The organism is Sedimentitalea sp., from assembly GCF_039973035.1.
Lineage (GTDB): Bacteria > Pseudomonadota > Alphaproteobacteria > Rhodobacterales > Rhodobacteraceae > Sedimentitalea.
On record NZ_JBDWLR010000106.1, the window covers coordinates 115,038 to 172,708 of the forward strand.

General features: G+C 60.9%; 52 protein-coding genes and 1 pseudogene (2 of these 53 cut by a window edge). 19 read left to right on the forward strand and 34 right to left on the reverse strand.

Features of this window, described 5'->3' with window-relative positions; translation table 11 throughout:
* Nucleotides 1-47, reverse strand: the beginning of a protein-coding gene (locus ABJO75_RS28650; RefSeq protein WP_348195918.1) for a DoxX family protein. 361 nt of this gene lie to the left of the window's left edge; the window shows 47 of its 408 coding nt (coding positions 1-47); its start codon is at nucleotides 45-47; the stop codon falls past the left edge of the window.
* Nucleotides 48-180: 133 nt separating this feature from the next.
* On the opposite strand from ABJO75_RS28650, the gene ABJO75_RS28655 reads away from it, so the two are divergent.
* Nucleotides 181-534 carry a helix-turn-helix domain-containing protein gene (locus ABJO75_RS28655; RefSeq protein WP_348195920.1) on the forward strand — a complete coding sequence of 118 codons (354 nt, stop codon included), beginning with the start codon at nucleotides 181-183 and terminating at the stop codon, nucleotides 532-534.
* Nucleotides 535-579: 45 nt separating this feature from the next.
* On the opposite strand, the gene ABJO75_RS28660 is transcribed toward ABJO75_RS28655, so the two are convergent.
* The 6 genes from ABJO75_RS28660 to ABJO75_RS28685 are packed head-to-tail and all read right to left on the reverse strand — an operon-like array spanning nucleotide 580 to nucleotide 7,219.
* A complete protein-coding gene (locus ABJO75_RS28660) occupies nucleotides 580-1,467 on the reverse strand; it encodes a DUF4432 family protein (protein WP_348195921.1) in 888 nt (295 codons plus the stop codon).
* Nucleotides 1,460-2,548, reverse strand: a complete 1,089-nt coding sequence (gene ugpC / locus ABJO75_RS28665) for a sn-glycerol-3-phosphate ABC transporter ATP-binding protein UgpC (RefSeq protein ID WP_348195922.1) — start codon at nucleotides 2,546-2,548, stop codon at nucleotides 1,460-1,462. Before ugpC ends, ABJO75_RS28660 begins: the two co-directional genes overlap by 8 nt.
* Before the next feature lie 21 nt (nucleotides 2,549-2,569).
* The gene (locus ABJO75_RS28670) at nucleotides 2,570-3,400 is read right to left on the reverse strand and encodes a carbohydrate ABC transporter permease (protein WP_348195923.1); all 831 of its coding nucleotides are present in this window, start codon (nucleotides 3,398-3,400) and stop codon (nucleotides 2,570-2,572) included.
* A complete protein-coding gene (locus ABJO75_RS28675; protein ID WP_348195924.1) occupies nucleotides 3,397-4,317 on the reverse strand; it encodes a sugar ABC transporter permease in 921 nt (306 codons plus the stop codon). Before ABJO75_RS28675 ends, ABJO75_RS28670 begins: the two co-directional genes overlap by 4 nt.
* A 32-nt stretch (nucleotides 4,318-4,349) precedes the next feature.
* Nucleotides 4,350-5,666, reverse strand: coding sequence for an extracellular solute-binding protein (locus ABJO75_RS28680; RefSeq protein ID WP_348195925.1), 1,317 nt, complete (start codon nucleotides 5,664-5,666; stop codon nucleotides 4,350-4,352).
* Between the two features lie 26 nt (nucleotides 5,667-5,692).
* Nucleotides 5,693-7,219, reverse strand: a complete 1,527-nt coding sequence (locus ABJO75_RS28685; protein WP_348195926.1) for a sulfatase — start codon at nucleotides 7,217-7,219, stop codon at nucleotides 5,693-5,695.
* 96 nt (nucleotides 7,220-7,315) lie between these two features.
* Here ABJO75_RS28685 and ABJO75_RS28690 point away from each other — a divergent pair, with 96 nt between their 5' ends.
* The gene (locus ABJO75_RS28690) at nucleotides 7,316-8,236 is read left to right on the forward strand and encodes a LysR family transcriptional regulator (protein WP_348195927.1); all 921 of its coding nucleotides are present in this window, start codon (nucleotides 7,316-7,318) and stop codon (nucleotides 8,234-8,236) included.
* Between the two features lie 153 nt (nucleotides 8,237-8,389).
* On the opposite strand, the gene ABJO75_RS28695 is transcribed toward ABJO75_RS28690, so the two are convergent.
* The 3 genes from ABJO75_RS28695 to ABJO75_RS28705 all read right to left on the reverse strand — a co-directional run bounded on the left by ABJO75_RS28695 (nucleotide 8,390) and on the right by ABJO75_RS28705 (nucleotide 9,311).
* On the reverse strand, nucleotides 8,390-8,533 hold the full coding sequence (locus tag ABJO75_RS28695; RefSeq protein ID WP_348195929.1) for a hypothetical protein: 144 nt from the start codon (nucleotides 8,531-8,533) through the stop codon (nucleotides 8,390-8,392).
* A 33-nt stretch (nucleotides 8,534-8,566) separates the two neighbouring features.
* Nucleotides 8,567-8,833: a transcriptional regulator gene (locus tag ABJO75_RS28700; RefSeq protein WP_348195930.1), complete on the reverse strand. Its 267-nt coding sequence runs from the start codon at nucleotides 8,831-8,833 to the stop codon at nucleotides 8,567-8,569.
* Between the two features lie 109 nt (nucleotides 8,834-8,942).
* Complete coding sequence (locus ABJO75_RS28705; RefSeq protein ID WP_348202927.1) at nucleotides 8,943-9,311, reverse strand: hypothetical protein; 369 nt, start codon at nucleotides 9,309-9,311, stop codon at nucleotides 8,943-8,945.
* 331 nt (nucleotides 9,312-9,642) lie between these two features.
* On the opposite strand from ABJO75_RS28705, the pseudogene ABJO75_RS28710 reads away from it, so the two are divergent.
* Nucleotides 9,643-10,970: pseudogene (locus ABJO75_RS28710) on the forward strand (IS1182 family transposase).
* 85 nt (nucleotides 10,971-11,055) lie between these two features.
* Here ABJO75_RS28710 and ABJO75_RS28715 read toward each other — a convergent pair.
* The 4 genes from ABJO75_RS28715 to traA are packed head-to-tail and all read right to left on the reverse strand — an operon-like array spanning nucleotide 11,056 to nucleotide 16,990.
* Nucleotides 11,056-11,994, reverse strand: coding sequence for an acyl-homoserine-lactone synthase (locus ABJO75_RS28715; RefSeq protein WP_348195933.1), 939 nt, complete (start codon nucleotides 11,992-11,994; stop codon nucleotides 11,056-11,058).
* 13 nt (nucleotides 11,995-12,007) lie between these two features.
* The gene (locus ABJO75_RS28720; protein WP_348202928.1) at nucleotides 12,008-13,135 is read right to left on the reverse strand and encodes a conjugal transfer protein TraB; all 1,128 of its coding nucleotides are present in this window, start codon (nucleotides 13,133-13,135) and stop codon (nucleotides 12,008-12,010) included.
* Between the two features lie 16 nt (nucleotides 13,136-13,151).
* A complete protein-coding gene (gene traF, locus ABJO75_RS28725) occupies nucleotides 13,152-13,682 on the reverse strand; it encodes a conjugative transfer signal peptidase TraF (RefSeq protein WP_348195937.1) in 531 nt (176 codons plus the stop codon).
* The gene (gene traA, locus ABJO75_RS28730) at nucleotides 13,679-16,990 is read right to left on the reverse strand and encodes a Ti-type conjugative transfer relaxase TraA (RefSeq protein WP_348195938.1); all 3,312 of its coding nucleotides are present in this window, start codon (nucleotides 16,988-16,990) and stop codon (nucleotides 13,679-13,681) included. The genes traF and traA overlap by 4 nt, the downstream gene beginning before the upstream one ends.
* Nucleotides 16,991-17,247: 257 nt before the next feature.
* On the opposite strand from traA, the gene traC reads away from it, so the two are divergent.
* The 5 genes from traC to ABJO75_RS28755 all read left to right on the forward strand — a co-directional run bounded on the left by traC (nucleotide 17,248) and on the right by ABJO75_RS28755 (nucleotide 21,194).
* The gene (gene traC, locus ABJO75_RS28735; protein WP_348195940.1) at nucleotides 17,248-17,511 is read left to right on the forward strand and encodes a conjugal transfer protein TraC; all 264 of its coding nucleotides are present in this window, start codon (nucleotides 17,248-17,250) and stop codon (nucleotides 17,509-17,511) included.
* A gap of 4 nt (nucleotides 17,512-17,515) precedes the next feature.
* Nucleotides 17,516-17,731 (forward strand): type IV conjugative transfer system coupling protein TraD, encoded by a 216-nt coding sequence (locus tag ABJO75_RS28740; protein WP_348195941.1) that lies wholly within the window; start codon nucleotides 17,516-17,518, stop codon nucleotides 17,729-17,731.
* Nucleotides 17,718-19,646, forward strand: coding sequence for a Ti-type conjugative transfer system protein TraG (gene traG, locus ABJO75_RS28745; protein WP_348195943.1), 1,929 nt, complete (start codon nucleotides 17,718-17,720; stop codon nucleotides 19,644-19,646). Before ABJO75_RS28740 ends, traG begins: the two co-directional genes overlap by 14 nt.
* 127 nt (nucleotides 19,647-19,773) lie before the next feature.
* Nucleotides 19,774-20,850 carry a hypothetical protein gene (locus ABJO75_RS28750; RefSeq protein WP_348195944.1) on the forward strand — a complete coding sequence of 359 codons (1,077 nt, stop codon included), beginning with the start codon at nucleotides 19,774-19,776 and terminating at the stop codon, nucleotides 20,848-20,850.
* An 83-nt stretch (nucleotides 20,851-20,933) separates the two neighbouring features.
* Nucleotides 20,934-21,194, forward strand: a complete 261-nt coding sequence (locus tag ABJO75_RS28755; RefSeq protein WP_348195946.1) for a WGR domain-containing protein — start codon at nucleotides 20,934-20,936, stop codon at nucleotides 21,192-21,194.
* A 67-nt stretch (nucleotides 21,195-21,261) separates the two neighbouring features.
* Here ABJO75_RS28755 and ABJO75_RS28760 read toward each other — a convergent pair whose 3' ends face one another.
* The 19 genes from ABJO75_RS28760 to ABJO75_RS28850 form a co-directional block, all read right to left on the reverse strand.
* Nucleotides 21,262-21,579, reverse strand: a complete 318-nt coding sequence (locus ABJO75_RS28760; RefSeq protein WP_348195947.1) for a DUF736 domain-containing protein — start codon at nucleotides 21,577-21,579, stop codon at nucleotides 21,262-21,264.
* 671 nt (nucleotides 21,580-22,250) lie between these two features.
* Nucleotides 22,251-23,180, reverse strand: coding sequence for a zincin-like metallopeptidase domain-containing protein (locus tag ABJO75_RS28765; protein ID WP_348195949.1), 930 nt, complete (start codon nucleotides 23,178-23,180; stop codon nucleotides 22,251-22,253).
* Nucleotides 23,181-23,456: 276 nt separating this feature from the next.
* On the reverse strand, nucleotides 23,457-23,642 hold the full coding sequence (locus ABJO75_RS28770) for a hypothetical protein (RefSeq protein ID WP_114391424.1): 186 nt from the start codon (nucleotides 23,640-23,642) through the stop codon (nucleotides 23,457-23,459).
* A gap of 333 nt (nucleotides 23,643-23,975) precedes the next feature.
* Nucleotides 23,976-24,371: a hypothetical protein gene (locus ABJO75_RS28775; protein WP_348195950.1), complete on the reverse strand. Its 396-nt coding sequence runs from the start codon at nucleotides 24,369-24,371 to the stop codon at nucleotides 23,976-23,978.
* The gene (locus ABJO75_RS28780) at nucleotides 24,364-24,618 is read right to left on the reverse strand and encodes a type II toxin-antitoxin system prevent-host-death family antitoxin (protein WP_348195951.1); all 255 of its coding nucleotides are present in this window, start codon (nucleotides 24,616-24,618) and stop codon (nucleotides 24,364-24,366) included. Before ABJO75_RS28780 ends, ABJO75_RS28775 begins: the two co-directional genes overlap by 8 nt.
* Before the next feature lie 108 nt (nucleotides 24,619-24,726).
* Entirely contained in the window at nucleotides 24,727-25,314 is a 588-nt protein-coding gene (locus ABJO75_RS28785; protein ID WP_348195953.1) for a hypothetical protein, read from the reverse strand.
* A 357-nt stretch (nucleotides 25,315-25,671) separates the two neighbouring features.
* Nucleotides 25,672-25,908, reverse strand: a complete 237-nt coding sequence (locus tag ABJO75_RS28790) for a hypothetical protein (protein WP_348195954.1) — start codon at nucleotides 25,906-25,908, stop codon at nucleotides 25,672-25,674.
* A 107-nt stretch (nucleotides 25,909-26,015) separates the two neighbouring features.
* Entirely contained in the window at nucleotides 26,016-26,477 is a 462-nt protein-coding gene (locus ABJO75_RS28795; RefSeq protein WP_348195955.1) for a hypothetical protein, read from the reverse strand.
* A gap of 86 nt (nucleotides 26,478-26,563) precedes the next feature.
* On the reverse strand, nucleotides 26,564-28,228 hold the full coding sequence (locus tag ABJO75_RS28800; RefSeq protein ID WP_348195956.1) for a ParB/RepB/Spo0J family partition protein: 1,665 nt from the start codon (nucleotides 28,226-28,228) through the stop codon (nucleotides 26,564-26,566).
* 255 nt (nucleotides 28,229-28,483) lie between these two features.
* Entirely contained in the window at nucleotides 28,484-33,592 is a 5,109-nt protein-coding gene (locus ABJO75_RS28805; protein ID WP_348195957.1) for a lactate dehydrogenase, read from the reverse strand.
* 86 nt (nucleotides 33,593-33,678) lie between these two features.
* Entirely contained in the window at nucleotides 33,679-34,077 is a 399-nt protein-coding gene (locus ABJO75_RS28810; RefSeq protein ID WP_348195958.1) for a DUF3085 domain-containing protein, read from the reverse strand.
* Nucleotides 34,078-34,085: 8 nt separating this feature from the next.
* The gene (locus ABJO75_RS28815; RefSeq protein ID WP_348195960.1) at nucleotides 34,086-34,682 is read right to left on the reverse strand and encodes a DUF1419 domain-containing protein; all 597 of its coding nucleotides are present in this window, start codon (nucleotides 34,680-34,682) and stop codon (nucleotides 34,086-34,088) included.
* A 127-nt stretch (nucleotides 34,683-34,809) separates the two neighbouring features.
* Entirely contained in the window at nucleotides 34,810-35,784 is a 975-nt protein-coding gene (locus ABJO75_RS28820; RefSeq protein WP_348195961.1) for a DUF3991 and toprim domain-containing protein, read from the reverse strand.
* 390 nt (nucleotides 35,785-36,174) lie between these two features.
* Entirely contained in the window at nucleotides 36,175-37,017 is an 843-nt protein-coding gene (locus tag ABJO75_RS28825; protein WP_348195963.1) for a hypothetical protein, read from the reverse strand.
* Between the two features lie 10 nt (nucleotides 37,018-37,027).
* On the reverse strand, nucleotides 37,028-37,537 hold the full coding sequence (locus tag ABJO75_RS28830; RefSeq protein ID WP_348195964.1) for a hypothetical protein: 510 nt from the start codon (nucleotides 37,535-37,537) through the stop codon (nucleotides 37,028-37,030).
* Nucleotides 37,538-37,622: 85 nt separating this feature from the next.
* Nucleotides 37,623-39,008, reverse strand: coding sequence for an endonuclease/exonuclease/phosphatase family protein (locus ABJO75_RS28835; RefSeq protein WP_348195966.1), 1,386 nt, complete (start codon nucleotides 39,006-39,008; stop codon nucleotides 37,623-37,625).
* Nucleotides 39,009-39,349: 341 nt separating this feature from the next.
* Entirely contained in the window at nucleotides 39,350-39,790 is a 441-nt protein-coding gene (locus ABJO75_RS28840) for a hypothetical protein (RefSeq protein WP_025030042.1), read from the reverse strand.
* 166 nt (nucleotides 39,791-39,956) lie between these two features.
* Complete coding sequence (locus ABJO75_RS28845) at nucleotides 39,957-41,003, reverse strand: nucleotidyl transferase AbiEii/AbiGii toxin family protein (protein WP_348195967.1); 1,047 nt, start codon at nucleotides 41,001-41,003, stop codon at nucleotides 39,957-39,959.
* Complete coding sequence (locus ABJO75_RS28850; protein WP_348195968.1) at nucleotides 41,000-41,668, reverse strand: DUF6088 family protein; 669 nt, start codon at nucleotides 41,666-41,668, stop codon at nucleotides 41,000-41,002. The genes ABJO75_RS28845 and ABJO75_RS28850 overlap by 4 nt, the downstream gene beginning before the upstream one ends.
* A gap of 153 nt (nucleotides 41,669-41,821) precedes the next feature.
* On the opposite strand from ABJO75_RS28850, the gene ABJO75_RS28855 reads away from it, so the two are divergent.
* The 10 genes from ABJO75_RS28855 (at nucleotide 41,822) to ABJO75_RS28900 (ending at nucleotide 55,380) form a co-directional block, all read left to right on the forward strand.
* Nucleotides 41,822-43,093 (forward strand): DNA repair exonuclease, encoded by a 1,272-nt coding sequence (locus ABJO75_RS28855; protein WP_348195970.1) that lies wholly within the window; start codon nucleotides 41,822-41,824, stop codon nucleotides 43,091-43,093.
* Nucleotides 43,093-46,575: an AAA family ATPase gene (locus tag ABJO75_RS28860; protein ID WP_348195971.1), complete on the forward strand. Its 3,483-nt coding sequence runs from the start codon at nucleotides 43,093-43,095 to the stop codon at nucleotides 46,573-46,575. Before ABJO75_RS28855 ends, ABJO75_RS28860 begins: the two co-directional genes overlap by 1 nt.
* Before the next feature lie 417 nt (nucleotides 46,576-46,992).
* Entirely contained in the window at nucleotides 46,993-47,817 is an 825-nt protein-coding gene (locus tag ABJO75_RS28865; RefSeq protein WP_348195747.1) for a hypothetical protein, read from the forward strand.
* A gap of 4 nt (nucleotides 47,818-47,821) precedes the next feature.
* A complete protein-coding gene (locus ABJO75_RS28870; RefSeq protein ID WP_348195748.1) occupies nucleotides 47,822-48,439 on the forward strand; it encodes a hypothetical protein in 618 nt (205 codons plus the stop codon).
* Between the two features lie 3 nt (nucleotides 48,440-48,442).
* A complete protein-coding gene (locus tag ABJO75_RS28875) occupies nucleotides 48,443-51,832 on the forward strand; it encodes an ATP-dependent helicase (protein ID WP_348195749.1) in 3,390 nt (1,129 codons plus the stop codon).
* Nucleotides 51,833-51,934: 102 nt separating this feature from the next.
* Nucleotides 51,935-52,438 carry a hypothetical protein gene (locus ABJO75_RS28880; RefSeq protein WP_348195750.1) on the forward strand — a complete coding sequence of 168 codons (504 nt, stop codon included), beginning with the start codon at nucleotides 51,935-51,937 and terminating at the stop codon, nucleotides 52,436-52,438.
* Between the two features lie 4 nt (nucleotides 52,439-52,442).
* Nucleotides 52,443-52,919, forward strand: coding sequence for a hypothetical protein (locus ABJO75_RS28885; protein ID WP_348195751.1), 477 nt, complete (start codon nucleotides 52,443-52,445; stop codon nucleotides 52,917-52,919).
* Nucleotides 52,909-53,403, forward strand: coding sequence for a hypothetical protein (locus ABJO75_RS28890; RefSeq protein ID WP_348195752.1), 495 nt, complete (start codon nucleotides 52,909-52,911; stop codon nucleotides 53,401-53,403). Before ABJO75_RS28885 ends, ABJO75_RS28890 begins: the two co-directional genes overlap by 11 nt.
* Entirely contained in the window at nucleotides 53,400-54,776 is a 1,377-nt protein-coding gene (locus ABJO75_RS28895) for a hypothetical protein (protein WP_348195753.1), read from the forward strand. Before ABJO75_RS28890 ends, ABJO75_RS28895 begins: the two co-directional genes overlap by 4 nt.
* A gap of 214 nt (nucleotides 54,777-54,990) precedes the next feature.
* Entirely contained in the window at nucleotides 54,991-55,380 is a 390-nt protein-coding gene (locus ABJO75_RS28900; protein WP_348202929.1) for a hypothetical protein, read from the forward strand.
* A 141-nt stretch (nucleotides 55,381-55,521) separates the two neighbouring features.
* Here ABJO75_RS28900 and ABJO75_RS28905 read toward each other — a convergent pair whose 3' ends face one another.
* The gene (locus tag ABJO75_RS28905; RefSeq protein ID WP_348195755.1) at nucleotides 55,522-56,583 is read right to left on the reverse strand and encodes an RHE_PE00001 family protein; all 1,062 of its coding nucleotides are present in this window, start codon (nucleotides 56,581-56,583) and stop codon (nucleotides 55,522-55,524) included.
* 174 nt (nucleotides 56,584-56,757) lie between these two features.
* On the opposite strand from ABJO75_RS28905, the gene ABJO75_RS28910 reads away from it, so the two are divergent.
* Nucleotides 56,758-57,671 carry the 5' portion of a transposase family protein gene (locus ABJO75_RS28910; RefSeq protein ID WP_348202930.1) on the forward strand. It continues 661 nt past the right edge of the window, so the window shows 914 of its 1,575 coding nt (coding positions 1-914); its start codon is at nucleotides 56,758-56,760; its stop codon lies off the right edge, out of view.

The window sequence follows — 57,671 nt, forward strand, 5'->3', positions numbered from 1 at the left end:
AGGCCGGTCGCAATCCAATAGACATACTTTGCCACTTTGTCGCTCATTGCCGCTCTCCCTGTTTGCAACGGCTTGTTCAGCCGCCGTTCTCTCGTTAAGTATCTTTAGATGCCTTGCTTCATTGGAGAAAGTAGGCACGTAAAAGTAACTAACTTCCTTTGACTGTGAGGGCTATCCACGATGAAGAGCGTCCTGCCCCCTTCCTGCCCGATGGAGGCGCTGCTGCGTGTCATCACAGGCCCTTGGACGATATACATCCTCTGGGTTCTGTCCGAGCAGGGACCGCAGCGTTTCGGTGCGATCAAGCGTCTGGTGCCCGGGATTTCCACTCGCGTCCTGACCGAGCGGTTGCGGATGCTGGAACATGCCGGTGTGGTCTGGCGCGAGCAGGCTATGACCATCCCACCGGCTGTAACATACGGATTGACTGAGCGCGGCGCGGAGCTGCGTGGCGTGCTGGACACGCTTGGCACCATCGCGCGCCGCTGGGAGGTCGAGGGTGCCTTCGACGGGACCGCAAGCGCGGCAGAATGACGCCGCCCTTCCTGTTCGCGGGATAATCCCGCGCCCGAGAACAACTCAGGCGGACCCCGACCCGAAGCTCATGACTAACTGAAAACGGCGCTCGACAGAACCGTTAAGCGGTGTTTCATCGCGCAGGAGTTCACCGCGAGGCTGACGGTTATGAGTGGTCGGTTCGATACAGAAAAGACCACCGCCAGCCGCCGTACGTCGATGAAACTGTAGCCAAGGCAGGGCCTGCTTGTCGAACGACAACCGGAAGCACCGTCGCGGATCCCTTCCACCATCCGACACCTGGATAAGGTTCCCATTGGCCGGTGCGGGTTCGCAGAAGGTGAAGTCCTCGGTGCCGGGCAGGTCCGGACGCATGCGAGTTGCGATCTCGACTAGAGTATCCGGGCAAAATTGCGGGGCGCTGAGATTGATGTGATAGAGTGCCATGATGGGCGTGATCTCCCCTCGCCCGCGCGCTTCAACCCGGTCTTCAATACTGATTTCGGCACGGTCGGGAGGCAGTGTCACGCGTCGATGGAGCCGCCAGGACTGACCTGAAAGGGTTCCGTGGGCGACCGTTGCACAGACCTCGGCGGAACCGTCCTCCAGCACTTGCGTCGTTGTCACGATAGCGCGCCTGAGCGACATGGAGCCATGCAGCGGGAAGTGCCGGAGGCCGTCGTTCGCCGGTTGGCGGATGTGATCAAATCCGCAAGTGCAGAGCAGACCGCCAAGGGCCTGATCCATCTCTCCCGGTCGGGCCGGGGCCAGCCCGTTTTCGCCTATCCATCCGAAAGGCACGCCGCGATAGCGCACAATCCCGACATCAAGGCACCGATCGGGAAGTAGATCGATTGAGAGTCCGGCCGCGTTTTCGACCTCGATCAGCCGAGCGCCGTCCTCGGTGCCGCCATCGAAACGCAGGGTCCGCAGCCTGCATGTCTCAGCCATTCGTGATCCTAACGCCAGTGTCAGGATTGAAAAGCAATATATGTCGCTCCTGCAACTGCACATGAAGCTGCTGACCAGCGACAACGCTATCGGCCAAACCACGGTCATTGTCCGGGTCGATACGGAGCGTAACCCGGCCTGCCGGGGTTTTGCCGACGAGGAACGCGTCGTGCCCGGTAAACTCCACCGCGTCCACTTCGAAGGGCCAGCGATCCGGTGCTGCGTCTGGCCAGACCCTGATGTGCTCGGGACGAATGCCGAGATCGACCTCGCGACCCGCAGCGGCCTGCAATGACTCGGACAGCGGTAGCCCCTCGAAGGTGAGGCGGCCGGCCGCGGATGCCAGCATGCCGCGTAGCATATTGATCTCGGGCGAGCCGATGAAACTCGCGACAAAGCGGTTCTGCGGTTCGCGATAGATCTCTCGCGGCGTTCCAATCTGCTGGATACGACCGCCGTCGAGCAAGACGATGCGGTCAGCCATGGTCATAGCTTCGATCTGGTCGTGAGTGACGAAGACGGAAGTGGCCCCCAGTTGATCGTGCAACGCCCGCAATTCCAGTCTTGTCGCCGCGCGCAGCTTGGCGTCGAGATTGGATAGAGGTTCGTCGAAAAGAAAGACCTGCGGCTGCCGAACGATCGCCCGACCCATGGCCACGCGTTGCCTTTGCCCGCCGGAGAGCTGACCGGGTCGGCGGTTGGCGTATTCCGACATGCCAAGCATTTTTAGCGCCGCTTCGAGACGGCGGGCGATCTCGGTGGGATCCGTCCCGCGCATCCTGAGGGCAAAGATCATGTTCTCGGCGACCGTCATGTGCGGATAGAGCGCATAGGACTGGAAGACCATCGCCATGTCCCGATCACTCGGTTCGGTTTGCGTAACATCCTTGCCGTCCACAAAAATCCGACCCGCGTCGATCTCTTCCAGACCCGCAATGATCCGCAACAACGTGGACTTACCGCTACCCGAAGGACCGACGAGGGCGATAAATTCGCCGCTCGGAACCTCCAGATCGATCGGCGGAATAACCTCTACCCGACCGTATTTCTTTCGTACCCCCTTAAGGGTGACGGTTGCCATGAGACTCCCTTCTCTCCGTGTCTACTTGACTGCGCCCGCCAGAAGCCCGCGGACGATAAATCGCTGGCCGACGAGGATCAGGATCAGCGCCGGGACGATTGACAAGAGAGTCCCGGCGGCCATCTCGCCATAGCGGATGTCGTATTCCTGCGCGAAGGTTGCGATGGCGACCGGAGCCGTCATCGTCGCCGGCGAGGTCAGCGTCAAAGCGATGGCGAAGTCGCTCCAGGAAAAGATGAAGATCAGCGCCGTCGCCGCAATCATTCCACCCCGCACCAGCGGGAAGGCCACCCGCCAGAACATCTGGCTGTTCGAGCATCCGTCCATGCGCGCAGCCTGAAAGATCTCGTGCGGCAATGCGAACATGAAGCTCAGCATCAGGAACAGGCCCATCGGCAGATTATGCACGACATGGGTCAGGATGACCGAGACATAGGTTCCGTGCAGTCCGATCGCCGACCACATGACATACCAGGAACCCACGAAGGTGAGCGTGGGAAGCATTTGGAACAACAGTGCCCAGCCCAGGATCGGCCAGCGAACCCACCCGGGTACTCTCAAGCGGCCGAGCGTAAAGGCGGCCATCGTGGCAATAACGATGACGATCGCGGTTGAACTGACAGCGACAAAGGCACTGTTGAGCAGGTTCCACAGGAATTGGGACTGACGCGAAAAAAGAAGCTGCTCGAAATTGCTCCAGGTGACCGGACTGAGCGTCGCGCCCGTTATGATATCGATCTTGTATTTGAAGGCATTGGATAACACCCAAAGTGTCGGCAGCAGAATTATTCCCGCATAGCCCCAGACTAAAACATTTGCCGCAACGCGACCCGAGGTTCGACGCAGGGTCATCCTGCGTCCTCCGCGTTCCTGCGGCGGGCAAGCACTCCGCGCGCGAGGATGATCGTGAGCGCTATGGCAAACAATGTGACCACCGACATCGCCGAACCGTACCCGACCTGATCCTGCCGGAAGAAGGTACGGTAAATCGAAAAGTTAACGACCTCCGTGGCCGTGCCTGGCCCGCCTGATGTCAGCAGATAGACCTCGTCGAAGACCTTGAACGACAGGATGACCCGAAAAATCACCGTGATGAGGATCGTAGGCAGCATCAGCGGCAGCACGATATGGCGCACCTCCTGCCAGAAGCCGGTCACATCCAATCGGGCCGCGTCCAGAACTTCTTCGTCAAGCGACTCCAGACCGGCGAGCATGAGAAGAAAGACGAAAGGCGTCCAGTGCCAGATGTCCACGAACATCACCGATGCGAGCGCGATGTCAGGGTTTCCGAGCCAATCGACCTCGTTCAGACCGAACCAACGAAGCAGCGTGTTCGCCAGCCCGAACTCGCGCCCCATGACCAGACGCCACATCGTGCCAATGACGATTGGGGGGATCACGATCGGCAGGAGGAAGATGCCGGTCAGGATCGTTCGCCCGACCGACCCCGCCCGCTTCACGGCCAGCGCCATCGAAAACCCGAGGACCATCTGGCAGGTCACGACCGTCACCGCAAAGACGAGCGTGTTGCGCACCCCCGCCCAGTATATCGTTTCCTCCAGGAAGAGCCGGCGGTAGTTCTCCAGACCGATATAGTTGAACTCGGCCGCGCCTTCACGCCATTCCACATCGAAGAAGCTCAGACCCAGAAGGTTCAGCACCGGAAACCCGGACAGAACCATGAAGAACACCGCGACGGGCGCAAGCGACAGCACCAGCCATCGCTTGTTCCGACGAATTACGACACCCGGTTTGATCATGGTGTTCATCTGGTTCCGTCCAGAGGCGCTAGCGAAGTGGCTCAGAGGTCTGGCTGGCGGGTGACGGTAAAGCCGTTCTGCTCAAGTATGCCCGCCAGGGCCTCGGCCGCCGCATTGAGCGCCACCTCGGGGCTTTCCTCCCCGATGACGGCCCGGTTGAAGTGCAGGGCCATCGCGTCGGATGCTTCGGCGGCGGCCGCGAAAGGCAGACCCATCACCGCATTTGCCGCATTTGCCGAATAGGCCCCAAGGAAACGGTAAGAGTTGTTCGTCCCCAGACCGGTTTCCGCCAGATCGCCACGCACGGGTACGCCTCCGGCTTCGACATACTTCACTTGGAGCGCCTGGGACTGGAACCAGTCCAAAAAGGCCAGCGCTGCGCGCTGGCGCTCCGCCGACACGTTCTTGGGGATACCCGCGACCCAGTGACCGGCGCTCGACGCGTGTGTTCCGCCCGGACCTGCGGGTATCAACGATGCCGACATCTGGCCGACAACCCGGGACTCGTTGGGGTTTTCCAGCGCGCCCCAAGCGGCGATCACTGCGATCGCCTGCGCGGCTTTGCCGGTGGACAGAAGCTGGATAAGCTCACCCTGCGCGATGGCACCGGGATTCGGCGGAGCAACATCCTCCCCTGACATCTTCAGATAGGTTTTCAGCGCCGCAAGCCCCCCGGTCGTATTCAGCCCGATCGCGGCCTGTCCCGGGCCCGTCACCCGGAAAAACGCGGCGTCGTGGCTGAAGATGTAGGGGGTGATATTGTAGACGATCGAATCGCGAGCCGCGCGCGGAACGAAGCCGTAAATGCCCTTGGCTTCTGCGATTTTTTTAGCGTTCGCGTAAAGGTCGTCCCATGTGTCGGGAACCGACAGGCCGAGTTCGTCATAGATCACCTGGTTGTAATAGAGGACCTGGACGTTGCCGTTGACCGGCACACCCATCAGCGCGCCGTCCGGCGAGAATGACCCGACCGCCGCATCCCACTTCGTGGTCGCGCCGTAGCTCAGGACGCCATCGTGAAGCGCGTAGCCTTCCTGTACCTCGCCAAGCGGCGCGAGGAAGCCGCCGGAATAGATCTCGGACAGCCAGAGCGAGTTGATGTTGACAAGATCGTAGGTGCCTTCGGCGCCGCGCACCGAGTTCCGGATCTTTTCCAGCAGTCCCCCGAACGGATTGACGTCAAGATCGACGACGTTCCCGGTTTCCTCCTCGTAGAGATCGACCATGGCGACGAAGGAATTCAGCCATGGCGACTGGTTGATCGCCATGGTGATGTCCGGCTGATCCTTGGCGTGCGCCGACGTGGCGGCTGCCAGCGCCAGAAGGCTGGCTGCAATGCTGAATGCTGTTCTCTTCACTTTTCAGTTCCTCCCATTATGCGTTTTCAGTTCACGTCCGCGCCCTCGGCGAGGCCGATCCAGTTGAAGTATTCGGGCGGCGCATCGTGCACCTTAAGGAGCCTCACGATCTCCTTATTCAGTCGCGCCTCGATCTCCGCGTCGTATATCGGACGAAGCTGATTGGGGTCCGACGTATTGTGATAGATGGTGGATTCGAAAGCTGCGAACTTGGTTCCATCAAGCCCCGGAGGCCGTCGCGCGGAGTTGAGCGCATCATAGCGCAGAAGCCTTTGCCCCTTTGTGAATTCGAAGGGGCCGGCCATCCGCCCGGTCGCAAGCTCGTCCGGCCCGAAGAACCCTGTCATGTGCGTGGGCATTAGGGTGTATTCGCCAAGCTGTTCGTCGAACAGGTTCGCCGGATAGCGGAAGAAACTGTACTCGCCATCGGTCACGCCAACCGGACCGCCGAACATGCCGAATATCAGCGCCTCGGGGCCGGGCTCTCCGTCGATCAGGGGCAGGATCGACCTGCCGGTGACTTCCTTCGGCACCGAATGGCCGAAGACCTCGAGGAACGTCGGCATAAGGTCCGTCGTCTGGCTCAGCGTCGCAATCCGTGTCCCCGCCTTCGCGGCATAGTCCGGATGGTGGACGATCAACGGGATATGCGAGATCTCCTCGTAATATGGCGTCAGGTTCTTTCCCCACCAATCATGCTCGCTTAGCAGGAAACCGTGATCGGTCGTGAGCACGAGGCAGGTATCGGACCAGAGATCGTGCTCGTCGAAATAGTCCAGAAGCTTGCCGAAATAGGCGTCGCACATGGCCACGAGAGCGGCGTAGTTCGCCCGGATTTCCGCGATCTCGTCCGGGCTTTCCTTGACCGGCGCGTATTTCGGCCAGTCGAGGATCGAGCCATTGTAGCCCGTCGTGTACTCCTGACGGTATTTCTCGGGCGCGAAGAACGGCTCGTGCGGATCGAAGCATTCGAGTTGCAGAAACCAGTTGTCCGCCATGCGGTTGTCGTCGAGGAAGGCAAAGGCGCGCGCGAAGCACGCCGGGCCGGGAAAATCCTCCTCTATTCGTATCTTTTCGCGATTGACTTGATGCTGCCGCCGCTTCGGTTCCGTCGGCACGTTGTAGTGCTTGTCGGAATACATTTCCTTGAAGCGCTCCAAAGGCGGTTGCACCATCGCGATCCACGGGTCGTATTCCTGTCCGCGAATGAACTCCCAGGTCTTGTAGCGGCTGTGATACGTCGCGCCGCCGTCCTCGTAGTAGTGGAAGTGGTCGCTGATGAGATGTGTGTGCACGCCGGCCTGCTTCAAGATATCGGGCATCGAATTGTCGAAAGGTTCGAGCGGACCCCAGGAGCGGTGCATGAAGTTCAGCCTACCCGTATGCATGTCGCGCCGGGCCGGCATGCAGGGCAGCGAGCCGACATAATGATTGTCGAAGGTCACGGCCCGCTGGGCGAAGCGATCGAAGTTGGGGGTCGCAATCGCCCCTCCGCCATAGCAACCAAGCGCGAGACGGTTGAGTGAATCGAACAAAACAAAAACGGCGCGCATCAAGAACCCACTTTCTTACGGACGATGTGAGTCTAGACGGTTTGTCCTCGCGGGACTAATATTTTTGTGTATAAAAGGTATAACCCGGAGTTATAAATGGATCACATCTGGCGCCTGAAACACTTCCTCGCCACCGCCGAACTGGGCAGTATTCAGGCAGCGGCACGGCACTTGAACATCAGCCAGCCGGCCCTCTCCAAGTCGCTGCGCGAGCTTGAGCTCCATCTCGGCGCGGCGCTTTTCGAACGCTCGTCGCGTGGCGTCACCCTGACCCAGGCCGGACAGGCGTTCTATACCCGGGCGCGAGAGATCGAGATGCAATGGGACAGCGCGCTCTTCGATCTCACGGCCACCCGCAACGGGGCGCGAGGCGCGTTGCGGATCGGCGTCGGCCCGACCTATGAGGCCGCGTTCATGGCTCACGTGCTTGCGCGGCTTTCCAACGAGTTTCCGAACCTGCAGATATCCGTGCGGACCGGCGTTGGCGCGATCATGTTACCGGCGCTCAACACAGGTGAGATTGGCGCCTATTTCGGCGGCCTGCGCAGCGGAGCGGAAACGCTGTCGGTCGGGGTTCAGGAGATCCCGCTCTACAATCAGTCGAACAGGATCGTCGCAGCGGCAGACGATCCGCTCGCTGCCGCGACGGATGTTCGCGAAACGGACTTGTCGCAGCGCGCCTGGGTTCAGCTAAGCTATGACTCACTGGCTCTGGGGAGAATCGAGGCTCTGTTCAAGAAGGCGGACGTGCCGTCGCCACGTACGATCGTGTCGACGCACTCGCTGGCGTTGGCGCTCGATCTCGTGCGGAACAACGGATTCCTGACCAGCTTACCGGAACCGCTGCTACATCCCCGCCTCGGATCCGGCCTCGCAGCGCTGCCAGTGCCGAGCTACGACTGGCGGATCGCCACCGGCATTAGCTATCGCAACTCTATCGCCCGGACCGCGCCTTTCAACCGCATGATCGGGATTATCAAGGACGAGGTGCGGGCATTCGGCCTTGCTCCGAATTAGGTGCGGGAAGGATCCTTGCTTGGTTTAAGTCTAAAAAACGACATTGGAGGCCCGCGGGAAATCGCCACGCGAGAAATCGTACGCCAGCTGCAGGAGAACGAGGACCGAGTTGATCTCCGCGTTGTCTCTGGGCGCGTAGACCAAGGCTACGATTTAGGGGATCATGCCGGCAGCCACCGTCGGATGGAGCTCTGCCCAACCCAGATCGATAACCTTCGATATCGCATCCGCCGGCAGCATCGTGTGCAGGTCGCCGTCTTTTGCCGGATGCACGTGGGGGAACTCGTTGCTTATCATAAAAGCCTCGCATCCAGCCTTTGCGCATTTGCGTTAATGATCTACTATCATGACACCAATTCCTGCCGAATTGGATAAGAAACGTGCACCGCGCGCCTCCAACACCATCATAAGTCCCAATATCGTCTCCACCGGACAAGTGACATCGCCGTTCTCGAACCGCGTGACCGTAAGACCGGAAACCTCAGCCAGATGCGCCAACTCGCGCACCGACATTTGCACACCAGCCCTCGCCATACGGCATTGCGCTGGCGTGATCGGAAGTTCGTTTTCCTTGTCGTCTGGGTCGACATCAGTCATTTCCATGTCTCCCTTGGTGATACCCGAGCCGGCGCTATTGCGCTTTCGGCTTGTTAGCGAAGGGTTTCTGTCACGGAATTTTAGGTACATCATAGTGGAGATATCCCCGCTATGCGGTCGAAGACGCCGCGCGCCACATCAGCCAAGTCGGAATCAGAGCGAGGAGGAAAATCCCGCAGACGACAACGAAGCCGTCCTGAAACGCCGCGTTCGACGCCTGGTTCACCACGGTCTGGCCAAGGAAGGTGGCCGCGGCAGGCAGCAACTGCGTGTCGGGCAGACCCGATGTATGCATCAGGTTGGCGACCTCGCGCAGAAGCTCCATCGTCGTCGCGTTGTCGCTGGTCTGCTCACGAATGACGTCCAGAGCGACACGCTCAAGCGCGGACTCGTTCAAGCCGGCAAGAATCGCGGAAACGGAATACTTCAGCGATGACGGTTCAAGATTGAGACTGATCGGTTCTGGCAATAGCAGCAAATTCCCACGGCTTGGTCCGCAGTACGCCCCCGCAAAATATAAGATCTCGACCCCAAGCCGGGGGTTAGAACCCCCCCTAGACGGCCCTGCGACCTTTAGCACCGAGGCACCTGGACATGCGTCACATGCCCCCGGCCGTAAGCCGAAGGATCCTGGCACCGCGTCGGCCGGTGCCAAGCCGCTAGGGAGGGGTTTCTAAGCCCCAAGGCCGCGCGTACCGCCTCGGGGAGAAGCATATTTGATCAGGTTAACGAACGCCAGACGCTAGGAGTTTGTCTGAGAATTGAAATTTTCTCGACGTTTGGAGGCGAGTCTGATTCGAATATAGCCCATGAGCAAGAGATTTCGCGCCTGGCGTCTTGACGAGACCCTTCTGATTCCGCCGTCGGTTCAGGATTTTGTTCCCGCCGACCATCTTTCCCGGTTTGTCGTTGATCTTGTGCGCGAGAGCCTTGACCTGACGGCGATCGATGCCAGCTACCGTGGCGCGAAGGGTCAGCCTCCCTACGATCCGACGATGATGGTTGCACTGCTTTTGTACTCCTATGCGGTTGGGATCTATTCATCGCGTCGGATTGCCGGGGCGTGCCGGGAGCGGGCTGATTTCATGATGATCGTGGCGCTGGACGGTCCGGACTTCCGCACGATCTCGGAGTTTCGACGGCGTCATCTGGCGGCGTTGTCGGAACTGTTCGTGCAGGTGCTGCGGCTGGCAGCGACGGCGGGCCTTGTCAAGCTGGGCCATGTTGCGCTGGACGGCACGAAGGTGAAGGCGAACGCGTCGAAGCACAAGGCGATGAGCTATGCCCATATGATCCGGCGCGAAGAGGAACTGGCAGCCCAGGTGCGGGTCTAGCTGGAAGCTGCCGAGGCGGCTGACGCCGATGAGGACCGGCTTTACGGGCCGGGCAAGCGCGGCGACGAGATGCCGGACTGGGTCAAGGACAAGCCCAAACGGCTCGCGAAGATCCGCGAGGCCAGGGAGGCTCTGGAGGCCGAGGCCAGGGCTGCTGCGGCGGCGGAAACCCGCCGGCGTGCGGCTGCCGAAGACCAGCGCAAGGGCGCAAGAAGACTGGCAAGACGCCCAAACCGTCGCGCGATGTACCCGACGGCAAGGCGCAACGCAACTTCACCGATCCCGAGAGCCGCATCCTGAAGACCAGGGACGGCTTCGTCCAGGGATACAATGCGCAGGCGGCGGTTGACGGGCACGCGCAAGTGATCGTGGCGCACGGCCTGACGGCGAGCATGAGCGATCATGGCCAGCTCGTGCCTCTCGTCGACGGCATCGAGGCGGGGCTCGGCCGTCGACCCGAAGAGGTTTCGGCCGACAGCGGTTACATGAGCGAGGCAAACCTTGAGGCCCTGCAAGAGCGCGCCATCACAGCCTACGTCGCAACCGGTCGGGCCAAGCATCCCGACAAGCCCAGACACAAGGGCAGACCGCTCACCCAAGCCATGCAACGCAAGCTCAAGCGGGCCGGGCGACGAAGTCGCTACCGATTGCGAAAGCAGGTGGTGGAACCGGTGTTCGGACAGATCAAGCAGGCAAGAGGGTTCAGGCAGTTCCTGTTACGCGGTGCTGATAAAGTGAAGGCCGAATGGACCCTCATCTGCACCGCCCACAACATCCTCAAGCTCGCAAAGGCGCAAACATGACAAGAAGATCTGTCGCGCCAGTTCCGACAACACACTCAAAAGCGACTATTCGGACAGGCTCCTAGCCTACGTGTTTTCATTGGAGTTATTCGGCATTTGCCATATGTCCGGTTGCTGACCGTAACGGCAGTGCAACATCGGTGAGAACCGGCTCGCGGAAATTGCCCGCCGCACCTAGCCGGGACCGCATGTCGCCACTCATATCGAACAGGCCGGAATAAGTCATCGTCTTGCCGATTCGCGCCGGCGTCCCTAGTTGCTCAAAGCGGCAATCGATCAACCTGAAAATCCGGGCCATTCTGGCGTCGAAGACGGACACGATGTGCTCGATGCCGGCCTGTTGGGCGGTTTCGACCATCCCGCACAGGAGCTCCACGGTGGTCCGGTTCACCGTATGGTTAGCCTCGGCCCGGTCCTTCGCTTCGAAGATGCGCGGGTTGACCGCAAAGCGAGAGCTCTCCCAGATCAACCGGCTTTCGACTGGCCCACCTGGCATCAGCACAGAAAACACGTCTCTAAGCATATTGGGGCCGGTCGTGGGCAAGAGCCGAGCCGGTACCGATTCGCTAGGATGCGTCGACTCCGGTTCCTCCGCGTAGAAAACCTGCTCTCCCTCGAACCAGCCCGTGAAATAAGCCTTTACCGCCGTTTGAAAATCCGAAGCCTCATCCTCTTCGCGGCCTTGGCCAACTATCCGCAGAACCTTCCCGAACAGTTCCGTCCCAAGACGCAAGTTCTCGCAGGTATCGAAGAGTTCGAGGCCGATCTCCGATGGATCGGTAACACCGAGCCCCGCAGGAAATTGGGTCAGCCCTACCCTGACATTCGCCTTGCCGACCCATTGCCGGGTGGTCTCAATCGCCTTCTCGGCCGTTTCCGGGGGCGGGACGAGGATCATCTTGTCGCCCTGGAACACACGGATGGCGAGGTGGTCCGGCGCGCTTATTTCGGCCACGAACTGCTGCACCACGGCGATCTCAAGGCGGGGATCGGCGCATTGCTGAATGAGGTCGATGTCGATCATCTGAAAGGTCCCATCAGGTGTTGAAGGCGATGACGAGTGGCAGTCCGAACAACGACGCCCACGCCCTGGCGCTCGTCTTCTGGATCGCCACTATGTCGGTGTCACCGGTCCACCAGCCATTGCCAATCGCCACGTTGACATCCGGACCAAGGAGCATGGAGTGCAGGATCGGCCACACGATGAGCTGCTCATAGCAGATCAGCGGCGCGATCGACCTTCCGGCAAATCTGCCGATGGGATTACCGAAAAATTGCGCCGACGCCCCGCCAGATGCCCATGGCCGCCACATCGAGACCGGCACCGGCATCCTCTCTCTGTAGACGATCCTTGCCCCCTCGCCCGTCAGCTCGATCATGACATTGTCATAGCCCCTCTCGTTGACGACAACGGCGCCGCCGGCGACGACGACATCGAGGTCGGCGAGGTTTCGGACCCAGAGGCGCTCGGTGGTCGGCGTCCAGATCCCGAGCGCGCTTTCGGGAAGGATGATTGTGGTGGCGCCGTCCAAAGTTGCTCGTCTGACAAGCGCGATCGTCGCCACATGTTGAGCATAGTCGGCATGGTTTCCAGCGACCAGGTAGTCGAACTCCGTGTTGACTCCGACCCAGCCTTCGGGAGGAACGGCTGGCGCCCAGCTTATCGCTGACAACGTCCAGGCACCGGCGAGTACCATTGTCACAACCGGCCACACCCGCGTGGTCATGGCTAACAAGGCGACGAACGCCACGAGAAGTCCCACCCATCCCCATCCCGGAAACAACACGCCGGCAGCTGTGATCGGGCTCGCCCAGCCGACAATCCCGAAGGGCGGTACGCTCATCAGGATCGCGGCCAACAGATATCGTAGCGGCCGATGCCATCCGGGCTTTGGAGACCAAAGCACCGTGTGTACTGCAACGAACAGCAGCGACGCGGCGATCCAGAGACCGAGCCCGACCCAGATATCGCTCGCGTAGAAAATCGATACGCCGTTGGGCAAGCCTCTCGAAGCCGCCATGAAATACGCCATCGAAACCAGACCTGCGACCAGCCGCGTGGGAGCGAACGCCCAAAGCGCGGGAAAGAGGCACGCGACCGGGAGGAGTAGCACTTCGCCGCTCCATCCGATTGCACCCACGATGGCGGCGGCGGCGATGAACACCAAAGCGGTCAGCGGGCTACGGCTCGAAGGTGAGAACCGGCTTGGCCAGACCAAGAACACCTTTGGCCGATATCGGCCCAAAGTAGCGGGAGTCATAGGAACCTCTGTATTTCGAATGGAGAAACACGGTGCCCGGGGGCACGACGCCGCCGGGATCGGGCGTCAGTTCCCTGCCCGATCCGTCACGCCGCTCAATTGCGGATTGCGGCAGAGCGAGTCCGTCGATCGCGACGAATGTGCCAATCTCGACCGACTGCCCGGGCAGCGCCACGACGGTCTTGATCAGCGGGCTGAGCCAGCCGGGGCACAGGCCGCGCCGCACATATCCGCGCTCACGGGCCTGACGAAACGCATCGTTCAGTGGCAGGCAAATGAAGACCCGATCCCCGACCCGGACATCGCGGTACATCGTATCGATCCGCCAAATTCCAAGCGGATAGCTCGGTGTCAGATTGATCCGGAATCCGGCGCCGTAGCCCAAGCCGAACAGCGCCAGAGGGATGCAAGCGAGAACGGCAACCAACGCGATCCGGCGACAGCGGCTCACTGTTTCAGCCTCTGGCTCTTGGTCTGCGCTTGCCGCATCGCCTCGGACTGTTTCAGTGCCTGCTGTGTGCGCTCATGGGCGGCAAGTTGCTGGCCGGCTCGCATGGTCGGCCACGCGGTGCTGAGCTTTTCCCGGTCACCGGGCGACATGCCCTGGGCCGCCTTGTCAAAGGTCGCGCCCGCCGGCGTCTTGGCCGCATTGCCGAGCAATGTGCGCTCGCCGAAACGCTCCGAAACCGCCGTGTTGAAAGTGTCTAGTTCGGCTTTCACCATGCGGTCGGCCAGCGCAAAGCCGAGCGCGGCGGGCAGATCGTTGCGATCGATGGCGTCGCGGACCTTTTCCATTGCGCGCGCCGCCGCGGGCGACAGGGACGGGATGTCGATCGAGGTGCGTTTGCGATGTCCTTCCTCTTCCAGCCTGTACTTGGCCGTCGCCCTCTCCCTCATTTCGAGATAGCGTTCGAGGTCCTTGCGCAGTGCCGGGACGTTGACTTCCGCAACACGACGATCTTCGCGATCCGCGCGGCTTGCCAGCAACCCCTCTCGACCCTTGAGCGCACCGAAGCTCGCCGCATTCCGCTCGATCTCGCCGAGCCGCTGCCTGGTCATGTTCGGGTCTTCGACAACGGCTTCCATGCGCATCGCCTTGAAGGCGCTTTCGGGATCCGCATAGACGAGGCGAATGCGGTCAGAGAAATTGTCCCACTGCCTCTGCAGGGCGGGATCGGATTGCAGCTTCTCGTCCGCGGCGTCGGTGACCGACATTGTGAAACTGGAAATGCCCTTGACCATCGGCTCGGCCTTTCTGATTGATTGCGGAGATTGATGAAGCGGTCGATCGGCGAGCCCGAGCCGCACGCCGGCGGCGCGAAGCCGAAGGCCGAGATCGACGAGTTTCTGTTTCTGCCGGATCGTCCATTGAACCCGGTCGCGCATCAGCGTTCGCGCGACACGCACGAGGTGCAGGCCGCGATTGTTGGCGAAGCGAAGCGCCTGGGCATAGAAGCGGCCGCCCGCATAATCGAGCGTGACTTCCTTGGCGTTCTTTCGGGAGAGCAGCTTCTCGAGCCCGCCGGCGAGGTGGAAGGAGCGGCTGCCATAATAGAGCGCCATATCCTCCCGGTGCCGGGTCATCGCGACATAGGTCAGGTGCCGGTCGAGCGAGAGCGAAGCCAGGACCTTCACGCGGTCGACGTTCGCGCCCTGCGACTTGTGGATGGTCGTGGCATAACCGTGATCGAGGTTGCGATAGAAGCGCTGGTCGACGGCGACGCGATGCGCCCCCTCACCGTCTCCGATCATCGCAACGATGCGGCCGGGCGCGGCCTCGACGACCTTGCCGATCATGCCGTTCTTGACGCCGAGCGAGCCTTCGTTTTTCAGGAAGACGATCTGATCGCCGGCGGCAAACTGCCTCACTCCATCCTCTGTACTGAAGGCGTGGCCGGTTTCAATCAAGCCGCGGTCGACGAGCTTTTCGCGTGCCATGGTGTTGAGCTGGCGCACATCGCGGCGCAGATGCGCGAGGATCAAGATCGACTTGTCCGGATCGTAATCGCGGTTCCAATCTTCGATCAGGGTTTCAATGGCATCGACCTTCAACGCCTTGCCGATGACCCTGTTCTTCGCCTTGTAGGCAGACAGCGCAGCACCGACCTGCCCGCGCGCCAGATCGAGGGATGCGGCGCGCATCCAGTCTTCTCTCTGCCGGTAGATCGTTTCGAGTTCGGCATAGCCTGTGCGTTCGACAATTGCGCGGAACGCCGCACCCGCCTCGATGGGCTGCAACTGCTCGGCATCGCCAACCAGGACAAGCTTCGCGCCTGATTTCGTGACCGCTTCAACAAAGGTGGCCATCTGCCGGGACGAGACCATGCCGGCCTCGTCGAGAACGAACACCGTCTTGTCGTCGAGACGTCGCCTGCCCTGTTGCCAGCTCAATTCCCAGGACGCGAGCGTGCGTGAGGCGATGCCCGCCTCCTTCTCCAACCCCTCGGCCGCCTTTCCCGAAAGTGCTCCACCGACCACTTTGTAACCGGCCAGTTCCCAGCTCTCGCACGCGGCCTTCATCATCGTGGTCTTGCCCGCCCCTGCCCGGCCCACCACGGTCGCGATCCGCTCGGCGCCGGTCACATGCTCGATGGCCGTCCGCTGCTCCAGCGACAGCCGGTCGTGACGCCCAAACACGGTTTCGAGCACGCGGGATTTCACGACGAAACCGCTCTTTCCCGTAAGCCAGGACGCGCGGCTGACCATTTCCGCCTCGAGCCGGATCATCGCCCGTGTGGTCAGCCGCGCCGGGACACGGGCGCCTGTCGCGAAGTCGATGGTCTCATCGGCGAGCTTCAGGCATTCCGGGCTTTCCGCAATCCGCCCAAGGAGAAGCTGGAAGCTTCCGGGATCGTCGATATAGCGATGCAGGACCTTGGCGATGTCGCGCTGATCGAAGACGCTTTTTTTGAAGGTCAGAATGTCGAGCACCAGCTCGGGCCGGGCCTCGATGCGCGCGGCGTTTTTCTGCCGTTGCGCGTCATGAAGGGCGAGCCGGTCGAGATCGATGGCGCTCGCCTTGGTCTCGGCCTTGCGCTGAAGCGCCTTTGCCGCCACACCGATATGGGTGGTCGGCTCGATGTCGATACCGCGCTCGGCATAGGACCGGCCATCGACGCGGATTTCCAACCCGGCAAGGGCAAGGTGATGGTTCTGGAGATCGAGCCATCTTTGCCGTTGCTCGAGGAATTCAGGCTTCTCACCGGACCAGAGCTTGTACTGGATTTTCCCGGTTTTGGTTCGGACCGGTTGTCCGTCCGGCCCCATCACTGCGACCTTCTTTGACCCGAACCCGTCTTCGGTCAGGGGGCGTAGCGTGGTCATCAGGTGGATGTGCGGATTGCCCGGATCGTCGTGGAAGACCCAGTCGGCAACCTGACCACGAGCTAGAACTTGCTCGGAGACGAACTGCCGGACCAGGGCGATGTTCTGGTCCCGGCTGAGCTCGACCGGCAGAGCGATGATGAATTCCTTGGCGAGCTGCGCGTCGCTTCGCTTCTCGAAGGCTTCGACTGCATTCCAGAAGGCCTCGGCGGCGCCTGCCACGGACCGGTCGGCGATCATGTCGCGAGCCCACTTTGGGGCATTGGGCGGCAGCAGAAACTCCTCGTGGGCGAGGTTCTTCTTGTTGGAATAGTCGACCGTGCGCGCTTCCGCCTCGTGGCCCATCTTCGCGCAATGGCGATAGGCGGCGGACAACACTGCGCTGCGGCCATTTCCCCGCGAAATGAGCTGGGGTGTGAAATGCGTGATCGCCACCGGCCATCGAGCTCCTGAGAAACAAGTCCAAACTTGTTCCGCAGGACGGCGGCTTACCTCCCGGAGAGGCCGCCAGCAGCACGTCGCGTTTCGCGACGTATTACTGCGCCCTTGGACGCATTCCTTCGGAACGCTGGGATGATCTCTCATTGAGACGGGTCTCTCGACCCGGCATTTCTGCCGGGATGCGCTGAACGCGCACCCGGGCGATGTTCCTCATGCCTATTCGGCATTCGTCACACTTCGGAGCCTACGGAATGAGAAAGCCCTCATCGAAGATCAAGGAAGACATCGCCAGACTGCAGGAGCAGCTCAAGGCCGCAGAAGCACGCGAGGCCGAACGCATCGGACGGCTCGCGCTCAAGGCCGGTCTCGGAGAGATCGAGATCGACGATGCGAAGCTCGGCGAAGCCTTCGAGAATTTGGCGAAACGGTTTCGCGGCGGCGGCAACGAGACCCGGAAATCCCCGCCCGCGCAAAACCCGGCTGGCGCGTCTTCGGGCGCGAATAACGAGGCTTGAGCGCATGCGACAAGCGAGCCAGTCCGACGCGCGCAAGAAGGACACGCGCGAGAAAATCCAGCTCGGCGGTCTGATCGTCAAAGCTGGTCTTCGCTACGAGAAGCGGGCGCTCCTGCTCGGATTGCTGATCGACGGCGCCAGCCGGATAGCCGCGGACGACGCGGAGCGGGAAAGGCTGACGGCGATCGGAGCGGAGGCGTTTTCCAGTGACCCTGAATAAGCTCCTCCTCGTGATCGCTCCCGTCGGCCTGATGATGGCCGTGTGTCTTGGGCTAACCGGCTCGGAAACCTGGCTGACACGGTTCGGCAATTCAGCCGAGGCGAAGCAGACGCTCGGGCGGATCGGCATTGCCCTGCCCTACATGTCCGCCGCCGCCATTGGGGTAATCTTTCTCTTCGCAACGCGCGGCGCCATGGCGATCAAATCCGCCGGCCTTGGTGTTCTGATCGGTGCGATCGGCGTGATTGCTGTTGCGGGAATGCGCGAATTTTCGCGCTTCAGCGGTTTCGCGGATGCGGTCCCCGATGGTCACCCGCTGATCGAATATGCCGATCCCGCCACTGGCATCGGCGCAATGCTGTGTTTCGTCGCCGGCATGTTCGCCTTGCGCGTTGCGCTACGTGGCGATGCCGCGTTCGCAAGCATGAAGCCGCGCCGTCTGACGGGCAAGCGCGCGATCCACGGATCGGCGGACTGGATGTCGCTCGGCGAGGCCAAGCGGATGTTTGGCGAAGAAGGCGGAATCGTCGTCGGCGAGGCCTATCGCGTCGACAAGGACAGCATCGCGAGCCACACGTTTCGCGCTGATGTGAAAGAGAGTTGGGGCGCGGGCGGCAAGGTGCCGCTTCTGTGTTTCGATGCGTCCTTCGGCTCCACCCACGGGCTTGTCTTCGCGGGCTCGGGTGGTTTCAAGACCACCTCTGTAACGATCCCGACAGCACTGAAATGGGGCGGCGGACTGGCGGCGCTCGACCCATCCAACGAAGTCGCACCCATGGTCATCGCGCACCGGCGCAAGGCCGGACGCGAGGTCTTCGTGCTCAGCCCGAAGGATGCCTCCGTCGGCTTCAATGTGCTCGACTGGATCGGCCGCTATGGCGGGACGAAGGAAGAGGACGTGGTTGCCGTGGCGAGTTGGGTCGTCACCGATGTCGGCAGGCAGACGTCCATGCGCGACGATTTCTTCCGGGCCTCCGCCCTGCAGCTCATCACGGCATTGATCGCCGATGTCTGCCTGTCCGGGCACACGGAAAAGGAAAAGCAGACGCTGCGCCAGGTGCGCATGAACCTATCGGAGCCGGAGCCGAAACTGCGCGAGCGCCTGCAGACGATCCATGACAATTCGGAATCCGAATTCGTGCGGGAAAACGTCGCCGCCTTCGTCAACATGACGCCGGAGACCTTCTCCGGCGTCTATGCCAATGCGATCAAGGAAACCCATTGGCTCAGCTATCCGAATTACGCGGCGCTGGTGTCCGGATCGAACCTGTCGACCGATGACCTGGCGAACGGTAAGACGGACATCTTCGTCAATCTCGACCTGAAAACACTCGAGGCGCATCCAGGGTTGGCGCGCACCATCATCGGCGCCTTGCTGAACGCGATCTACAATCGGAATGGAGAGACGAAAGGCCGGACGCTGTTCCTGCTCGATGAGGTTGCGCGGCTCGGCTATCTGCGCATTCTGGAAACCGCGCGGGACGCCGGCCGCAAGTATGGCATCAGCCTGCTCTTGCTCTTTCAGTCGATCGGGCAGATGCGCGAGACGTATGGCGGCCGCGATGCGACATCGAAATGGTTCGAGAGCGCGTCATGGGTGTCGTTCGCGGCGATCAACGATCCGGAGACCGCCGAATACATCTCGCGGCGATGCGGAAACACGACCATCGAGGTCGACCAGCTCAGCCGGACATCGCAGATGTCGGGATCGTCGCGAACACGCTCGAAGCAGTTGGCCGCTCGGCCGCTGATCCTGCCAGAGGAAGTGCTGCGCATGCGAGGTGACGAGCAGATCGTTTTCACGGCGGGCAACCCGCCGCTCCGGTGCGGGCGCGCGATCTGGTTCCGGCGAGAGGACATGAAATCGGTCGTGGCTGAGAACCGATTTCACAAAGAACATTCCTCGGCAACGTAGTGATTGGAGGCGCCCGTCGCGAACAGCAAGAATTGGATCAACGTCTCTGCCGCTGAACCCAATACTCTGATCCCCTGCTTGTCAGAGATCGCGATCTGTCGACAATGGATTGCAACTGGAGGGGACCATGTTGTTTCTCAAATGGCTGTTTCGCAAATCGAGTACAAGAGATGGAGACGTTCGGCCGAGAGCAGAAGGCTGGGCGATTTCAGAGAACGGCAACCCGACGATGGTCGATGGGCAAACTCGCATCTCGGTCTTTCCTCAGGACCGTGATTGGAAGTTTTGTATTGCCGATGTCGATGACCGGAATGACCCATATTTCTCCGATGTCTATTCCAGTGAAGTAGCTGCGAAGGAGGAAGCGCTCGCGCATCTCCGCGGTGAGCCTACCGTCCATGAGCCGCTTTCTGCATCACGCACTGAAGATCGTCGCGATCAATGGGAAGCCCATATTCGCGCTCGATCAGTTCTAATTGAGGAAATACAGAAGCTTCTTTCGGAGAACCCCGAGCTTGGCATTACCGCCTTGCGTAAGCCGGAAGCCAAGGTGTCGAGCCACCTCAAACAGCTGAAATGGCAGATCGCCGAGTACCATCGTGCGGGCGTGTCGGCGTCCATGATTGCTCAGTCTGAGCGCCAAGAGGCTGTTCTTTCGGGACTCGCCGACGAGATCGGCGAACGGATAAAGGCAAAGCAGGCGCAGCGCCCGGCTCGCAAGCCGCCCGTCTCGGACAGTCAGTTGTCGCCCGATCTGGCTGGAAAGGTCGATGATGTCATCGGCTTGCTCGCGAACCAGGAGGTGGTCGTTGCCGAAGAGCAGGCGCGACTTCACCGGAACTCAATAAGAGCGACGACAGACAGAATGCTGGAGAAAGGGATCACCTATGGCCAAGCGTCAAATGGACCGGACTTCCTGAACCAGGACGAAAGCTCGTTCCGCGCCTTCATGAAGACCGCAGACCAGGATCTTGGATGGCAGTGCGACACTGTCTCCGATGCCTTCAGACGGTATCTTACCTCGGGAGAAATTCCGGCGCCGCACTATCCCATGAGGGTCGCTGTTTTGCTGCGTAAGGAAAAAGATTTCGAGCGGGAGAGGCGTTTTCTCGCAGCGTGGTGCAAGCACTTCCCATCAGGAAACGGAACCACCTATGCGAAGCTTGTTGAGCGGGCGAAGAAGACGGGTGCGATCCCGGGCTAGCATCAATTCCATGAATCGATCCGTATCCAACGATTCAAGAAATTCGTTGGACGTCGCTTCCACAGGAAGCGAGACTCTGGGCCATGAGCAATTCCGATCCCGTTCACCTCAGGCGCGTGGACCCTGCAAAGAATATGCGGCGGTTCTACAGCCTTTCGATACAGCCGACGCTGTTCGGGGGCGCCTCTCTCATTCGCGATTGGGGGAGGATCGGCACGCGCGGTCAAACGATGATGGAAACATTCGACACGGCCGATGATGCCGATCTGGCATTCGACCGGCTGGAGCGCCGCAAGCGCCGCCGCGGTTATTGTGATGCGTTTCTCGTCAAACGGCATCGCTAGGTGCGATCGATCAGCGTGAACATGGAAAAGGCCCCGCCTTGCGGCGAGGCCCTTGTCTTCTGGGAGATCAGTCGCGGTTGGTGTTCGGGCGCGACCAGATCAGCTGCATGCCCTCTTCGCCTTCCACCTCGACCAGGGTGGCGTAGATCGGAGCCGGGAAGCTCGGGTCGTCCAGCTTGACGGAAAGATAGTCGCGTTCGGTTCCCTTGGCCTGCTTCTGCCAGGCGGCGCCCAGTTCGACGGCGCCGGAGAAGATGCGGAACTGCGGGCCATTGTCGGAGGGGTTCTCGACGCGCTCGAAGCGGGCCTTGACGTTGAGGGCGAGGGTCTTGATCTGACCGGTGAAGCCGTTCTTGGTAGTGGCGAAAGTGCCGATGTTTGCCATTGTCCTATTCCTTTTCGATGTTTCGGGCCGCGCCCATCGCGGCCTCGATGGCTGTCGAAGAGACCGGTAACGATCGGCGCGCATCCCGAAGGGACCGCAATGAAATGGAGGACGGCGGGACGGGGCTTTCTTGCTCCGCGAGGAATGGCGGCGCAGCCGGCAGGGGAAGAAAGTTCCGGCCCGTCGTTGCGGCAAGCCGGGCGAGGCGAAGCCGGTTGCCAGTCAGACATGCCAAATCGAGACCGCGTTGGGCGAGCTCCGTGAGATACGACGAAAAAAGGAATAGGCCGTGACGTGGCGAACATGCCGCCTGCCACCCGTTACAGGCGCACAATCGACAGATCGATCTCCGCACGGTTCAAGGCAGACTGATTACCGGATCGCGAACCCAGGCACTATTGGCCAGTCGTCTGCCTATCTCCGGGGTCCAATCGCGCGACCGGAAAAAGTGAGAGCAGGCATCGGTCCGAATGTGATGTTCCGCTGTCAGCAGCACGGCTAATACCGGGGGCCTGCTCTGACCCCTCGTGTTGAAAATAGGCAGGCACCGCAGATACTCTGTCGTTCCGGGCCATCGTCTTGATTGATGATGACGGAAACTCGCCGCCGAAGTGGCCTAACATCAAGCGCCGCACATCGCCCTTCCGCAGTCGTATTCGGGAGGCCGAGCATCAGGCCGCCTCCCTCCCTTCAAGCACCTCGGCAGGCTGAAGACCGTAGAGATAAGTCACCGCGCGCTGCGCATGCGCCGCTGCCTGAAAAATTGCCCGCTTGTCGTCTTTGAGCACACGCAACCACGAGTGCAGGTAGCTGGCGTGATCCGGCCGGGGTTCGAGTTCCGGCACGATGCCGAGATCGGCGCACAGGAAGCAGCTGCCAAGCTCGGCAATGAGTTCTTCGCGGGCCCGTTCGGAGCGATCCTTGTGATAGCGGGAGAGATCGCGTCCGACGCGGTGTGCTGGCGTCGTCCAGTGGGTGGCCTCATGGCTGAGAACGGCGACGTAGGATTCCGCATCCCGGAAGCTCTCGAATGGCGGCATCTGGATGTGGTCGCTGGCGGAGGCGAAGTAGGCCTTCGACCCGCCATGGCGGATCACCGCACCGGTGTTTTCGAAGAAGCGGTCGGCATGCTCGATCCGCGACACCGGATCGATGATCCTGTCCGGCTGGTGGTAATAGTGATCCGGCAGCCCATCGATCTGATCGCAATTAAAGACCGTGTAGGTCTTGAGAAACGGGATATCCCGCTCGACTTCGTCACCGCGAGAGTCGATTTCGGTCTTGGTGAAGCGGCTGGCATAGACGACGGTCGCCCCGGTTTCGCCCTTGCGCACTTGGGCTCCAATCTGACCGGCCTGTCGGTAGGTCATCCAGAGCGGCGCTTCGAAGCCTCGGGCGATACTCTCCGACCAAAGGAGCAGCACGTTAATGCCGGTATAAGGCTCGCCCGTGTGCCGGAGGGGCCGCGTGATCCGGCCCTCCAGCCCGCCCGCGCTCCAGGGTTTCATCCAGGGGCGGACGCCATTTTCCAGATCGGCGACGATCGTCTCGGTGATCCGCGTATAAATATCGATACGCGGGCTTTTCTCTTTCCTTTTCATTTTCAGACCTCCTGATTTTCAGGGCCGCGCCGATCGCGGTCCGTCACGAGGTCCGCCAATGGCGGGGCTGCAGGCAGGAGCGGCACCCGAGCCGGGCCCCCGGTGCGCGCAGCGCGGCGGGGTGGCGAGGGCCGGAACGAAGAGGAGGACGGCGAAGCCGTTGCCGCTGCTGCCGGCTCCGCCCGGACCTATCCCGGGACGGACCTCGGTCGGTGCCTCCGCGCAGCGGAAAAGGCGGCGTTAAACGCCGCCGCCAAGGATGAGAGGATTGATCGGTTAGTGGACCGAGTGACCGCCGGTGTAGGGGTCGTATTCGAAGAGGATGACGATCTCGGCGTCCTCGACTTCGTCGGCGGGGAGGACGCCGTACTCGTCGTCGGACTTGAAGAGGACGATTGGGGTCATGAGGGTGCGGGCGAGGTTCCAGGCGTGTTTCTGGGCGAGGGAAAGATCGTGCTGCATCTGAGGGCTCCATCGTTGGAGCGGGCCAATCCCGCTCTTGATGGCTCCGTCAGTGTGCGGATTAGCGGACGCGATCACCGCGCAGGCCAAAGCCAAGCGGCCGCCGCTTGCGAGCGGACCCTTCATGGGTTGATCGTGGAAGTCCGCGCCGCACCAGGAATGCCATCTCTCAAAGAGCGGGTTTGGGTTGCGTCCGAGATAGAGTCCCGGCCATGTGCGGTCTGATTGCCAGGTCGAGGCTGAATAACCGGGTCGGCGCTCCGGGCATATGCTCACAGGCAGACGACGGCGCGGGAGACTAGGATAGCTGTCGGGAAGCGTCCGGAGCGGACGTCAGCTCCGTTTCACGGCCTTGATTGCTGACGCGCGAGCCGTTTGCTTGATCGTTGCGGCTATCTTGCTGAGGAACGCCGCGCTGACCGAACCGATTGGCTCGGTGGACACGAAATCGTAGTCCTTATCCATCTCCACGCGATTGAACTCGTCGAGAATAATCCAGCACGGTGCGGCAAGGCCGATGCGCCGGCACTCGATTTCCGGGACGCTTAGCGCGAGTTGATCGGCGAGAGGTTGCTTGGAGGTGAAGGGAAAGAGAAACACGACATCGGGATTGCCGGGCGTCTTGATGACGATGCAGACAGGGCGGGGTTTCCGGCCGGATTCCTCACCCTTTTCCGCTTCGCGATGCCAGAGATAGTGGAACTCGGCGACGTCGCCTTGCTCAAGCATCTTCTTTGGCAGGTTCGAGAATGGCGTCGATGCCGGACATCAACTCCGCATGGACATCGTCCGGGGCATCATGCAGAGAATAGGACTTGGTCGGGCTCGGGTCGCCGCGCATGCGGTGATAATCGCGGGCGGACAGAACAAAAAGCTTCTCCTTACCGTGCTTGGTGAGGACGACCGGTTCGATCATTGCCGCCTCGAGGATTTCGCCCGAGGAGCGGTTCATGTCAGAAAAAGTGTACTGTTTCATCGCAAGGCTCCATCATTTTACGTAAAGTAGTTGTTTTACGTTGAATTGTCAATTCTGACCTCCGGAGCGCCCTAGAAAAAGGCGGAGCCGAAGCTCCGCCCGAGCGGTTCAGCCAAGTGCCGCCATCTGGATTTCGGCCGCCTTGCGGTCTACGGTCTGGCCGGGATTTTCGACTTGGCGTTGGAAGGGCTTCCACGCTTCGCCGACGACTTCATCGTAGGCGGTCACAACGCCCTCGGCTGCGCAGCGAAGCGCATGGGCCTGAATGCCCATATCGGCCGCGAACTCGCGCTTGCGTTGGGCATTGCTGTCGAATCCGACAGGACCGTCGAGGTCCTCGTCGCGTGTATCGCTGGCCGACTTCGCGGTCGCGTCTCGGGCTTCGGAGACCGCCCGGGAATAGAACTGACCGGCGCCATGGGCGGAGCCGACATAGGATCCGACGATGCGCTGCAGGTGGATCTGCATGGCTCGTTCGCCAAGGCCTTCGTTCAGGGATTCGGCCGTGTCGACGATGATCTTGTGGTGGAGATCGCGGATGCCATCACTGTCGATGACAGGAAGGCCGAAACTTTCGGAAATGAGCGAGGCCTGGGCGCTGTCAGGGCAGGCGAGCCGGACCATTTCGAGGGAAGCGCCCTTGCGGAGCTGGACGATCTTGCCGGATTGACGGGAGGGACGAGCGTTGCTGGTCATGGGAATTCCTTTCCTTCACGATTTGACCGAAGGCTCCAGCCGGCCCCTGCCGGCCCTCCCTTCGGGCGCGGGCAAAAGAAACCGGCGGAATGACGGGGGCTTCAGGGTCCGCACGGACCGGGTCGAGCGAACCTGTCCTGCGGGCCAGCAGGGCTTATCAAGCCCTTGCGCAGTTCCGCGGGGCCGGTTTGGCGAGGATGGTGCGTGCGGCCGCACCGCGGCGCGTCAGCGGCCTTGAAGGCTCCGGCCGCCGGTTTACGACCGCGACCAGAACCGAAGGGAGGCCGGAAGGGGTGGCATTCCACCGGCGCCCAACGTGAAGGAAATGACCGTGGCCCGCCGCACACGCTCCTGGCGTCACAATACGGCTTGCGCATCCGGTTTGGCGGCCGGCCCGTTGCTGATGGTCTTTGCCCTGACGAAGGCGATCGCATGCTCCTGCCGGATAAGCTTACGACTGAGGGCTTCGACTTCTCCGCGTCTCTCGAAGCTAATCTGGTCGACGCAGGCCCTGAACATGGCTTCATCGGTCCGTGCCCAGCCCGATCCCCCGCGGGGATGTCTTCGGGCTTTCGCCTTGGCCGTCGTCGTCATGCGTTCCGCCCTCGCCGAGATCTGGCGTTCAATCCGTTCGAGATGCGCCCTCGTCTGCCGATGCGCTGCTTCCATCCGAGAGAGCACGATTGTTCCGCCAGGGACATTCACGCCGCCCTCCCGGTATCCGGCGCCGGCGCCGTGGCCTCCTGCAGCTCGGCTTCGGGATAGCCGTGCCGGTTGAGCCAGTCTTCCGCGGCGCCGCGGTTTGCGGCGAGATGAACCAGCTCCCCGAGGTCGCCCGGCCGGCTCATGACAAGGACCGAGCCGGGTTCAGGCAACTCGCGCACCGTGAAGCCTCGTGGTGAGTTTACGTCGAAGGTCTTGTGGACCCGCATGACGACCGTGCCATTGGACCCGTAATCGCGCTCATGCAGAGTGAAAGATGCGGGGATCGTATGGGTGCCGCGCTCGACGGCGGCACGCTTGCAAATCAGCCGGCCGGCCCCGTTGCGGTTCTTCCAGTCGGCGAGCTTTCTACGGTGACGCTCCGGCGGCCGCGGCGTGCCGTCCGAATAGGCGATGATCGCGCCAATCGGCGCATGGTCGAAGATGAGCTTGGCAGACATTGTGTCTTCCTTGTTTGATAAGTGGAAACGGAAACGCCGCCGGACGATGCCGGCGGCGTGATGGGCATTCGGAAGGAAGAAGAGCGCTATTCGGCGGCTTCGCGGAAACCTTCGGAGACGGCATCCGGGTCGATGTCGCCCTCACCCGCCTCGTCGGCGGAGCCATCGATGTCGGTGGCGTCTTCGTCCTCGACGATCTCGTTGTGGGCCTTCCAGTCGGCGAGTTCGTTCGCCTCAGGCGCGAACAGCGCCGACCCGTGCACGAAGCGTTCCTCCTGGAAATGCTCGACGAGCGCGGCGCGGGTGTCGCGGACCTTGTTGCGCGGCAGCACCGAGGTCTCCGCGCATGCCGCCTCGAGCGCCTGCCGGGACAGGCACAGGAGGAAGTCCTCCGTCCCCATATTGGGCAGAAAGCTATCGGCCCCGACGACGGCGCCGGCGATCCGCGAGACGATGCCGCTGTTCGACATGTTGCGGCGGCACGACAGCACCTCGATCAGCACCGAGCGGACCGCGATGCGCAGCATGTCCTTGTCGAAGGCAAGATTACCGGTCTCATCGACCAGGTTGGCGGCATGGGGCGCGATCTGGCTCCGGAACGACCCCGCATTGCCTGAGCCGGAATCGACGCGAACGTTCTGACCGGCAAAGGCGATGACGAGCAGCGCCATCAGCGTGTCGTCCTCGATCGGTGCGCGTTGAAGCGCCTCGTGCAGCGCGTCGGTCCGGAAATCGCCGATCATGTCCTGGCCCTTCTGGGTGACATCGGGGCGCTGCGCCGGCGCGACGGCGCCGCCATCCCCACCCTTGCCTTTCGCCGCCTTCGGCTCGGGCATCCGGTAGACGACGGACTGCACCTTGCCGTCGCGGTCGAGATACATCGCCGTATGGTCGGACTTCTTCGGCTTGCCGTAGACGCGCTCGGCCTTCTTCGGCAGTTCCGGACCGTTCCAGCCATTGAGCTCGGTGATCATGCCGTTCTTGGGCAGATTGTTGGTCATCCATTCCTGTTGGGCGCCGAGGAATGCCTCGACGTCGGTCGTGTAGCGGCTGTCCTCGTCGGCCGGCGCGAAGAGGTCCTCGACCCAGGCGATCCCGTAGGCCTGTGCCAGATCGTCGTCGAAGCTGGCGTCGCGGGCATACATGCGGGTCTTCGAGAGACCATTGGCGACCGACCACCACGAAGTGGTCTCGTTCTTCTTCGGCTTGTGGGCCTTCCAGACCTCCTTCTGCTCGGCAATCGAGGCAGCGGCGATCGTCCTGAGCTGCCGCTCGTCCGGCATGTCGCCCTTCGCCATCTGGTCGAGCATGGCGGGAAGCACATTGGCAAGAAGCCGGAGCTTCTTGATTTGGCGAACCGAAAGCGACAGCGCCGCGGCGATGCCTTCCTCGGTCCAGCCGAGCGCGACCAGCCGCTCGATGGCGCGCCACTGATCGACCGGATTGAGCGGTTCGCGGGCGATGTTCTCGACCATGGAGCGCATGGCGCCGCCGTCATCGGCCGGATCGGTCACGATGACCTCGATCTCCTCGAGCTCGGCCGCGATTGCGCCCCTGGTGCGGCGATGGCCGGCCTGGATGATGAAGCCGTTGCCGCCATCGGCTTCGGGGGAGACGACGGGCGGCTGGATGATGCCGACGGCCTTGATGGTCGCGGCGAGCAGAGCATCGCCCTGCGGCGTGGATTTGGACTTGCGGGCGTCGTCGGGATTGTCCTTCAGCGCGCGCGGGTCGATCTTGATGATATGCATGGGAAGCTCCTTGTTGGGTTTGAGAACCCGGCATGCCGCCGGTTCCCTTTCTCGTCTTCTTCTCGAAGATATCCCCGGGACCGCGGAGCGGGCGGACCGGTGCAACTGCGGCCGAGCGTCCCTGCCCGGTCGGACAAGCGGGGCTCACAAGCCCTGCGAAGGACGACGGGCCGGGATGGCGCAGGCGGCGGTTGAGCGGAAGCGTCACCGGACCCGACCGATCTGCGACCGGTCTCCCTCCCGCCCTTTTCTTCCTCAGGCCGCCTCCATGGCCTTCTTTCCCTCCGTCAGGACCTCGTCTGCCAGATCGGCCTCGATGACATCGAGCTGCCGGCGTTTGTCGGCAAGCTCCTCCGCGAAGCCGAATTCCCCGCCCTGGCGGGACTGGTAGGAGGCAAGCCGGCGCTTGGCGTCGTCGAGCCGGAACCGGTATTGCGACCGCTCGTCCTCGAAACCGCCGAGGACATGCTCGATGCGCGAGACGGCGCCGAGCGGCGTGACGGTCAGGGCGAGATCGATGTCGGTCTCCGCGCCCGTCCGTGCGAGCGCGACGTCATATTGGAATTCATTGTTGGCAAAGCGCTGGCCGGAGAAGACCAGATCGAAGCCGCCGATTCTGGCGATGGTCGTTTCATCTTCCTCCCGCAAATGGACCAGCGTCATGATTTCCTTCATCAGGGCGCGGCCGGCAGGCTTGCGGTCGGAAAACGATTGTCCGGCAATTGTCATGGCGAAGGCCTCGCCAGTGGTCGGAATTCTGCGCTCGATGTCCTTGCCGATCTCGGCGATGCGCCGCGTGTCATGTTCAATATCGCGTTCCGCATTACGGATTTGCCGGCGGACGGCGAAGAGGTCGTCGCGATGCGCGGCCCACAAGCGTTCAAGCCGGGCAATGTCGGCTTCGAGGCCAGCCTTCTGCATCAGGCGCTGATCGCCGGACGCAATCGCCTTGGCCATGGCGAACTGGTTGGCCTGGCCCTCGCCGAGGTCTTCGAGCCGGCGCACGGACGTGTCGCCGGAGAGCGCTGCGGCGATGAACCGGGCCTTGCGCTCGTTGTTCTGCCACATCTGCGCGTCCATCGAGCCTTCGGTGGCATAGGCGAAGATGTCGATCTCGTCGTGCTGATTGCCCTGCCGCTCGATGCGGCCCTCGCGCTGTTCGATCTGCGAGGGGAGCCAGGGCACGTCCAGATGATGCAGCGCCTTGAGGCGAAGCTGCGCATTGACGCCGGTGCCCATGGTTTCCGACGACCCGATCAGGAAGCGGACCTTGCCGGCATTGACGTCGGCGAAGAGCCGGTGCTTCGCCTCTGTCTTCTTGTAATCCTGCATGAAGGCGATTTCCGAGGCCGGAACGCCGAGGCGGACGAGCTCATCGCGGATCCAGCGATAGGCGGAAAAGCCTCTGCTTTTCTCGACGCTGATCGTGCCGAGATCGGAGAAGATCATCTGCGCCGCACCGGGCAGATCGAAGGGCTTGCCTTCGCGGGTGAGATATTCGTTTTCGCCGGTCTCCCGCCAGATGCGGAAGCTGTTCTCGACCAGCTTGTTGAGCTTGTTGTCCGGCTCGTTGTCATTGTCGGGATCGACCAGCCGGAGATCGATCGCAGCGTGCCGGCCATCGGTGATGACGGAAAGCAGGATATCATCGCCCGGCTGGGCCGGCCCCTCGCGTTTTTCGATCGCCTTGATGCGCGCCTCGAGGACCTGCTGATAGAGCTTGAAGTCGTCGGTCGGTTTGGCGGTGACGATCTGCCGTTTGCCGGTCGAGACGGCCGGGATCTTCACATATTGCTTCAGGTCCTCCGGCAGTACGACATCCGCGAAGGAGCGGAACATGGCGATCAGTTCCGGCACATTGACGAAGGTGGCAAAGCGCGAGACGGGCTTGTATTTGCCCGAGGGCTGCAGTTCGAGCTCGGTCGCCACATCGCCGAAGGTCGAGGCCCAGGCGTCGAATTCGTGCAGACCGCGCTCTTTCAGGGCATCGAACCCGAGGAAGCGCTGCACCGAAAACATTTCGCCGAGCGTATTGGTGATCGGCGTCCCCGACGCCAGCACCAGGGCGCGGCTCGGATTTTTCGTCTCGATGAACCTCGATTTGACGTAGAGATCCCAGGCGCGCTGCGAGCCGTTCGGATCGACGCCCTTCAGCATCGACATGTTGGTCGCAAAGGAGAGCTTGCGGAACTCCTGCGCTTCGTCGACGATGATCTGGTCGACGCCGATCTCGGAAATCGTCAAGAGGTCGTCCTTGACCGAGCCGAGCGCCTCGAGCCGGTCCCGCAATCCCTCCTTCAGCCGCTCCAGCCGCTTGCGGGAAACGCGATCGTCGCCTTCGACCCGGGTGAGGAGCACTTCGTAGAGCGCGAGTTCATCTTCGATCATCTGCTTTTCGAAGACGGCGGGGACGGCGATGAACTTGAAGGCCGAATGGGTGATGATGATCGCATCCCAGTTGGCCGTGGCGGCGCGCGACAGGAAACGGTGACGTTTGTCTTTGGTGAAGTTGGTCTCATCAGCCACGAGAATGCGCGCTGTCGGATAAAGCGCCAGGAACTCGCGGGCGGCCTGCGCTAGGCAATGGCCGGGCACGACCAGCATGGCTTTCGAGATCAGGCCGAGCCGGCGTTGTTCAATGACGGCGGCGGCCATCGTCATGGTCTTGCCGGCGCCGACGGCGTGGGCGAGATAAGTGGCACCGGATGAGATGATCCGCCAGATACCGCGTTTCTGGTGTCCATGAAGAACAAAGGCGCCAGAGGCGCCCGGAAGTTGCAGATGGTCCCCGTTGAAGGATCGGGGCGCGATGTTGTTGAAGGTATCGTTATAGACCCGCGCCAGCCGGTCGGTGCGATCCGGATCGGACCAGATCCATGTCTGGAAAGCGGTCTTGATCTTGGTCAGCTTCTCCTTGGCCGCCTCGGTATCGACGACATTGAGGACACGCCTCTCGCTGTCGCCATCCTTTATCGTGTCAAAGATCTGCGGGATGCGGCTGTTGAGGGCATCGGCGAGTAGTTCGCCGGCATGCCGGCGCTTGGTGCCCCATTCCGAGGTTCCCTCGGCGCGGTAGGCGAGCATGCGGGCATTGATTGTCCAGGAGGCGAGCTCCGGCATGTGCCGGATCGTGATGTCCGTTCCCATCGTCTCCTTGACGAAGTCGACGACGTCGGAGGCCGGAATCCATGGCGCGCCCAGCCGTGCAGTGATCTCGGACGGACTGAGATCGGCCGGCTGGACGGCCTCCAGAGCCTCGACATTGCGGCTGTAAGCCGGATCGAGTTCCGCGGCCGCCTCGGCGATCGCCAGCTTGTCGCGGACGGGGCCGGAGAGATAGGCGTCGGAGGTCTGCCACGACCCATCCGCAGGATCGCGATAGATCGCGCTGCCGAGTTCCTCGATGACCGTCTCGCGGTCTTCATGCAATAGCTCGGCGATATGGTCGGGATCGACATGACCGCGTTCGTTGAGGACGACGGCAAGCCCATCGGCGGCACTGGTGATCACCGGTGGCGATGGCGGGGCGATGACCCGCTCGGAAAAGATCGGGCCGGGCTTGGCGGTATTCGTATCGAGATCGTAATTCTCGATGGAGGCGACCAGCCAGCAATCCGGATCGTCGAGGAAGGGCTGCAGGTTCGGGCGGCGATGCGTCTCGCGGGTCTCCCCCGTCGCATCGTTCTCCGTGATCGACACCCTGGTGTGATTGATCGGCCCGAAGTCGCGGACGAAGCTCGACCAGGCGATGCGGAGCTTCACCTGCAGGTCGCGCCATGGCTGATCGGTCTCCTGGGCCTTGAGGACCGCGCGCACGGCGTCCCGCACCGGGATCAGCTTCCTGACGATGGCGATCTGCTTTTCGGAGAAGCCTTCGCCGGACCGACCCTTGCGGACGGGAACCGGAGCGAGCTTACCGTCCAGCACCTGCATCAGGCCCCTCGACGCGTCGAAGACAAAGCTGCCTTCGCGGACATGGGCATCTTCGGGTCTAGCGATATCAGCGCCGACCGGGACAAGCTCAAGATCGACGTCGATCACGTCGGGCTCACCGTAATAGATGGCCTCCGGAAGACAGCAGATAGCCGCGTCCAACTTGGCTGCGAGATCGCCCTCATCGGACAGGCAGGTATAGGTGTCGCCGAACGGTCCCGATGTGGTCGCATGACGGCCGAGCACATGGTCCGGATGGTCGGCAAACCAGCGGTTGACCCGGACGGCCTCGCTGTCCTGGTTGGCGGCAACGACCTCGACGAGGTCCAGCCAGTTCGCCTCGCCCTGCGGCTCGCCGGGCTTGCGCTTGCGGAAGAAGAGGAAATCGACAACGACATCGGTGCCGGCCTCCTGCCGGAAGCTGCCTTCGGGCAGGCGGATTGCGGCGATCAGATCGGCGGATTTGGCGATGTGCTCGCGGGCCGTGGCATCCGTCTTGTCCATCGTGCCCGACGATGTGACGAAGGCGGCCAGCGCGCCGGGTTTCAGGAGATCGATGGAGCGGGCAATGAAATAGTCGTGCAGACGCAGACCCATCGACCGGTAGGCGCGATCGGAGCGCACAGTGCGGTCGGAAAAGGGCGGGTTGCCTATGGCGAGATCGAAATGCGCCGGCAGATCGGTGCGCGCGAAATCGCCCTCGATGATGCGCGAGACCGGCTGCAGGAGCCGGGCGATGCGTGCGGTAACCGGATCGAGTTCGACGCCGGTGATAAAGGACGCATCCCGTCGTGCCACCGGCATCAGGGCCGGAAACAGCCCCGTGCCAATGCCCGGTTCGAGAACGCGGCCGCCGCGCCAGCCAAGCCGTTCGAGCCCCTTCCAGATCGCCCGGATGATGAACTCCGGCGTGAAATGGGCATATTGCGTGCAGCGGGCAAGCGAGGCGTAGTCCGCCTCGCTTACAGACGCCTGCAGCTCTTCGCCAAGATCTTCCCACCCCTCGCGGAACTTGTGCTCACCCGGCCGGGCGAACACCGCGTTGGCAAGATCGGAGGCGCCAAAGCCGGTGAACCGGATCAGACGCGCCTGCTCCTCGGGCGTTGCGGGCCGCTCCTCGGCCGCGATCGCCGAGGCAAGTGCGATGGCATCGAGATTGTCCCGTGCCCGGGCCTTCCAGCCCTTGGCCAGCGAACGGCTTCCGGAAAGATGGAAGTTGCTGCCGCGGTCGGCTGCTTCGCCGACATGCTCGTCAGCGGACTTCTCGCGCGCTTGCGAACTGGATGAATTCGCCACCGACGCAGGTTCGGTATCGCCTGGTTCAGCTTTCCGGCTCTCGGAAAAGGCGGTCACGCCGAGGTTCAGCCCGGACGATAAAGCGTTCTGCGAACTTCCGAACATGTCGAGGGTGAAGGGATCGTGGTCTGCCATGGTAATGTCTCCTGTGATACGGGCGCACGCAGCCGCTCCGCCGGGAGAGCCGGCAGCGTTTGCGACGTGCGGAATTGAGAAAGGGGCTAGCGGGTGATTAGCGAGAACGAGATGTCGTGCTCGGTGAGCTGGATCCCGAGATAGGACGCGCGGAAATTCCGGTTGAAGCTCGGAACGACGAGGTCGGCATCGATGAACTCGATCCCGTCATCGCCGCCAAAATGCCGGCGCTTGTAGTCCCACCAGTCGTCACTGCCCTTCGGATGGCATTCGGTCGAATAGACGACGAGCGGTTTCTGGCCCTCGGCGAGCTTGCCGTTGGAGATGATGTAGACGCCCTCGTCGCCAACGAGCCAGAAGCCGGGCTTCTCGCCCTCTCCCGGGCGGGTGCCGTAGTATGGATTGCGGAAGCCGTTATTGGCGGCGGCATCCTCTTCGCCGCGCGCGATGACCTTGCGCACGGCAAGAATCGGAAATGTGAACATGGCCCACCTCACGCGGCTTCGGGCAGCGGCAGGTGGCGCAGATGCACCGGCAGTTTTTCGGAGATCTGTGCGTCGGTCAGGCTCTCGAGCAGTTCGAACCGCGTGCCGGGCTTGCCGTAGACGATGACGGTGCGCTTGCCGCGATGTTCGGGCCTGAAATCCGCGCCGGCGTAGCCGCGATACTTGTCGTGCGTAGCGCTCCAGATGTGCTCGATGCGTTCGGCGCGGGTCATTGCCTTGACCGGCCGGCGCTCGCGTTCGACGATCGCGTCCCGCATCTCATACACAGAACGCGGATCGGATAGGTCGCAGTAGGCATGAAAGAACCGGGTCACCCCGTTGATGCTCAGCGTATAGAAGACGCTGGTGATGCTGCCGGTCAGGAATTCGCGCATGGCGAACATTTCGCCGCGCATCCAGAGCGGCGGCAGGATTTCCAGCATATAGTGGTGCTGGGCTTGCGCGATTTCAAACCATTCGCCGGCGTACAGCGCGCTGTCATCGGTTTGCCAGCGGTCGGGTCGCTGCGCATGGCGGTCGAACAATCTGAACATCTGATGGCGGTCGGCGATACCGAAATGGATCTTTCGGATGAGAGAGGTCATGGCGGGCTCCTTCGGGGCCTGTCCCGGGCTGGAGCGCGGCGCACCCTGTCGGCATCGCCATCTTCTTCAACCCTTCCGGACCCCTTCCCGCGGCCGCCTCTCCGTCCGGCCGGGTCAAGGGCCGGCGTCAGCCGGGCGGAGCTTCACCCTTGAGGCGGACGGCGGGCATGCGGCAGCCGTCCCTCTCTCCCTCACATCCATCCTTCATTTTTCTTTTTGCCTTCAGATCCTCGTTCCAGTCCTCCAGCTCGGGCCGCAGCCGCACGAACCCGCAACCAGCCTCGGAAGCGAGCGCCTTGAGCCGCGCGGCAAAGGTCTCGCCTTGCGCATTGTTGTCGGTGGCCGCGACCAGGAGGGCGTCTGCCCGAACGGCAAGATCGAGCAAGGCTTCGGAGCTCGCCGGCGACCAACCGCCGCCGGTGCTCAAATAGCGCGTGTCCGGACGCTGGTCCTCGAGCGCGGCAAGGCTCATGGCGTCGATCGCGGCTTCGGTGACGCAAAGCCGCGGACCATCGGCGGACCCGAACCGGAAAAGGACCTTCGCGCCACTGGTCGCGAAACCACGCCAATCCGGCCCGCGTTCTTCCCATCCCGTCACTTTTCCTGAGGGGTCCCGGTGGGCAGCCCACATGCTCCCCCGGGGGCCTTCGCGCAGGATATCCTGGGTGATGGCCGATCTGAGAATAGCTTCGGGAATGTCACGCTCGTCGCGCAGATAGCGCCATGTGGCTGATCCGCGCCAAGGCTTGCGCCGCGCGTTCCAGCGTTCGAGGATGCTAAGGTCGGGCGCGCGCTCGCGCGATTGCCTCTCCCAAGCGGGGGCCGACGGCACGAACCCCACCAGATCGGCAACGACATAAAGCGCGGCCGCGAAGGGAAGGCCATCAAGATGCTCGACAAGACGAAAGACGTCGCCCTTGGCGTCGGACAGGGGATCGAACCAACCCTGGCCGTCATGGATGACGATGATGATGTCGTCGCCGCGGCGGTACTTGACCGCCCGGCGCGTGCTTTCCTTGGGGTCAATGGCAAAACCGGCCGTTTCCAGCACTGCGCCGCAGGCGACCTTTCCCCTCAGCTCTTCCAGGTCTGCTTTTTCCATTCTCTATTCCGCGTCCGACGCGTCCTCTGTTCGGTTTCCACTCCCTATTCCTTAGGGGCGGCAACCCGGAGGCCGCGAAGAGCAAGGCAGGACAAGGGCGCTTCTGACAAGCCGGCATTTGTGCCGGGTCGCAGTTTTGCCGGCCAGTAGCGGCGAAGCCTCCCTTGCCTGCCGCCGCGCGCAAGCGGCACCAAGGGTGTTTTTGGCAGTTCTCCAATCCTCCCGGCCGCCCCGCGTCAGGGATGGCCGCCCGTATGGGGGAAGACCGCTGGCGGGCTTCAGCTTTGCCAACAGCCCGGCCCGAAGGGCGACGCCAGACATCCGCCCAAAAAAAGGGGCGCTCAGCTTAACTGGCGAACCCCGCCGCCTCGGGCGTCCTCCCGATCGCCCTCAATCGTCCTCTCCAGTAAGTTCCTTCCATCTGCCGATATCGACATTGATGAAGCCCTGCGGATAGGACTTACCGATTTCTGCAAAAGCAGCTTCGCCTTCCGTGTGGACCGTAAGCACAGTGCTTGGGTTGAGTGGCGCGTTTGCGTAGAGATCAAAATCCGATTTCTCGGGAATTGCCCCGATGCGCCGTCCAAACGTGGCAACAGCCGCCGTCGCGGCCGAGTGCGAGTGGCGGGTCTTTGCAAGGGGCGCTGCGATCTCGATCACGCGGGCTGTGCCAATCTCCGCCAATGAAGAGGACAGTTGCGGATCACGAAGCCAAAATGACGCGACTTCGCCGCCCCACCGTTCCATCAGCGGCACAACACCACTGTCGTCCACGGAAACGGGATGCGAGGTCATCCAGAATTTGCCGGCTCTGCCTTGGCGCTGCTCGCTGTGAAACGGGCTCTTTGTGTAAAGAACCTCTGCGTCGGCGGGCAGCAATTGGCCCGAAGCAACAAGGGCATCGAGCCGATGCTGCAAGCTCTCTGGCGTGGAAAGATGAATACCCGACAAGCGCAGGTCGTCGACTTCCTGATCTGTGAGGCGGGTGTAGTGATACGCGCGTATCGTGCGCACCAGCATCAGCTGATTCAGTTCATCAAGCAGGTTATAATAGGCACCGGCATGGCGGTTGTCCGGCCGGATGGGTGACCGGGCAGGACCGCGACCGAGATCGTGGGATAAGAAGATGGCATGGTCGGTCTCGAAGTAATCCCGGATCAACTGGCCATTTGGCTCGAGGAATCGGCACAGCTCATCATCGAAGGAACCATAATTCCAGAGATCGATGGGCACCGAAGGAGCGCTAACCGTCCTCAAGTGCGCCATGTCGATCGAGGACCTTCATCAAGGCAGAGTTTGCGTTCGTGAAATTTTCAAGCTGCCCGGCCAGCTTGTATTGCCACTTCACGCCGTGAAACAGATTGTTGCGATACCGAAAGATGATGATCAGGACGGCTGCGACCCGATCCCGGTCGTCATTGTTGCTGCCATCGATCACCGCAAGGACCATGTCGCCAAGGGCGTTGGCCGGAAGGTGCAGATGCTCAAAATGATGGGTGACCGCCCCGCCTTCAAAATATCGCGCGCGGAAATAGGCGAGTTCTGGCTCCAGCATTTGCGCATCGAGCGTGCCCTCGTCCCGCCAACGGTCGACGGCGTCGCAGATTGCGCGGGCACTGCCCTCGACGTTCAGGATCCTGGACTCAAACAGGCTCCACAGGAGCGAGAAGTCAGAGATCGAGTCGAGCTCGGCGCTTGTTAGGTTATCGAACCCGTGTGCCTTTGCTTTGAGCCAAACGATCGTTTCAGTCATGGCACCTCAGGGGTCTCGGACCATTGGTCGGTGATGATCGATTTGATCTCACGCCAGTAGGCCTGGTTGTCGAAGCCTCAATACCTCATTCATCGGCATCCGGTGTTTCACAGTCCTCGAGATAGTCATCGGAAAAGTCGCTCTTGATCTCGACCCACATGGGAAGGTGATCGCTCATCTGGTAGGTCCGCCAGTCCGCGAAGTCGTCCTCTTTCACGTGATCAGCATATTCGGCGTGCTGATTGGACTGGTAGACATATTTGTAGAAATCGAAGACATCCGCACCACGCACTTCGAGGGCTACATATCCGCGATCGTGGTCCGGCTTCCAGAACGCGATCTGGTCGTATGCCTTGTCCTTCTTGACGTTAGAGCCGGGAATTCTGCGGATATCGTCGGGCACCTTGAAGCCATTGGCTTCCAGGGCCTGCATCGTTTCATGCTCCTTGCTCAGGATATTGAAGTCCCCAAGAAGCGCGGTCAGGACCTTGTTCGCGGGATTGGCGTCGAGCTCCTCGGCGGCACGTTCCCCGAGCGCTTCCGTGAGCTTCACGATTTCCTGTCGGCGCTGTTCAAGCAGTTTCTCGTCGGACGCATCGCCATAGTAGATGTGGACTGTCGCAAGATCGATTTTCAGCCAGTTCGCCTGAAAGCTGACCAGGAACGGCGTGCGGGCAAACTGCTTGAAACTTTCATCAAGCGTGTCGCCAGGAAACCGGAGCCTATAATGCCTGCCTGCCACCTTGTCGGCCGGTATCTCGACATTGACTTTGCCGCGCGTGTTCGCCGGACGGGTGACCTTCGTTCCTTTCGTGAGGGCCAGCGCGCAGCCCTCCGGAAGAGACAGCCATGACCCCTTTGGAAGCGCAATTTCGAGATCCTGATCCAATTGAATGGTGCCATTCTTCTTCGTCTCGGATCTGGCCTTGTAGACGCCAGAAAGGTCGGTCCCTTCCGGGAGTTCCAAGGTTAGACCGTTTTCGAGTTTGACACGTTCTCCGAAGCTTGCGAGCACCTTCTTGCCGTCCGGTAATGTGAGCTCGCCGGCAATGTGGCGGAAACGGACGCGATCGCGATTGAACAGGAACACCATGCGTTCGCCGTTGCCGGCGCCGCCATCGGTTACATCGGTCGCGATGTAATCCCAATCCGGACCGAGAATGCGCTTCAGTTCGAGGAACTCGTCAAGGTCGCCCCGAACCTCCTGCAGCGCTGCGATGTCGAAATTCGAGATGATCTCGGCCATGTAGTAGAGCGGCTCGTATGACTTGCGGCCGCCATATTTGTTGCCGCCGAATTCCCGGATGTTCCAGGTGCCAATCCGAACGGTCGTCATGCGATCGACGTTCTTGGGAAAGTGCGCGGCAAGGGCCTTGCGAAGGGCCTGCAGGCCCTTGATCGTGCGGAGACGCAGCTTTTCCCGGTCTTCACCAAGCCGTGCGTTCTTTCGCAGTTTACTGTAAAATGGCATGGCCCCCTCCCGAGTATTCTGCCTTCAGCAATAATCATGCGACGAAAACGAGCCTACAACCAATCCGTGCTTTGTCAAAACGTCCGATAATCTTCGGCCGAACATGTCGCGGGGCATTCCGCAACAGCGGATGGATTCAGTTTCGCTTTCTGCATAACCCGGTAGCTTCACCGAATCGCAATGCTCACCGCACTTGAGCGGTGCGGTTACGATAACTGAGAATTATCAGGGCCTCAAAAGCGCGTAGCAATCGCCAGCGCTCTGTCGGGTCAGACCTGTTAATAGCCCGTGTGTTCTGGCTACTGACCAAAGATTGTATTTAATCTTTGGTCAGTAGCTGCCTATCGTGCCGTCAACAAACGGCAGGCCAGTTCCCGGTCGCCCCAACGTGTCGAAAAGGTATCGGAGACTTCGAACCAGCTTCCGTCGTTGCCGGCACCGTGGTTAGCGCCCATGCATGAACATTGGCACTCATGACCGAGCGCTTCCTGGCATGCTCTCGCGCAGATCTCCTGCTCGCGGTAGGGTTGAATGATGTAGATCTTGCCATATCTGACCAGCGCTCGATCGACGAGGTCATTGAACCAGGATTTCGGCAACTCCCAGTAAGCTTCTGTGCCGCCGATCCATTCGGGAGCAGTTCGCCGCCCGTTCTGAAGCCAGTGCCGATTGTCGTCGGCGAATGGTAGTCGCACGCGAATGCGCTCGCCTCGCCCCGTACGGCGCAGCACAACAGGTATTTGCTTCTGCTTCCAGACGTAGGAGAGGGTGAGCTGATCCATCATCTGCCTCAGCTTGTCTCAGAACGCAGGACACGGGACTAATTCTAGTGCTCCGGATTGCCAACGCCCGATGGTTCCGTCTGTCCTGCTCCCAATGGACGTATCACCAGAACATCAACGCAGCTCTCACCTTTGTATTCTGGCGCTTTACGTCCTTGTTCTCGCATCAGGTTGCGACCTTGTTCAATTGATGTTCGATCGCTGCTACGGATGCAAGCACGTCCTCAAATTCAGGCGCCGTTCCGAAGATCATTGCGGTCGTGTTGGCGTAGTCTTCCTTGAGCGCCGCCACCATGCCGTCGACAGGCTCAATGGCGAATGTACCCGGCATGGCCGAGGCGAGGTCCATGTCAGGTCGGTTGAAGAACATCTGCGCATGTCGGACGCAATCTGCACCGAGATCAAAATCTCCGAGGGCAGCCAGGCCCACGTCTGAGTTTAGGAGGCAATGAAGATCGTAATAGTGCCGCGACACGCGTTGACCTTCTTGGCGAAGGACGCCACGCCGCTCATACCAGCGGCGCAAGCCATGTGCGATGACAACCTTGTCCCAGAAGGTCCGTGTTGCCTCGACAGTGGTTACGTCAGCTACTGCCAAATCCAATGATGACGCCTCGTCGGCGATGTAGGGGCGGATCGTGACCGGCCGATTAGGATCAAGCGCTGACTTTGCGCCGGATTCGATTCGAACGGCTGGGCGCACATATGCGCCGTCGCGCGGCTCAACCTCTGGATACCAGACGAGAAGTGTCTGTCCGTCGGGATCGGCTTCGTCGATCTCGATCCGCCCTGCACCGCTGGAGATGCCGGCCAGTTGCTCGGCAAGAAGTTCTCGAAGCGGGCCAGTAATGTACGCACGGCACGCGTCCCGAATAGCATCCAGTCTGGCACGGCGTTTCTTGTTCGAAAGGGCTTCGAGTTCTTCGACCGATGCCGGTTCGTGGAGGTCATCGCGGAAGACGGTGATGTCGATGTCTTCGGAAAACCGTTGGATGAGGCCGTAGGCTTTCGACAGGGACGTGCCTCCCTTGAAGAGGAGGCGCGGTGCTCCGGCAGGTCGCTCGTGATAGAGCGCATTCAGGGTCCAGCAGACCCAGAAGTCCTTCTCGATATTACCCACAGGCGCTCCAAGCCGGTTCGCGGTTGCCAGGAATAGATCGAGCCGGTCTCGCGCGGGGGTCTCGACGACCTGCTTATAGGCGGCCGTGCTCATTGTTCGACCTCGTTGGTATCGACGGGAATGATCAGGTCGCGCAGGAATTCCTGCATCCAGATCGGCAGGGCTGAAAGGCCGGCGCGAAGGTCGTCACGGATCGCTTTTCCGTGTTTCGGATCAGCGAACAAACGGCGCAGCACATCCCCTACCCGGTCTCGCTCGTCGTCATGGGACAGCATGTCCTGCATCCAGTACAGGGCCTGGACGACGCGCATGGCCGGTCGGTCGGCCCAGTAGAGCCGGCTCGGGGCGGCGAACTTGAAATGAATTTCCTGCTTGCCAAGTTTGATCGGCTTCAGCCGTGCATCAACCAGCACTTCGATGCGCGCCGGGACGGCCGTGGTAAGACCGAGATCGTTTGCGGCGGTCATGCCGTCGACAACGGCCCGCGCCTGGTCGCGACGGGTGACAGCACGGATCACGGCCCGATAGTCCGGAACGGTTGGCTGTCCCGTCAGGGAGTTTTTGCGCGGACGATCATAGAGACCGCGATCAATACGGCGAAGCTCGCCGGCGGCGGCGAGCCGCTGCAGGGTTTTGTCTATGGCGGCACGCCCGCCGAGATCGGCGAAATCGGCAGGCGTCCAGACCTCATCGGGCTGAGACGCAACCCGAGCAAGCAGTTTGGAACGCAGATCTGTATCTTGATTTGGATCCGTCATGTCCGAAATATGCTACATTTTTCGGACATCAACAAGAGAGTCCGAAGAATGTCACATTTTTCGGACTCGCCTCGACCGCTCAGTACGACCAATTCGCCTTGAATTGCATAATTGCGTTTTACTTTCATCGCTCAGGTAATGGACAATGCACCTATGGCATTCCGATTCATCCATACTGCTGACCTTCATCTCGATTCCCCGCTACGTTCGCTTGCAATGCGCAACAGCGACCTCGCCGAGTTGATCGGCGACGCCACGCGGCAGGCTTTGGTAATGATCGTCGACTTGTGTATCGATGAACAGGTCGATGCGCTGATTGTCGCCGGCGATCTCTATGACGGCGACCAGACATCCATGAAGACTGCCCGGTTTCTGGCCAGCCAGATGCAGCGGCTCAACGAAGCCGGCATCGCGACCTTCATCATCCGAGGAAATCACGACGCCCTTTCGCGCATCACGCAGGAACTGATCCTGCAGCCGTCGGTTACCGTTTTCGGCGGGCGCGCTCATTGCGTCGACATCACCAAGGACGGGCTCGCACTTTCTATTCACGGCCTGAGTTTCGCCAAGCCTCAGGCTCCGGAAAGCCTTCTTGAGAAGTATCACCGCCCTACCCCGGATGCTGTCAATATCGGGATCATGCATACGAGCTTGGCGGGCGCTCCTGGGCACGATCCTTACGCGCCTTGCAAGCTATCCGACCTCCAGGGCTGGGGATTCGATTATTGGGCACTGGGACACGTCCATGTCCGGACTGAATACGCCGGCGATCGCGTAGTGGTCATGCCAGGAATGCCTCAGGGACGGGACATCAATGAAGCCGGGGAAAAGACAGTCAGCCTCGTTACGGTCAATGACGATCACAGCCTCAGGATCGAAGAACGCACGACAAACACCGCCCAGTTCGAACGCGTCCCGGTCGACATGTCCTCGGCAGAGACCTGGCGAGAGGCAGCCGATCTGATTGAGGCAGAGATTTCTGGAGCACGCGAACAAACACGATGTCAGCATCTTGTGGCTCGTCTTCGATTGACAGGTGCGACCCCGTTGTCGTGGCGGCTGCGACGCGATCGCGATTTGCTGCTGGCTGAAACCGAGCAGCGCGCAGAGAGCTTGGGAAACACCTGGATCGAAAAGATCGATTTGGCGACAACGGCGCCGGTCAGCAAACCGGTTGGAAGCGCGACCGCCGATCCAGTCCTTGAACTCGGCGAGTTGATGCGAGACGACATCATTCAACAGCATGGCGTTCGACAAATCGTGCACGACCTCGTCAAGGAACTGCGCGATGACCTGCCGCCGGAAGCGCGCGGGTTCAGCGGCATCAACGAAGACGAGTTCGAGGCGCTGGTCGATCAGTTGCTGTCCGAAGGAAGCGAGGACATGCTGGCTCGGCTCAAAGCCAACGCTCCGGAGGTCGACTGATGCGCCTGCGCCGGCTCGATCTCACCCGCTACGGCAAGTTCACCGATTATTCGATCGACTTCGGGGAACATGAGAGCGACACACCGGATTTGCATATCGTCTACGGCCTGAACGAAGCCGGCAAATCGACGGCTCTTTCCGCCTATCTCGACCTCCTGTTCGGCATTGAGGAACGCACGCGCTACGGTTTTATTCATCAAGGTAAAGCCATGGAGATCGGCGCCTGTCTGGAGTTCGAAGGATCGGCTCACGAGTTCAGGCGCGTCAAGCAGCGCAGCAATTCCCTCCTGGATGAGCACGGGCAGCCGGTCAACGAGGCGATTCTGGGCTTCCCGCTCGCTGGTCTGACACGCGACGCATACCGCATGATGTTTTCACTCGACGACCAGACACTGGAGGACGGTGGCAACGCGATACTGGAGAGCAAGGGCGATCTGGGCGAGTTGCTGTTCTCGGCAAGTGCGGGCCTGGCTGGCGTCAATTCCATTCTCCAAACCGCGGCGGCCGAAGCCGACGGCATTTTTCGGAAGCGCGCGAGTTCGACCGCAATCGCAGGTCTGAAGCGACAGATTGCGGAGCTGAAATCAAAGCGCGACGAAATCGATGTGCAGGCCTCCTCTTACAAGACGCTGACGGCAGCGCTTGAGCAAGCCGAGACTGCTTATGACGCTGCCATGAAGGAGATCGCAGCAGCCAAGGTGCGTCACGAGGTGATAATCCGTACTCTGCGCGCCTACCCTTTGGCGACCGAATACCTTCAGGGGCACGAGAAGCTGTCGGAATACAAGGACATGCCCCACCCTCCGGCGGAATGGGCGACCGCTCTTCCCGAGCTCATCGTCGAGGAGACGCGGCTTCAAACACAGACTATCGGCCTCAAACAGCGTGAGCAGAAGCTTCGTGACGAACTCGCGGGGTTGATCGTCGAGGACCGTCTGCTCGAGATGGCGGAAGATCTCGATCGGCTTGGAGACGCCGCCGCACGCTACACGACGGCTGCAGACGATCTCCCCAAAAGGAACGACGCGCTGGCTGAATGCAACCGCAAGATCGATCTTATTCTCGTGACCTTGGGACAATCCAATGTCGACGACCCCAAGACACTTCTTGTTCCAGCCTCCACGATCGGAGCGCTTCGTGATCTGATCACCCAAAAAACCGGCATCGATGTCGCGCACCAATCAGCCGAAAAGGAAGAAGTGTCCGCCCGGCAGGCTCTGGAAGATGAGCAGCGCGCTCGCCAGGCGCTTGACGGACAAGGCGTCGCGGTCGACGCGGGCAAGATCGCACAGCTTCAATCCGTACTGAAACGCCTGCGCGACGGAAATCTGGTTGCCGAACTTCGCCTTGCGGAGCGAGCCCTTCCCGAGAAGAGACGCGCCTTTGATGATGCTATCCACAACCTCCATCCCTGGGCTGGCGAGGGGACGGAACTACGAAAGATCTCGCCGCCCCAACCCGACCAACTGGCCGCATGGAAACTGATTTTTGACGGGATCGAGAAGAGGCGCGCACAGATCGGCGAGCGGAAACGGGAGCTCTCGACAAAGTGCAATGAGGACACCGCCAGGATCTCTTCCCTGCGCGAAACATCTAGCATTAAGGATGACGAGGAGGCGAAAGCTGCCCTAGTTCAACGTGACGAAGCGTGGGCACACCACTTGTCCAGCTTGGATCGAGAAACGGCCGATCGTTTCGAAAGGGAAATGCGATCGGCCGATGCGATCCTCGATATACGACTAAACGGTCTCAAAGAGCTCGAGGAGTTGCGGTCCCTGTCGGCGGCGTTGTCGGTCGCAAGGGCACACCTCGAGCAGCAAGATCAATTGCTGCAAGAGACCGACAGTGAACTGGAAGCCTTGCGCCGCGAAATCCGGTCCGAGACGCCAACCGAGATCGAACTGGCTGCGGACAAACCCACGCATGCCTGGCTAAAATCAGTCAGCAGCTGGGCTGAGGCCCGCACCTCGGCACTGATTGCACATGATGACCTCCGTCGATCTCTGAGCGATATTGACGAAGCTAAGTCAGCAATAACAACGGAAAAGGATTTTCTCTCTGAATCCTTGATGACCATTGGGATCGATGTCGAGGGACTGGATTTGGCTGCATTGATGCAGGCAGCTGACAACATTCTCACGGAACACGCTACCAGCCGAACCAGACGCGTCGAAGCAGACAAACGCCTCGCGGAGTTTCAAGCCGCAGCGTCTCAGCGAAAAGCGGCATTGGACCAAGCCGTAGCCGCATTCGAAGAGTGGCAGCGTGCTTGGGGGAGAATCCTCTCCAACACCTGGTTTTCCGATCGTCAAGGCAGTGTCGGCGCGATACGAGAACTCCTCGACGCGATGACCGGTCTCCCCGAGGCGTTGCGCGAGCAGGAAGACCTGAGTCATCGCATCGCGTCGATGGAATCCGATCAGGCAGCCTTCGCTGATACAGTCGAGCGGCTGCATATGGCACTCGGAGAAGCGTACGATGGCAACAATCCGCTCGCCGCAGCCAAGGCATTAATCCGACGGCACGAAGAAGCCAGGCAGACAGACGCGAAACGACAGGAACGAATCCAGGCTCTTGCCGATCTCGAACTCGAGCATGAGCATCTGGATGGAGAGATCGCAGTTCATGACTCGCGCAAGGGGGAGATGTGTGAATTCTTCCAGGTCAACGAGCTCGCCGATGTCCGACAGGCGTTGGAGCGCTGCAAGAAAAGGGACGAGTTGATCACGGAACTCGGCAAACTCTCGCGGCAGATTCTCGGGGAGACGCAGAGGCAATTCATCGAGGAGGCGGTAGCCGGCCTCCGCAATATCAACCTCGGCGAACTGAAGGCAGAACAAGCTGAACTCGATGCGCGCCTTGCCGACCTCGACGGACGCGCAAAGGATCTCTTCGCTGACAGGGCTCGCGCGACTGACGCATTGGACGCGATCGGAGGCGATGACACTGTCGCCCGCCTCGAAGCGAACCGCCGCACATTACTTCTGGAAATCGAGGATCTGGCGCTGCGATATCTACGCCTGAAGACCGGAAGCTTGGTCGCTGAACACGGTATCCGCGCATATCGGGAAAAGCACCGTAGTGCGATGATGAACCGGGCATCCGAAGCCTTCCGGTTGATTACGCGTGATGAATACTCCGGACTTGCCACACGGCCGGACAAGGATCGTGAGGCGTTGATCGGACTGTCGCGGCAAGGCGGATCCAAACTCGCGGTCGAAATGTCAAAGGGCACACAGTTTCAGCTATATCTGGCGCTTCGATTGGCCGGATACGAGGAGTTCGCGGCAGCAAGGCCTTCTGTACCGTTTATCGCTGATGATATTATGGAAACGTTCGACGAACCGCGATCGGAGGAAGTCTTTCGGCTGTTCGGGCAGATGGCTCGGGTAGGCCAGGTTATATACCTCACCCATCACCGTCACCTGTGCGAGATTGCCGTGCAAGTCGTGCCGGATGCAAGAGTTCATGAGATCGCATGAAAGCGCGGCCTGTGGATGCGAAGACACCGGCTGCCGTTGATGCGCATTTGGATGCATGGTCTGCGTTATCGCACCGCAACCCGCGTCCACCAAGATTTGCGTCCTTGGTTGTGGTATCGCGCCGTCCCCAAAACATGATCTCGCAGTTCAGCCTCCCATCGAGAGCCAGTTGATTTGCTTTATTCTCCGCTGTGGATCTTGGATACCAGCGAGGCAACTAGAAATAGTTTATCGTCCGTTTCATCATAAGCTAGGTGGATAACTTTCTGGCGGAAAGTTGAACCCCGTCTCTGGCTGCGGGAATATTGCCGATATTATGCAGCGGACGTTGAGATTCGCTGGCTGAATTTTTTTCAGAAATTTGTTTCCGGTTTTGGGCGACCGTGCCGATTACACATATAGATGAAAGGATAGCCCATGGCTGAAGCACCATCTTCGCAGTCGGCGGAACCGGAGAATTCCGAAGAACCTGACGAACCGCCGCAGATTGCACCGCTCACGCGTGGCAGGTGCAAGCGGCTGGAAAGAACCGAGCGGGAAATCGTCAGCGCTCTTGACCTCGCCGGGCAGGAGTTGGTGCGACGCGCTGAGTGCGCGGACGAGCGCGATCCGCTTTTTCTTTCGGCGGAAAGCCTCGTGTTCTTCATACGCCGAGCTATTCATTCCAGCGACACGAAGACACGCGATGCGCTCTTTCGCCTGCTGTTCGAGCGTTGCAGTCCTTTTTTCCGCGGAAAGTTCAGGGGATTCGACCGTGAGATGCGGGAGGACTTACAGGGTGACGTCATGCGCAAGGTCGTCGAAGATCTCTTCGCGCCGGACGATCGAGGCGACTACATGCAGGAGCGGTTCTGGGACTACCTGACGAAAAAAACGGTCGACGCCTGCCGTACGGCCTTTCGGCATAGCGGCGATACCGAAAGTCTCGACTCGGGTTTTTCCGGCGAAGGCAACTCCGAAGGGCTGACTTTGCTCGAAAAGCAGGCTGACGAACGGCTTTCGCCCGAACAACTTTCAATGATCTCGGACGGGCTTGCCAGGCTCCCGCCGCGCCTGAGGCAGGTCTTCCTGTTGCGCCACTATGTCGAGATGAAGATCGGCGCCGATAACCCCGCAGATGACCCGGACGGCGAAGTGACAATCGCACGCCAATACGGCCGCTCAGGTCGCACAATTCGTAACTGGTTGAAGGAAGCTGATGCACTTTTGGCCGGCTTCCGGGAGAATGAAAATGGAGAATAGAAATATGGCGACGCTCGATGATGTTCTTCACGAGTTCGTCGCAGAGAATGACAGACCTACAGCAGAGAACATCCAGAAGTGGGTTGCGCATTATCCACAATTCGAGAAGGAGCTGGTCGATTTTGCCGCTACCTGGGCCGAACAGCTGGTTCTGCCGGAAGCGCCGGACCTTGGAGACGCATCCGAACGTGTCCTTATTAATCGCGCGATGAGCCATGTTCAGAATATGGCTTATCAGGCTTCAGGCGCGCAGTCTGAATCACCGATTCAGAGCCTTACTGGCGAAGCACAGAAAGCCGGTATGGATTCGCAGGAGTTTGCGAAAGCTTGCGGACTTGACCTAGCGCTGGTGAGCAAACTCAACAGCCGAATGATTGAGCCGGCAACAATTCCAGGCTCGTTGGTTCAGCATGTTGCACGACTGATCGACAGGTCATTTGACGCAGTCACAAACTATCTCGCATTGCCGCCACGCAATCTTGCCGGCAATGCGTATCTGGCCCGCGCCAAGCCTTCGAGCCTTGGGCGACAGAGCTTTGCCGACGCAGTGAATGCTTCATCGCTATCGGATGCCGAGAAGAGGCGCTGGCTAGACGAAGGGACGGACCGAGAAGGAGGCTGAATTATGGAAGGCTTCGATACCGTTCGGGCTGTCGCCCGTCGCGCGCACGATGATGCGGCAATGAAAGCGAACGGCGAGCGTTCGGCATCAAAGCTGCTGGAGGGTGCGACGCGTCTGACGGGCATTCCCCGTCAGGGCGTACAGGCCGGCGACCCTGTGCTGTGTGGAGCTGAAGCTATTCTCGATCCCCAGACGCCCGCAATCTTTTATAAGCAGAGCGTGCCGGAGGAAAAGGCAGCGTTTTATCAAGCTCATGAGTTTGGGCATCACTTTCTGGATAACGCATCCGGTGCCTGCAGCACCGCCGATATCGATGACATCATGCCCGAAGAACGCATGCCTTTGGGAGTTCAGCGTGTTGAGGGGTATGGACCGCGCGAACGCCGGGAATGTCAGGCCAACGTCTTTGCGCGCGAATTTTTACTCCCCTGCAGCGAAGCGCGCAGGCTCTTTATTACCGAGCGACTTCCAGCAACCAGCATCGCCGAGCAGCGCGGTCTGCCCCTTGGCCTCGTATACCAACAGCTTGCCCAGGCACTGTTTGTACCGGAATTCGAGGCCGCGCCGGTGCAAACCCATAAGACACCGGCTTTGGACGACTCCCAACGTGCGGCAGCGGAGGCAATGGATGCTCCGCACCTCGTGGAAGCTGGGCCCGGCACCGGAAAAACGCGAACGCTGATCGCACGCATTGACTGGCTGCTTCACAAAAAAGAGGTCCCGCCTGAGAACATCCTCGCCTTGACCTTCTCAAATAAAGCGGCTGAGGAAATGCGCGAACGCGTCGCATTGTCGGCGCCAGATGCTGCGCCGGCTATCTGGGCAGGCACTTTTCATGCCTTCGGTCTCGAAGTGCTACGCAAGTACGGGCACCTTCTTGGGTTAGACCCCAATGTCCAGCCGGTTGACCCGAGCGATGCGCTGCTGCTGCTCGAAGAGCGTTTGCCTGATCTCCCTCTCGATCATTACCTAAAGCTTTATGACCCAGCTCTTGCCCTTCGCGATGTACTGAGCGCGATATCGCGCGCAAAGGACGAGCTGATTGGTCCGGCGCAGTATCGTAGCTTCGGCGAAGCCATGCTTAACGAGGCCGGACACGACGCCGATGCCCGCGAAGCTGCCCAGAAGGTCATCGAAGTCGCTGATATATACGCCGTCTACGAGCAGATCCTGCAGGACGCTGGAGTGGTCGACTTCGCCGATCTCATTCTCAAGCCAATAAAGCTCCTTGAGGAGCATTCCGAAGTCCGCGCGGCATTGCGCGGTCAGTATCCGCATATTCTGGTCGACGAATACCAGGACGTTAATCGCGCCAGCAGCGTTTTGCTTCAGCTCCTGGCGGAGGGTAGCAAGGAACTGTGGGTCGTCGGGGACGCCCGGCAATCAATCTACAGATTCCGCGGTGCATCGCCGGCAAACATTCGGAATTTCGAACGCGACTTTCCCGGTGGCAAGCGCCTATCGCTGGACGTGAACTATCGTTCGCAAGACCCGGTCGTCCGATTTGTTGAAGCCTTTGCGCCAAAGATGAAAGCGAGTGTAGGCGGATTGCCGCCAAAATGGACGGCGCATCGCGGTCACCAGGGCGGTGAGATTTGCATGGAGATCGCGATAGATTTGCCCGCAGAAGCAACCGGCCTTGCCGCAGAGATAGAAAAGCGACGCAAAGACGGAGTGCCTTACCGGGACCAGGCGATTCTCTGCCGCTCTCACACCAATCTTGCACGTTTTGCAAGTCAGCTTGAGGCGCGCGGCATACCGGTGCTGTATCTCGGAGATCTTTTTGAACGTCCGGAAACCAGGGACATGCTCTCGCTACTCTCGTTTACCTGCGAGCCCGAGCGCGGCGGCCTTCTGCGTATTGCAAGCTTTCCTGAGTACAGCCTGCCACTGGACGACGTTCGGGAGGTACTCTCATTTGCGAAGGAAAAGCGCATTTATCCGCTGGACGCGATATCCCGCCTGAGCGAGATCCCCGGCTTGTCCTCTCAGGGCCGGGCGGGGCTTGGAAAGCTCGCCGATCATCTTTCCTTCGTGACGCCCGGAACGACACCCGGCGCATTGCTGGCAGAATATCTATTCGTTCGGAGCGGCTATCTAGATCCGGTGCTGGCGGATGAGAGCGTTTCCGGGCAACAACAACGGCTCGCCCTGTTCCAGCTCTTGCAGTTCGCAATCGAACACAAGGGTATTGGCGGCGGCGGACCTCGAAACCAGTTGCTCCAGTGGATACGACGTCTGGAGATTTTCGGAGAAGAGCGGCAACTGCGGCAAATGCCATCGGCTGCTGCCGGTATTGACGCGGTTCGCTTGCTGACAGTCCATGCGAGCAAAGGGCTCGAATTCAGCGTTGTCTATCTTCCGGGGCTTGGCACCTCCATGTTTCCGGTGAACCCGCAATACAATCCGTGCCCGCCCCCGCCCTCTATGCTGAGCGACGATCCCAAGGCTTCGCATGCGGAGGAGGAAGAGTGTCTTTTTTTCGTGGCCGCTTCGCGGGCGCGGGACACCCTGCATCTCTCCCGTGCCGAACGCTACGGCGCCAATCGAAACGCGTCATCCCTGCTGACTGCGATGGTCGCCCATCTCCCCCGGCAACCCGACGGTCCGCCGCGATGGCGGGATGGCGGCGACATCGGTGAAACAGGCGTTGAGAGCCATGCTCACCTTGCCCCTGAACTGGATTCACATCGCGCAGAAGACCTGGATCAGTACCTGCGCTGTCCGCGGGCTTATCTTTATCAGCGAGTGCTTGCGCTCAGCGGTGCGCGTGACGACAACGCTTATGTCGAGTTCCACAGGGCGGTTTACTCCGTGCTTCGCTGGATGAGCGCACAGGAGGCGGGCAGGAAAATCGGACGCGAGGAGGCTTTCGGCATGCTCGAAACCGCCTGGGAGGAAATCGGGCCCTCAAAACACCCCTACGCTGCGGTCTACCGGGAAGCAGCAGACGGCATCATCGGTCGGGCAATCACGCGGCGCTCAAGCGGTGCGGAAATCCTTGACGCTGATTGGCAACTGGTTCGTCCGAACGGACGCATCAGGGTTAGACCGGATCATGTCGAGAACGGGCCTGAAGGACCGATAATACGGCGCCTGCGTACAGGGAAGCCACCCAAAAATGTCAATGATGACCTTTACGCCCTGTATCACGCTGCCGCCGCGCAGGAACTTGGCAATGCCAAGGTCGAAGCTCTCTTTTTGACGACGGACGAGGTCGTACCCGTTCCGATGTCGGAAAAGGTCATCGGCAACCGCCTGCAAAAATACGACAATGCAATTGCCGGTATTCGAGCCGGGCATTTTCCTGCCAGCCCGGACGAGCGGACCTGCCCGCGCTGCCCGCAATACTTCATCTGCCCGGGCATTCCCGGGGAATCTTCAGAATTCTGACTTCCGGGTTTCCGGTTTCTCAGCGCCGCAACGATTTCCTTAGTATGGAGCGACGCAAAGCCGGGTGGTCCGGCCGCCACGCTCCCAAGCAAGGAAAGGAGAATGGCGGTGAAGAAGACCGAGATTCTTTTGCAGGGGGAAAAAATCCCCGACATTCAGCTGGTGACGCTCGAACGCGGCAGGAAGGTCACTGACCTTCTGGCGGAAGCAGCGCGTCTCCGCAAAGACAAAGGCGAAGACGGGTACTGCGTGTTCGCCGAGGACAGCGAGGAGCCGCTCGGCGAACACGACGAGTTGCCTGAAGACCCGGACGGAAAGCCCGGCCGCTTCCATGTCCATCGTTGTCGGCACATTACGGTGACTGTCTCCTTCAATGGCGTGAGCGAGGACCGGGTATTCGGTCCTGGCGTTCCGGTCGCGACCGTGAAGAAATGGGCCGCCATCCGCGCCTTCGGCATGGACCCCGGCGATGCCGCCGAGCATGTCCTGCAGCTGACCGGTACTTCTGACCGGCCGGAGCCGGATACGCATATCGGTGCTTTGGTCAGCTGCCCGGCGTGCAGCCTCGCGTTCGACCTCGTCCCGCTCAAGCGCGTGGAGGGCTGAAACCATGAATGAACGCGTACCTTCACCCGACGAACAAATGCTCCGGCTCCATCTGGAGTCGGGGCGGTTTCGCAGCGGCGTCGCCTTCGGTTGGTGGCGTCTGACAGCCATCAACTGGCCTTACCTGATTGTCGGTGTAGCGGCACGCGACGGCATTGAATACGGGTTTCGTTTTCAGTGCGATGACTATCCGCGCAAGGCGGTCACGGCGCAGCCTTGGGATCTCGATGCGAACAGGCCCCTTCCGCCCAAGTTCTGGCCGAAGGGGCGCGCCCGCATTCCCCATGCATTCAATCCCGGCTGGAAAAACGGCACGTGCCTTTACTTGCCGTGCGACCGGCAGGCGATCGAAGGCCATGAGAACTGGGTGCATGAGCATCCGGCCCTCCTGTGGGACCCTGAAAAGGGGATTTGCAAGTATCTCGGCATCATCCACGAGATGCTGAATTCGAGCGATTATGGAGGCCGCCGTGCAGCCTGATCCTGTTCTCAGCATCCCGCCTCAGCTTTGGCGCGAGCTTCTTGACGAGCTGCACCGGCGGACCGGCGAGCGGCATGAAAGCGGCGCCTTTCTTTTAGGCCGGTCAGACCAGCACGGCCGGCACGCGGAGAAAATTGTTTATTACGACGACCTCGATCCGGCCGCCTACCGCACGGGTGTGGTCATCATGCACGCCCACAGCTTCGGACCCTTGTGGGAAATCTGCCGTGGCAGCGGCCTGTCGGTCGTTGCCGACATACACGTGCATCCAAAGCGTGCGTTCCAGAGTCTCGCCGACCGGAACAATCCGATGATCGCAACGGCAGGTCATCTGGCTCTGATCGTACCCTGGTTTGCACGTCCGCCAGTGGAGGTGAAGGAGCTGGGCTTCTTCGAGTATCGGGGGCGGCATCGCTGGCGAAATCTCGGCGGCCCCGGAATCGAAAGCTTTCTGAAAATCGGGAACGCGGAGGTGTTGTCATGAATATTGCTGTCGACGATGCAATCGGTGATCGCCTGAACCGCTTGGTAAAGCTCGCGATGGATACCGGTGAGGCCGCCAGTCTGGAAGAGGCCGAACGGATGTTCGCGGAGTACAGGCTGTCCGTTTCCGTGGGCGCCGATATCGCGCATTCGCCGACACTGCAGGCAACACTGCTCACTATCGTCAACAGCGCGCGCCGCAGCTTCCTTGGGGGCGTCGAAGTCGATGTTGCCGTTGACTCACCGTTGCTTGTGCCTCTCAGCAGGCACGAGAATCTTGGGGCTGCTGTGCGCGCACTTGGCGGGCGCATCACGACCAAGATTAGTACAGCCACACCCCTTATCTGTCTCGGTAACGTGCCGGACAAAGCCGAAAATCCGATCGCGATCCGGGCAACTTTTGACGGGTGGACCGGCGGCATTCTGCCTCTTTCGCAAAGCACAAAGCGCCTTGGCGAAAAGCAGGAGTTTGCACCTGCTGGCGTTCTTGCCGGTGCACTCGCTGTTACCGAGGCTTTTCAGTTCCTGCGCCGCAATCAACCACTGGCGGGCCGCCGTGAGGCAGGACTGTCGCTTTGGCGTCCGGAGCTTTCCTGGCAGGATAGCGCCGCACGAGGCCCGCAGATCGACCGACTGCCATCATCGCTATGGTTGGTCGGGCTTGGCAATCTGGGTCAGGCCTATCTCTGGACGCTCGGGATGCTGCCCTATGCCTCACCGTCCGAAGTACAACTCGTTCTGCAGGATTTCGACGTCCTTGCCCCGTCTAATGAAAGCACATCACTCTTGACCACGGCCGACGTCGTCGGGATTCACAAGACAAGGGCGATGGCGCAGTGGGCGCAACAGCGCGGATTCAGGTCAACAATTATAGAACGCCGCTTTGATGCGAACTTCAGAGCGTGGCCGGATGAACCGTCGTTAGCGTTGTGCGGCGTCGATAATGCACTTGCGCGCGCCGCATTGGAAGACGTTGGCTTCGGACGGATTATCGAAGCCGGACTCGGCGGCGGGACCGCAGACTTTCTGGGCTTTCGGACACATGTCTTCCCGGGTGTGCGAAAAGCGCGCGATGTCTGGAAACCGACGGCGCAAAGCGACGAAAGCCGAATTGACCTTCCGGCCTATGAGAAGCTCTCTGCCGCCGGCCTGGACCGCTGCGGGCTCACACGGCTGGCCGGCAGAACGGTTGGAGCGCCTTTTGTGGGTGCCATCGCCGGCGCTGTCGTAATCGCTGAGACATTGCGGGCCGTAAACGGTGCACATGCCTATGATCTCATCGACGGCCATTTGCGCGATCTCGCACATCGCACGGTCGTCCCTGCGGTTAACCCGGCACCATTCAATCCGGGAGCGACGCCGGTGGAGCTATAGCGGCGAGGTTGCTGCGGGCAGGTCAGATATCCCGCTCATCTTGGTCTTCCGAAGTCAGGAGCGAACAATCGCGCCACGCGCGTTCGAGTGTATCCATGTCTGTGGCGACACGAGGAAAGCCCCGGCAGAGCGAAGGCAGGCGATCCGAAAGGTCGAAGAGCGGACCGTAACCCGCGTCCCCGGGAAACAGCAGCATATAATCGAACGCGCGTAGTTGCCGTTTGCGAAAAACCAGGACGAGCGGACTTTCTTCGCGGTAGTCCTGGCCGCGGGCTGCGCCGATCTCGAATTTCTGATTGCGGTTCGTCTGACTGAAAACACACTGTCGCACCTCAACTTCATCATGCTCTCCCCGAGGTCCGACATGGATAAGACAAACGCGTTGCGTCTGGTGATCGGCAATACGGAAGTAGTCCCTAACGACATTCGCATTGAAGTGGGAATGGTCCCGCCGCCCGCCCGAGGCCGGGACGCGGGCGATCAGTATGCGGTCGAACGCTTCATCAGCTGCGGGTGTGGCACGTTCCTCGGGCGCGCGGCGCCGGCGTGGCCGGGGCACGACAAAACCGCCCGCCTGCCCCGCGCCAGGAGTGGCCGGTCATAATGACGAACCTTGGGCAAAGCCGCGATGGATGCGGTCTCGACGCGCCACAAGGTCCGGCACTTGTCCGCGACCAAAGTAGCGACGTCTGCCCCTAACGAAATCAAAGTTGATCACTGCTTCTGGTTTGGCGGCGCAAAGCAGTCATAGAATGCCCCACGCTCGATAACGCCCCCTCCCCGTCATCTCGCGGACTCCGAGCTCGTGCACCAAATTCAAGGCGCCGCGCTGACTGACCCTCGCCGCCTTTGCGACCATCGGGGCCGACACGATCGGCCGCGACAAGAGAAGTTCGATGGCAACCGGAAGACTGCTCGTCGATCGCTTGTCCAAGGCTTTCCGCTCAAGCTGCCGTTTCGCCAGCGTTAGTCGGTCGATGTCCTTCGTCCCGGCAGTGGCAGCCGCGCTCATCGCATCGAGACAACTAACCAGCCTGGTCGTTCGGTCGCGAGCACGTCGGCGCTCGCGCGGTATGTCGCGCAATCCCACCGCATAGGCCAGAAGGTGAGATCGCACCTTCCCGCGTGATCGCAGGAAATCCGAGATGAGCACCTGCCCGAGCCAATGCTGGCGCTGCAGGGGTTCGAGATGTTCCCATGCATCCCAGAGAACCGCCGCTGCCAAGGTGGCCGGGAACCGTTCGACCTTTTTGGCCAACTCGAGCCACTCGCCGATCCGCTCGCCCTCATCCCAATCCGGATCGCGAATGAGCAGCTCCCCGACACTGAGCTCGGGCTCCTGCTTCTTTCGTTCGGCGGGCTCGTTGCCATCGACCAACCATTTCGTGCGGGCGAGGACCTCGTCGATCTCGGCCAGCTCGGGCGACAGCGCATCGCGATCGACCAAGTCGAGCTCGACCCCCTCCCCTCCCCTGTCGACCGGTTCGACTACACCGGAAGGCTCCTCGGCAACGCCGGCGAGCGCCATGATGCCCGACCGCGATACCGCCCAGCCGGGATCATTCCGTGACACGCGGCGCCGGGCCCGCACGATACGGTGCGCGATAACAAGCTCATGGCTCGGCGCGCGAATGTCCATCTGTGCGTCGTGGAGAACCAGATCCTCGAGATGGACGAGTTCGCCGCCGACCCACATACTGGAGACAGAATCGAAGAAATCGGCCCGCTCTGCAAAGCCTGCACCGACCTCGGACCGGGCGACGCGCTCATCGAGCCGGGCAAGAGCATCCTCAGCTGTCGCTTTCACTTCCCAATTTCAATCGTGAGAACGTCATGTGCTGTTTAGGTTTGGGCGCTATGACGGCCCATGATTTTTCGCTAACGATTTCACTGACCGCTCATTTTGCCGAACCGATTGCACAGCCTGAAACCGGCGCCTGCTGCGCCACATTCCGAAGAAGCATGGGCGACGGCGCGCCGCGTGGCGCGCGAACTCGACAGGATTCTGGACAGCTCGGGTTCCCGGCGGACGGCAATCGTACGCGCGGCCGCCGAGCTGCGCCTTTCGACGCGACAGGTCTACAATCTGCTGGCACGGTACCGTGTCAATCGCACAGTGACGTCGCTCTTGCCCGGCGGAGACAGGACCCGGCAGAAGCGGCTCCCGCAGGACATTGAGGGGATCATCGCGACGACACTGCGAGAGCAGTGGTTGGTACTGGAGGCTCCACCCCTTGCTCCGGTCGTGGCCGAGATCCGCGCCCGCTGCGAAGAGGCGGGCCTCACTCCTCCGTCCTATCTAACTGTCGCTCGTCGGATACCCGCCCTGTTTAGCGCAGAGGAAATCGCAAAGAAGCGATCCGCGAACCCGAAACATCTCCATCGGCTCAGGGCCAGGCCCGGGTACATCCACGCGGCGCACCCGCTGGATGTCTGCCAGATCGATCACACGCCGACCGACATCAATTTCGTCGAGGTTATAGAGGACGGCGGAACCTTCGTCGGCCGCGCTTACCTGACGATCGTCAGCGACGTGGCGACGCGCTGCATACTGGGATTCTGCCTCACGCTCGAAAAGCCGTCGGCGCTGTCGGTCGCACTATGCCTGGCCCAGGCAATGTGTCCGAAGGACGAATGGCTGGTTGCGCGCGGCATCGAGCATGGGTGGCCGATGCTAGGACGACCGAGAGTGCTGGTCACCGACTCCGCCAAGGAGTTCAAAGGGAATGCCTTTCAGCGCGGGTGCGAGGACTACGGCATTCGTATCCGCTACCGGGATCGCGGTCGCGTGCATCAGGGTGGCGTGGTCGAAAGGCTGCTTGGGAAGCTCAACGGGGTTCTTGCAACGCAGCCTGGCTCGACGGGCCGATCCGTGGCGGACCGTGACCAATATCC

Bases quoted from the DNA above. Each gene is read 5' to 3' on its own strand.
- ABJO75_RS28655 (WP_348195920.1), top strand. From the start codon at position 181: ATGAAGAGCGTCCTGCCCCCTTCCTGCCCGATGGAGGCGCTGCTGCGT.
- ABJO75_RS28660 (WP_348195921.1), bottom strand. From the start codon at position 1,467: ATGGCTGAGACATGCAGGCTGCGGACCCTGCGTTTCGATGGCGGCACC.
- ugpC (WP_348195922.1), bottom strand. From the start codon at position 2,548: ATGGCAACCGTCACCCTTAAGGGGGTACGAAAGAAATACGGTCGGGTA.
- ABJO75_RS28670 (WP_348195923.1), bottom strand. From the start codon at position 3,400: ATGACCCTGCGTCGAACCTCGGGTCGCGTTGCGGCAAATGTTTTAGTC.
- ABJO75_RS28675 (WP_348195924.1), bottom strand. From the start codon at position 4,317: ATGAACACCATGATCAAACCGGGTGTCGTAATTCGTCGGAACAAGCGA.
- ABJO75_RS28685 (WP_348195926.1), bottom strand. From the start codon at position 7,219: ATGCGCGCCGTTTTTGTTTTGTTCGATTCACTCAACCGTCTCGCGCTT.
- ABJO75_RS28690 (WP_348195927.1), top strand. From the start codon at position 7,316: ATGGATCACATCTGGCGCCTGAAACACTTCCTCGCCACCGCCGAACTG.
- ABJO75_RS28695 (WP_348195929.1), bottom strand. From the start codon at position 8,533: ATGATAAGCAACGAGTTCCCCCACGTGCATCCGGCAAAAGACGGCGAC.
- ABJO75_RS28700 (WP_348195930.1), bottom strand. From the start codon at position 8,833: ATGACTGATGTCGACCCAGACGACAAGGAAAACGAACTTCCGATCACG.
- ABJO75_RS28715 (WP_348195933.1), bottom strand. From the start codon at position 11,994: ATGATCGACATCGACCTCATTCAGCAATGCGCCGATCCCCGCCTTGAG.
- traC (WP_348195940.1), top strand. From the start codon at position 17,248: ATGAGAAAGCCCTCATCGAAGATCAAGGAAGACATCGCCAGACTGCAG.
- ABJO75_RS28740 (WP_348195941.1), top strand. From the start codon at position 17,516: ATGCGACAAGCGAGCCAGTCCGACGCGCGCAAGAAGGACACGCGCGAG.
- ABJO75_RS28750 (WP_348195944.1), top strand. From the start codon at position 19,774: ATGTTGTTTCTCAAATGGCTGTTTCGCAAATCGAGTACAAGAGATGGA.
- ABJO75_RS28755 (WP_348195946.1), top strand. From the start codon at position 20,934: ATGAGCAATTCCGATCCCGTTCACCTCAGGCGCGTGGACCCTGCAAAG.
- ABJO75_RS28760 (WP_348195947.1), bottom strand. From the start codon at position 21,579: ATGGCAAACATCGGCACTTTCGCCACTACCAAGAACGGCTTCACCGGT.
- ABJO75_RS28765 (WP_348195949.1), bottom strand. From the start codon at position 23,180: ATGAAAAGGAAAGAGAAAAGCCCGCGTATCGATATTTATACGCGGATC.
- ABJO75_RS28770 (WP_114391424.1), bottom strand. From the start codon at position 23,642: ATGCAGCACGATCTTTCCCTCGCCCAGAAACACGCCTGGAACCTCGCC.
- ABJO75_RS28775 (WP_348195950.1), bottom strand. From the start codon at position 24,371: ATGCTTGAGCAAGGCGACGTCGCCGAGTTCCACTATCTCTGGCATCGC.
- ABJO75_RS28780 (WP_348195951.1), bottom strand. From the start codon at position 24,618: ATGAAACAGTACACTTTTTCTGACATGAACCGCTCCTCGGGCGAAATC.
- ABJO75_RS28785 (WP_348195953.1), bottom strand. From the start codon at position 25,314: ATGACCAGCAACGCTCGTCCCTCCCGTCAATCCGGCAAGATCGTCCAG.
- ABJO75_RS28790 (WP_348195954.1), bottom strand. From the start codon at position 25,908: ATGACGACGACGGCCAAGGCGAAAGCCCGAAGACATCCCCGCGGGGGA.
- ABJO75_RS28795 (WP_348195955.1), bottom strand. From the start codon at position 26,477: ATGTCTGCCAAGCTCATCTTCGACCATGCGCCGATTGGCGCGATCATC.
- ABJO75_RS28800 (WP_348195956.1), bottom strand. From the start codon at position 28,228: ATGCATATCATCAAGATCGACCCGCGCGCGCTGAAGGACAATCCCGAC.
- ABJO75_RS28805 (WP_348195957.1), bottom strand. From the start codon at position 33,592: ATGGCAGACCACGATCCCTTCACCCTCGACATGTTCGGAAGTTCGCAG.
- ABJO75_RS28810 (WP_348195958.1), bottom strand. From the start codon at position 34,077: ATGTTCACATTTCCGATTCTTGCCGTGCGCAAGGTCATCGCGCGCGGC.
- ABJO75_RS28815 (WP_348195960.1), bottom strand. From the start codon at position 34,682: ATGACCTCTCTCATCCGAAAGATCCATTTCGGTATCGCCGACCGCCAT.
- ABJO75_RS28820 (WP_348195961.1), bottom strand. From the start codon at position 35,784: ATGGAAAAAGCAGACCTGGAAGAGCTGAGGGGAAAGGTCGCCTGCGGC.
- ABJO75_RS28830 (WP_348195964.1), bottom strand. From the start codon at position 37,537: ATGACTGAAACGATCGTTTGGCTCAAAGCAAAGGCACACGGGTTCGAT.
- ABJO75_RS28835 (WP_348195966.1), bottom strand. From the start codon at position 39,008: ATGCCATTTTACAGTAAACTGCGAAAGAACGCACGGCTTGGTGAAGAC.
- ABJO75_RS28840 (WP_025030042.1), bottom strand. From the start codon at position 39,790: ATGGATCAGCTCACCCTCTCCTACGTCTGGAAGCAGAAGCAAATACCT.
- ABJO75_RS28845 (WP_348195967.1), bottom strand. From the start codon at position 41,003: ATGAGCACGGCCGCCTATAAGCAGGTCGTCGAGACCCCCGCGCGAGAC.
- ABJO75_RS28850 (WP_348195968.1), bottom strand. From the start codon at position 41,668: ATGACGGATCCAAATCAAGATACAGATCTGCGTTCCAAACTGCTTGCT.
- ABJO75_RS28855 (WP_348195970.1), top strand. From the start codon at position 41,822: ATGGCATTCCGATTCATCCATACTGCTGACCTTCATCTCGATTCCCCG.
- ABJO75_RS28860 (WP_348195971.1), top strand. From the start codon at position 43,093: ATGCGCCTGCGCCGGCTCGATCTCACCCGCTACGGCAAGTTCACCGAT.
- ABJO75_RS28865 (WP_348195747.1), top strand. From the start codon at position 46,993: ATGGCTGAAGCACCATCTTCGCAGTCGGCGGAACCGGAGAATTCCGAA.
- ABJO75_RS28870 (WP_348195748.1), top strand. From the start codon at position 47,822: ATGGCGACGCTCGATGATGTTCTTCACGAGTTCGTCGCAGAGAATGAC.
- ABJO75_RS28875 (WP_348195749.1), top strand. From the start codon at position 48,443: ATGGAAGGCTTCGATACCGTTCGGGCTGTCGCCCGTCGCGCGCACGAT.
- ABJO75_RS28880 (WP_348195750.1), top strand. From the start codon at position 51,935: ATGGCGGTGAAGAAGACCGAGATTCTTTTGCAGGGGGAAAAAATCCCC.
- ABJO75_RS28885 (WP_348195751.1), top strand. From the start codon at position 52,443: ATGAATGAACGCGTACCTTCACCCGACGAACAAATGCTCCGGCTCCAT.
- ABJO75_RS28895 (WP_348195753.1), top strand. From the start codon at position 53,400: ATGAATATTGCTGTCGACGATGCAATCGGTGATCGCCTGAACCGCTTG.